The sequence below is a fragment of the Brucella gallinifaecis genome, from assembly GCF_006476605.1.
Classification (GTDB): domain Bacteria; phylum Pseudomonadota; class Alphaproteobacteria; order Rhizobiales; family Rhizobiaceae; genus Brucella; species Brucella gallinifaecis.
This window is the reverse complement of sequence record NZ_ML636805.1, coordinates 1-57327: the sequence shown is the minus strand read 5'-3', so window position 1 is coordinate 57327 and position 57327 is coordinate 1. Positions and strand designations below refer to the sequence as shown.

Sequence of the window (57327 nt, the reverse complement as noted above, 5' to 3'; positions counted from 1 at the left end):
GGACGGTTCGTTTCAGCAAGTGCCGAAATGAAGAAGATCACAAACATCGGGAACAGAACCAGCCAGTTCCAGTCAAGGAACGAAGCAGGCAGACCAAGCGATGTACCAAGACCCGTATTCTGCGAAAGCACAATGTCTGTCAGATTAAGCGAGCCAACAGTAAGCAAAACCGTAACGATCACGAAACCGATCGACACTTCATAAGAGACCATCTGCGCAGCCGAACGAAGTGCACCCAAGAATGGATACTTCGAGTTGGAAGCCCAGCCGCCCATGATCACGCCGTAAACTTCGAGCGAAGAAATGGCGAAGATGTAGAGAATGCCGACATTGATATTTGCAATCGCCCAGCCTTCATTGACCGGGATGACCGCCCATGTTGCCATTGCCAGAACCGCTGAGATGAAAGGTGCAAGAAGAAACACACCCTTGTTCGCGCCCGAAGGAATAATCGGTTCCTTGAAGACAAACTTCAGAAGATCGGCGAAAGCCTGAAACAAGCCCCATGGACCAACAACATTTGGTCCACGACGAAGCTGCACGGCTGCCCAGATCTTACGATCCGCATAAAGCAGGTAAGCCACGACGATCAGCAATACGACAAGCAGAACGACCGACTTCAGCGCTATGATAAGCGCGGGCAAGACGTAAGCTGCAAAAATTCCGTCCATTATTCCGTCTCTCTCTCGCTTACTCAGCTGCCTGTTGGAAGCTGCCGGCCGCAAGCGCCGAACATTCAGCCATGACAGCAGAAGCACGCGCGATTGGGTTCGTCAGATAGAAATCCTTGATCGGCGAAACAAACGCTGCGCCGCCAGAAAGTTTAGTTGCTTTTGCTGCCAGTGCGGCCAGATCGTCAGCATTGCCAGGTGCAATCGTGTCAATCGCCATCATATGCGGGAAGTCTGCATAGAGCCTGGCACGAAGCTGCGACAGGCTGTCAAATGGCAGACGCTTGCCAAGCGTGTCGGAAAGAGCACGCAGGATTGCCCAGTCTTCCTTCGCTTCGCCCGGAGCAAAACCGGCCCGGTTGCCAAACTGTACACGACCTTCAGTATTAAGCCATGTGCCCGATTTTTCGGTATAGGTTGCGCCCGGAAGGATAACGTCAGCGGCATGTGCACCGGCATCGCCATGTGTACCGATATAGACAATGAAGCTTGATGCCTTCTTTGTCATGTCGAGTTCGTCTGCACCAAGCAGGAACACAACATCAAGATTGCCCAGCATGTCGTTAGCAGCCTTGCCGCCCTCACCCGGAACAATGCCAAGATCAAGAGCACCAACGCGGGATGCAGCCGTGTGCAGCACCGAGAAACCGTTCCACTCCGCGCTGATCGCACCAACATCTGTTGCCAACTTTGCAGCTGAGGCAAGAACCGCAGCACCGTTTTCACCGGTCAATGCGCCCTGACCAACAATGATCAGCGGACGTTCAGCCTTGGCCAATACATCACGGAATGCATTTTTACCGGAAGCAACGGCTGAAAGTGTATCTGCGCCTGCACCAAGATATTCGTAATCATAACGCAGTTCAGCCTGTTCACCGATCAGAGCGATCGGGAAATGACCCATGCGTTGACGCTTGCGAATACGTGCATTCAGAACAGCGGCTTCAATGCGTGGATTGGAGCCGATGATCAGAAGAGCGTCAGCATTTTCAATGCCTTCGATCGTCGCGTTAAAAAGATAGCTTGAACGCCCCAGAGCTGGATTAAGGGCTGCGCCATCCTGACGGCTGTCAATATTGTTCGAGCCGAGCGATGCGATAAGGCTTTTCAGAGCATAAAGTTCTTCAACCGAAGCAAGATCACCAGCAACTGCACCGATCTTGTCAGCGGAAGTAGCAGAAACCCTGGCAGCGATTGCTGCGAAAGCTTCTGGCCAGGAAGCTGCGACCAGACGGCCATCCTTGCGCACATATGGGCGATCAAGGCGCTGGGTGCGCAGGCCATCCCAGATGAAGCGGGTCTTGTCGGAAATCCACTCTTCATTCACCGCTTCATTGACGCGCGGCATGATGCGCATCACTTCACGGCCACGGGTATCAACGCGGATATTAGAACCGACAGCATCCATCACATCGATGGTTTCAGTCTTGTTCAATTCCCACGGACGCGCCTGGAATTCATATGGACGTGATGTCAGAGCACCAACCGGGCAAAGATCGATAACATTGCCCTGAAGTTCCGAGGTCATTGCACGTTCAAGATAGGTGGTGATTTCAGCATCTTCACCGCGGCCAATAAGGCCCAGTTCCGAAATACCAGCCACTTCGGTCGTGAAACGGACGCAGCGCGTGCAGTGAATGCAGCGCGTCATCACGGTTTTGACGAGTGGTCCAATATATTTGTTTTCGACCGCACGCTTGTTTTCGCGATAGCGCGAGCCATCGGTACCAAAGGCCATGGCCTGATCCTGCAAATCGCACTCACCGGCCTGATCGCAAATCGGGCAATCGAGCGGATGGTTGATAAGCAGGAATTCCATCACGCCTTCGCGGGCCTTCTTGACCATAGGCGTATTGGTGAAAATTTCAGGCGCTTCGCCATTGGGACCCGGACGCAGATCGCGAACGCCCATAGCGCAGGATGCTGCCGGTTTTGGCGGACCACCCTTCACTTCAACAAGGCACATGCGGCAGTTTCCAGCGATGGAAAGCCGTTCGTGGAAACAAAAACGCGGGACTTCAGCCCCCGCGGCTTCGGCAGCCTGAAGGAGCGTATAGTGATCGGGTACTTCGATCTCTGTGCCGTCAACCTTAATATTTGCCATCGCTTATCCAAACCTGCGGCTCTTGCCGCATCTTCCAGATGTCAAACTCTCAAGTCCGCCCTTCCCGGGCGGACATACAACGTATTCTTCCGCTTACTCAGCCGCTTCGAGGCGGATGTTGCGGCTCTGAACAGCGTTGCGCGTATAATCATCAATGCGCTTTTCAATTTCCGGGCGGAAATTGCGGATCAAGCCCTGAACAGGCCATGCAGCAGCATCACCAAGCGCACAGATCGTATGACCTTCAATCTGCTTGGTGACATCAAGAAGCATGTCGATTTCGCGCTTCTGCGCGTTACCCTTGACCATGCGCTCCATAACGCGCCACATCCAGCCGGTACCTTCGCGGCAAGGCGTGCACTGGCCGCAGCTTTCATGCTTGAAGAAAGCAGAAAGACGGGCAATGGCCTTGATCACATCAGTGGACTTGTCCATGACAATCACGCCACCGGTGCCAAACGAAGATTTCTTCTCGCGCATACCGTCAAAATCCATGATGGCATCCATCATGTCTTCGCCCTTGATAATCGGGCAGGATGCGCCACCGGGAATAACGGCAAGGAGATTGTCCCAGCCGCCACGAATGCCGCCAGCGTGCTTTTCGATCAGCTCGCGGAATGTGATGCCGAGGCTTTCCTCGACCGTGCATGGCGTGTTCACATGACCGGAAATCTGGAACAGCTTGGTACCGACATTGTTCGGACGGCCAATCGACGAGAACCATGCACCGCCGCGACGCAAGATTGTCGGAGAAACCGCAATCGATTCAACGTTATTAACCGTTGTCGGGCAGCCATAAAGACCCATATTTGCAGGGAATGGCGGCTTGAGACGTGGCTGTCCCTTCTTGCCTTCAAGGCTTTCAAGCAGAGCTGTTTCTTCGCCACAGATATAAGCGCCTGCGCCGTGATGAAGGAATATATCCATATCCCAGCCGCACTTGTTATTCTTGCCAAGAAGACCTGCATCATAGCACTCGTCAATCGCAGCCTGCAGTGCTTCACGCTCACGCATGAATTCGCCGCGCAGATAGATGTAGGCAGTATGGGCGCCCATGGCACAGCCGGCAATCACACAGCCCTCGATCAGCGTATGCGGATCATGACGCAGAATTTCGCGGTCCTTACAGGTACCCGGCTCGGATTCATCGGCATTGACGACAAGATAATGCGGGCGGTCCGTCACTTCCTTTGGCATAAATGACCATTTCATGCCGGTTGGAAAGCCTGCACCACCACGTCCACGAAGGCCGGAAGCCTTCATTTCATTAATGATCCAGTCGCGTCCGCGCTCAATAAAACCTTTGGTATTATCCCAATGGCCGCGAGACATGGCGCCTTTCAGCGACTGGTCCTTAAAGCCATAGATATTGGTGAAGATGCGATCCTTATCAGCCAGCATGTCTCACCTGCTTCCGTCTTTGGTTGCGGCTTCTGCTTCAGCCTTTGCCTTTGCTTCGGCTTCCGCCTTGGCTTTGGCAACAGCGGCATCAGATGCCTTACGGGTTTCCAGACCAACCTTTTTATAATCCAGATCTTCTGTCAGAGAGGTCAATCCGCCCATTGGCTCAGACGTGATACGACCATCCTGTGGACCCGGCTTAATAGTGTCGCCCTTACCTGCTTCAAATGTATCGATGATTTCAGCAAGGCGTTCCGGCGTCAGGTCTTCATACGCATCCTTGAAGATCATGACCATTGGCGCATTGACGCAAGCGCCCTGACATTCAACTTCTTCCCACGACAGTGTGCCTTCGGCATTGAGCTCGAATGGATCGTGGTGGATTTTATGACGGCACACATCCATCAGCGCTTCTGCACCGCGCAACATGCATGGCGTGGTGCCGCAAACCTGAATATGTGCACGTGTACCAACTGGCTTGAGCTGGAACTGTGTATAGAATGTTGCAACCTCGAGAACACGGATCAGCGGCATATCGAGCATGTGAGCTACATGTTCAATAGCGGCTTTTGTGACCCATCCCTCCTGCTCCTGCGCACGCATGAGCAGCGGAATAACAGCCGACTGCTGACGGCCTTCCGGGTATTTTGCAATTGTCTTCTGCGCCCAGACCTGATTTTCCGCGTTAAAAGCGAAACCAGCCGGCTGGACGGCATCATCTGCGAGACGGCGAACGGACATCAGCGGTCAACCTCACCAAACACGATATCGAGCGAGCCAAGGATTGCCGACACGTCAGCCAGCATGTGGCCGCGGCACAGGAAATCCATAGCCTGAAGATGGGCAAAGCCCGGCGCACGCAGCTTGCAGCGGTAAGGCTTGTTGGAGCCATCCGATACGAGGAAGACGCCAAATTCACCCTTTGGCGCTTCGACTGCTGCATAAACTTCACCGGCGGGCACATGATAGCCTTCCGTGTAAAGTTTGAAATGATGGATGAGCGCTTCCATCGAGCGCTTCATCTCGCCACGCTTTGGCGGCACAATTTTGTTGTCCGTATGCGAAACAGGACCAACACGCTCCTTGCCAAGCAGAAGATCAACGCACTGGCGCATGATGCGAGCCGACTGGCGCATTTCTTCCATACGGATCAGGTAACGGTCATAACAGTCGCCGTTCTTGCCGATTGGAATGTCGAATTCCATTTCGTTGTAGCATTCATAAGGCTGCGACTTACGCAGATCCCATGCAGCACCCGAACCACGAACCATGACGCCCGAGAAGCCCCATGCCCATGCATCTTCGAGCGAAACAACGCCAATATCAACGTTACGCTGCTTGAAAATACGGTTTGGCGTGATCAGATTGTCGAGATTGGTCAGCGTCGTTGCAAGAAACGGATCAATCCACTTGCCGATATCTTCGACGAGCTGGTCAGGAATATCCTGATGAACGCCACCCGGACGGAAATAGGCTGCATGCATACGTGCGCCACAGGCGCGCTCGTAAAACACCATCAGCTTTTCACGCTCTTCAAAGCCCCAGAGCGGCGGTGTCAAGGCACCAACGTCCATGGCCTGTGTGGTTACGTTCAGAAGATGGTTCAGAATACGACCGATTTCCGAATAAAGAACACGAATCAACTGGCCACGCTTGGGCACTGTGATGCCAAGCAAACGCTCAACAGCCAATGCATAGGCATGTTCCTGATTCATCGGCGCCACATAGTCGAGGCGGTCGAGATAAGGCAAAGCCTGAAGATAGGTCTTCGTTTCCATCAGCTTTTCGGTGCCGCGATGCAGCAGACCGATATGCGGATCAACACGTTCCACGACTTCGCCGTCAAGTTCAAGAACAAGACGCAAAACGCCGTGCGCAGCAGGGTGCTGCGGACCAAAGTTAATATTGAAGTTGCGGACCTGAGTCTCAGCCATGTTCAGCTTCCCGTCGCTCAGTTCGTCTTGGCTTTTTCATCGCCCGGCAGGACGTAATCCGTCCCTTCCCATGGCGAGAGAAAGTCAAAATTGCGGAATTCCTGTCGCAGCACGACAGGCTCATAAATGACACGCTTGGCTTCATCGCTGTAGCGAACTTCAACGAAACCAGTGGTCGGGAAGTCCTTGCGCAGCGGATGTCCTTCAAAACCGTAATCGGTCAGAATGCGGCGCAGATCAGGGTGGCCAGAGAACAGAATGCCATACATGTCGTAGGCTTCGCGCTCAAACCACTCGGCGCCGACAAAAACCGACACAGCAGAAGGAACCAGCGTATCCTCATCAGCCTGAATCTTCACACGAATGCGCAAATTCTGCCGCGGTGACAGGAACTGATAAACAACGTCAAAACGCTTGGCACGCTGTGGATAATCAACGCCGGAAATATCTGTCAGATTCACGAACTGGCACTGCACATCATCGCGCAGAAACGTCAGAACGCTGATCAGGCTTGTGACCGGAACTGAAAGCGTCAGCTCACCATAGGCCAGCTTCGCCTCTTCGATCGCATCGCCGAGACGTTCCTTGATATAGCCGGAAAGTTCACCAAGAGCTTCTTCGCTCATATCTCTAACTTCCTTTTTTAGCCCCCGATCCATCCTTGGGAAAACAGATCAAGTTCTAACAAAACCTCTTGCACCACCCAGTCCCGAAGGTCCGATTAGCGCTCGATCGTACCCGTGCGGCGGATCTTCTTCTGAAGCATTAGAATGCCATAAAGCAGCGCCTCAGCCGTCGGAGGACAGCCCGGCACATAGATGTCAACCGGAACAACACGGTCACAGCCACGCACTACAGAATAGGAGTAGTGGTAATAGCCCCCGCCATTCGCACAGGACCCCATTGAAATGACATAACGCGGTTCTGGCATCTGATCATAGACCTTGCGCAGTGCCGGCGCCATCTTGTTGGTCAGCGTGCCTGCAACGATCATCACATCCGACTGACGCGGAGATGCACGCGGCGCGATACCAAAACGTTCAGCATCATAACGCGGCATGGAAATATGCATCATTTCCACAGCGCAACATGCAAGACCAAAGGTCATCCACATCAGCGAACCGGTACGCGCCCAAGTAATCAGCGCATCAGCAGATGTGACGATAAACCCCTTGTCGGACAGTTCGCTGTTCAGATCGTTGAAAAACGCATCATCAGAACCAACAGGCTTACCCGTGCGCGGGTCAAGAATACCCTTTGGCTGCGGAGCAATGAGTGTCGATCCAGACGCTTGATTTGTGCCGGTCAATCCCATTCGAGGGCTCCCTTCTTCCATTCATAGATGAAGCCTATGGTCAAAACACCAAGGAAAAGCATCATCGACAAAAAGCCGAACCAGCCAATTTCACCAAAGGACACAGCCCATGGGAACAGGAAGGCGACTTCAAGGTCAAAGATAATGAAGAGAATCGACACCAGATAGAAACGGATATCGAATTTCATCCGAGCGTCATCAAAGGCATTGAAGCCACACTCGTAAGCTGAAAGCTTTTCCGGGTCGGGCTGTCTGTACGCAACAAGAAACGGCGCAACCAGAAGGGCTACACCAATTACCATCGCGATGCCGAGAAAAATGACAATCGGCAAATAGGAACTTAAAAGCTCGTTCATGATCCTTATCCGGCTTGAATACGAGGCGATGCCGCCTGTAATAAGCTTTTTAAAACTCATCACCATGCGACACATTGCATCTCTTGCGACCTCGTCGCCTCAAGCAGCTTCAAAAGGCATGCCGTGCGTACGTAGTTCATTTGCCCGGACGGTTAGCGCAGCATGCACGCAAGCGCAAGCCCTCCAGGACGATCAGACAGGTATAGTGTGTTCATGATGCTTAATATGCACCATCTGCATGCCCATATATGCAACTCAAACTTCATATAGCACGAAATCATCATAATTTCGTGATTAAATAGAGACAAACTATCTCACGCTAACATCATGAGATTAGAATCAATCCAGCAAGACAAAATGCGCTTTCCTGCCGCAGCGGAGCGCCACCCCGATATAAGGGTGAGAAGAATTTCATCGTCTGAGATATGATTCTTAAAATAAATTGGCGCCAGAGCTTTAATCTGTGATTTGGTGTGCCTTTTGAAATCCATCAGCAACTTTTAAATTTCATTACTGAAAGCAATCGCGTCTGCCCCTTATAAAAAATTGGGACGATCCGATCAGCGCAAAACACCAAAGATCAATGACAGAAAAAACCGGGAGAGAATCTTGAGCACATATTTGCTCATCAGCGGCGACATTCTGGTCATTCTGGCCGGCATGTTTTCTATCGCTTACCTTGCCCGGAAGCGGAAAACGAAATAGCCCTGCCCGTATGATAAATAATCAAGTCAAACCGGTAACGAGAAAACCACGTCTTTCGGCTATAAATAAAGCATCAAATATTGATTGTATTTAAGGGAAGATGAATCGCGATTTACGCCATTTCCATTCAAAATAATATCATCGATATTGAGAATGAAAATGGCGCGAGTGACGGGGCTCGAACCCGCGACCTCCGGCGTGACAGGCCGGCACTCTAACCAACTGAGCTACACCCGCGCATTTCATTTTCAGCCATTTGGCTGGGTAACACCAACGTTTCCGTTCAGTGTGAGCGGTCGTTTAAGGTGTTCTTTCAAGAGTGTCAAGCGAGTGCTCTGAATAAAAAATAAGAATTTTGATTTTATTTCAAAAGCCGCATTTTAGCAGACATCTCTATCATTCACTTTTATCCGCCCCTCCTCCAGCATTCATTAAAGAGCGCTCAAATCAAACAGAACAGAAAACAACCGATATCCAAAAAACTGAATCATATTTTTCACTCAACTCTATATGTAAAGTGTGCTTCGCCAAGGCGTTATCCCCAGCGGGCCTATTGATTTCAGCCTGTGAACTAAAAAAATGCATTTTTATAATTTTTGCGCTTGCACTCTTCAAACGAACAGCCTAAACGGCTCTCACAGCGGCTGGCAAGGTCAGTCGGGCGATTAGCTCAGTTGGTAGAGCGCTTCGTTTACACCGAAGATGTCGGGAGTTCGAGTCTCTCATCGCCCACCATTTACCCCATCGAAATTGTTATATGTTGTTGGCCTATATGGTGTTTTTTTCCATATTGGCGTTTCAAAATGGTTTTGACTGGTTGGCATAATGCTGCACTGGAAAGAACGAAGTGGTCGCTACTCGGTTTGAATCACGTTTCCTGCAAGCTTTCTCAAGCACTACCGCTATTCACATAAGCAAATATGGGGATTTTGATCACAGCCTTCTATAGCTATTGTCTTGCTGCAAGATTCACGTTTGTATTCTTATAAATTTAAATAAGCTGGATGGTCAGTCACACAGTGACCCGTATAAATTGCATATATCCATCGGAACTAACTGCGGCACATCTTGTAGCAGAATACCGGGAATTACCCCGTGTTTTCGCCTTGGTTCGCGCAGCTATTGAGCGTGGGGAAAAACCGGATGATGCGCGTAACCCAAACGCCTATACTCTTGGCAAGGGGCATGTACGCTTTTTCTACCCACGACTCGGCTATCTCGCAAAACGACAAACTGCCCTGATAGCAGAAATGCTGGCTCGTGGATATTCACCGCAGTTCACCACCACCGACAAGCTATTAAACGACTTTCCAGCCGAATGGTGTAATGACTGGGAGCCGACAGAGAACGCCATCGCAATAAATCGTGCCAGAATTTCCGAACGATTAACGAAGCGCCCTCCTCAGCTTGTATGATGCCAAGATCAGACCTTGGCGAGCGCCTGTTCGAGGTCAGCGATAATGTCATCAGCATTTTCAATACCAATTGATAGACGCACAACCTCTGGACCTGCACCCGCAGCAATCTTCTGCTCATCCGCCAACTGGCGATGCGTCGTTGATGCCGGATGGATAACCAGCGAACGTGTATCACCAATATTGGCCAGCAATGAAAACAGTTCCAGGCTATTGACGAACTTCACGCCTGCTTCATAACCATCCTTGAGACCAAAGGTGAAAACAGAACCAGCGCCCTTTGGAGAGTATTTTTTTGCAAGCGCATGGTATTTGTCATGGGGAAGCCCGGCATAATTGACCCAAGACACTTTTTCATGGCCGTGCAGCCATGTAGCAACCTTCAAAGCATTATCCACATGACGCTGCATACGCAGTGGCAATGTTTCAACGCCCGTCAGGATCTGAAAAGCATTGAATGGCGAAATAGAAGGTCCAAAATCGCGCAGCCCCAGCACACGGGCCGCAATTGCAAATGAAATATTGCCAAAGGTTTTGTGCAACTCAATGCCTGCATAATCAGGCCTTGCTTCTGTCAGAAGCGGATAATTGCCAGACTTGGCCCAGTCGAATGTGCCTGCGTCAACCAGAATACCCCCCATAGAATTGCCATGACCACCAATAAATTTGGTCAGGGAATGCACGACAATATCCGCGCCATATTCAATAGGACGCAAGAGATAAGGTGATGCCAGCGTATTATCAACGATCAGTGGCAAACCGTGCTCATGCGCGATTTCAGCTATCGCTTCAATATCAACCACAATGCCGCCGGGATTGGCAAAGCTTTCAATGAAGATTGCCCGTGTCTTGCCATCAATCTGTTTTGCAAACTCGGCCGGGTTGGTTGCATCGGCCCAGCGAACCTGCCAGTCAAATGATTTAAACGACTGACCAAACTGGTTGATCGAACCACCATAAAGCTGGCGTGCGGCGATGAAGTTATCGCCCGGTCGCAGAAGCGTATGGAACACCAGCAATTGTGCGGCATGACCGGAAGCCGTTGCCACCGCAGCAGTACCGCCTTCAAGGGCTGCAATGCGCTCTTCCAAAACGGCAGTGGTCGGATTTGTTATGCGTGTATAAATATTGCCAAAAGCCTGCAAGCCAAACAAAGATGCTGCATGATCGGCATCGTCAAACACAAAAGATGTGGTCTGATAAATAGGCGTAGCACGAGCACCCGTGGTCGGGTCCGGCTTTGCACCCGCGTGAATTGCCAATGTTTCGATACCGGGTGAGCGCTTAGACATGAGTTCCTCCTGACAGCCTATGCCATATGATATGAACTGACGTTAGGCTCTGGTTGCGAGAAAGCAAAGAAGGATTTTTTGTGATTATTTTAAATTGCGAAAATTAATTCCAACATTCACGGCCATTCAACGAGACGCATGGGTTTATTGCCCGTGCAATGGCAACTTATTCAAGCCGACGAGGATAAAAAAATATGGTATTATAATACCAACATTGTAACTACTTGTTTTTATTGCATTTTTAAAAGATAAGCATAAAAACAACGCTTGACGGCCTGTCAGAGTTTGTGTATCGACCCACTCGGAACATATGGGAGCTTACATTCATATGCTCTCACGGTTGGATGTCATAAGGACAGACGCAACCAAACAAGCAACAAGAAAAGCCCGGATCGCAAGATCAGGGATCAAGTCAAGGAAGACTTCAATGGCAACTTTTTCTCAGAAGCCAGCCGAAGTGGTGAAGAAATGGATTCTGATCGACGCAGAAGGTCTCGTCGTCGGTCGTCTCGCATCCCTCGTCGCCAATCGCCTGCGCGGTAAGCATAAAGCAACCTTCACCCCGCATGTAGACGATGGCGACAATGTCATCATCATCAATGCCGACAAGGTTGTTCTTACCGGCAAGAAGTATACTGACAAAGTTTACTACTGGCACACTGGCCACCCAGGTGGCATCAAGGAGCGTACTGCTCGCCAGATTCTCGAAGGTCGTTTCCCGGAACGCGTTCTTGAAAAAGCTATCGAGCGCATGATCCCACGCGGTCCTCTTGGCCGTCGCCAGATGAAGAACCTGCGCGTTTACAAAGGTGCAGAACATCAGCACGAAGCTCAGCAGCCAGAAGTTCTGGACGTTGCAGCGCTGAACCGCAAGAACAAAGGGAATGCATAATCATGGCTGAGCAGCTTAACTCGCTCGAAGAACTCGGCAGCGTAGCATCGGCCTCTGCCGCAGCTCCAGTTCATGTCCAGAAAATCGACGCTCAGGGCCGCGCTTATGCGACCGGCAAGCGTAAGGATGCGATTGCTCGCGTCTGGGTCAAGCCAGGTTCGGGCAAGATCACAGTCAACGGCAAAGAATTTGCCGCCTATTTCGCACGTCCGGTTCTGCAGATGATCCTGCAGCAGCCAATCGTTGCGTCAAACCGCGCTGGCCAGTTCGATATCGTGGCTACCGTTATTGGTGGTGGTCTTTCCGGTCAGGCCGGCGCTGTTCGTCACGGCATCTCCAAGGCACTCACCTATTACGAACCAGGCCTTCGCGCGGTTCTCAAGAAGGGTGGCTTCCTTACCCGCGACAGCCGCGTTGTTGAACGTAAAAAATACGGTAAGGCCAAGGCTCGCCGTTCGTTCCAGTTCTCAAAGCGCTAACGCACTTTGGGCCAGTTCTCAAAGCGCTAATGCACTTTGGCCAATTCTCAAAGCGCTCATTGTTATCGCTTTGGAATTACAAAAAAGCGGGCCTTCGGGTCCGCTTTTTTGTTATCAGTTATCTTAATAAAAACTGGTAAAGCATTTCTGAATTTAGTTAAATCATTAGAAATGCTCTATCTATTTGTTTTCACGCACATCTTGTTCTGAAAACCGGTTCTCACTTTTCAGGATGTGCTCTAACAGTAAACATCAACAAACAAAGCTGAAAAACTGATTCCGAAAATTGACGCAGCTATCTGAAATCCAAGGGCAAAGCGCATGAAACCGAAAATCTTCATCGATGGCGAACACGGCACCACAGGCCTGCAAATCCGCAGCCGCCTTGCTGAACGCGACGATCTTGAAGTGATTTCTATTCCAGAAGCCGAGCGCCGCAACAAGGATTTGCGCGCCGACTATCTGCGTGCCGCAGATATTGCGATTCTGTGCCTGCCTGATGATGCTTCAAAAGAAGCAGTAGCTCTGCTTGAAGGTCACGATACAACACGGATCATCGACACATCGACCGCTCATCGTGTACATGCAGACTGGGCATATGGCTTTGCAGAACTTGCCAAAGGTCAACGTGAGCGGATCACGCAAGCGCGGCTGGTTGCCAATCCCGGCTGCTATCCTACCGGAGCCATCGCTTTGGTTCGTCCATTGCGCGACGCTGGTCTGCTGGCCGCAGATTACCCTGTCAGCGTTAATGCGGTGTCCGGTTATACCGGCGGCGGCAAGCAGATGATTGCGCAGATCGAAGACAGGAACCATCCCGAGTATCTGGTATCCAACAATTTTCTTTATGGTTTGTCTCTACGTCACAAACATGTGCCGGAACTGCAATTGCATGGCCGCCTTGAACGTCGCCCGATTTTCAGCCCAAGCGTAGGTCGCTTCCCGCAGGGCATGATCGTGCAGGTTCCTCTGTTTGTGAACGAGCTTGAAAATACGCCATCGCTCAAAGATATTCACACTGTTCTGAGTGCCCATTATGCTGATCAAAATATAGTCGAGGTTGTTTCGCTTGAAGAAAGCAGCAAACTGGCGCGTATTGATGCAGAAGAACTTGCCGGCAAGGACGGTATGAAACTGTTCGTATTGGGTACTGAAGGTGACAATCAGGTCAACCTCGTCGCATTGCTGGATAATCTTGGCAAAGGCGCATCGGGTGCCGCGGTTCAGAATATGAACCTGATGCTTGGCAAATAATTTTATTCTGAAATGAAAAGCCCGGCTTGAAACCGGGCTTTTTTTATTCCTGATACGCACCCTTGATTGCACGCCAGTGTGCCACAGCAAAGGCCAGCACAATGAGGGCAACAAACTGATGTGTAAGGCCAAGATCAAGCGGCACGCTCAGCAATAGCGTTACAATCCCGATGGCAGCCTGCACCAGTATCAGCCCCAGCAAGACGATTGTGCGTCGTGCATGTGTGGTCCCCGGCGCATGTTTCCACACCTGAACCAGATGCAAAAGCGCGAGAACGACGACTGTATAGGCAAACATGCGATGCACGAATTGCACAGTCTTCGGATTCTCAAACAGATTGATCCACCAGGGTGACTGAATAAACAAATCAGATGGAATGATTGCTCCGTCCATCAACGGCCAGGTATTATAGGTTAATCCCGCATGGAGACCTGCAACGAGACCGCCAAGATAAATCTGCACAAGCACAGCAAAGACCAGCCATCCGGCAAAATGCTGGATTGAACGTTCTGCCGGGCGTTCCGTGTATTTTGCAAGCCCCCGCGCAATATAGAGCACAGCCGTTATGATAATGCATGCTGTGGTCAAATGGATCGCAAGCCGATACTGGCTCACGCTTGTGCGTTCGCTCAGGCCAGACGCCACCATCCACCAGCCAATAGCCCCCTGAAACGCACCCAGTGCCAGCAGTCCGAGCATCCGATATTTAAGTGCGGTGGTGAGACGGCCTGTCAGCCAGAAGAAGGCAAGCGGGATAGCAACCAGAAAACCAACGAAACGGGCAAGCATACGGTGCGCCCATTCCCACCAGAAAATAGTCTGGAAAGCTTCCAGCGACATGCCTTTGTTAATCTGCTGATATTGTGGAATCTGACGATATTTATCGAACTCTTCCATCCATTGCGCATGGTTGAGCGGCGGAATAACGCCGTGGATCGGCTTCCATTCGGTTATTGACAAGCCAGAGCCAGTCATTCGGGTAGCACCACCAACCATGACAATCGCAATCAGAACGACAAAAACAGCATAGAGCCAATAACGGATCAATCGACGATTGCGATCATCAGTTGCAGATCTCGCTGCGCCCTGCCCTTCCTGTCGAACAGAAACTGCCACCATGCCATTTAATCCTTCAATATTGTATAAAGGGATACATGCCGCATAGCCGAAACGGTTACAAGACAAGTTCACGCGACTTCACGCGACTTCATGCGACAAGCCGACGCGTTTTCGCTTCCCTTGTGTTCGCTCACGCGTTAGAGCCAATGAGTTAAATGGAAGCAGGGGAAAGACATGCCCGTTCGGCTGAAAAAACTCATAGGCACATTTCTGCTTGTAGCGCTTGTGATTATCTATGCAGTTTTCGCAACAATAATCGCTGTGGCGCAATTGGCAGAATCACCAGCCTGGGTGCACCTGCTCTACTTCTTCCTGACCGGACTTCTCTGGGTTCTGCCTGCTATGGCCATTATCTGGTGGATGGCACAGCCCCCACGCAAGAAACGTCATTAGAGCGCATTTCGATCTGAATGAAGCAGAGCGAGTACAACAATCAAATCGCCAGCCTTACTGCGCGTCCATCAGAATAATGACGTCCTCATAACCACTTTGATCCATATCAAGTGCAGCTGCTGCCACACTTTCATCATCGGGTTCGATAATATTGATGATGATTGCTGTTAGAGCATCCACAATGCAATGTATCTGGCTGGATGTAGACGGACCGCACTCCAGCACCACAAAATCATATATAGTTTCCAGCGCTTCAAGAATGAAAGGCAACCGGCCGGCTGAACGCATTGCCCTTTCAGGATTAACTTTTCCAAGCGGCATAATATGTGCCCGTGAAAAATGATCCGCATGGATTGCGTCGTTGAAGCGCCGCTCTCCTGCAAGAAGCTCTGTAATGCCGGCATGATCATTGCTTTCAAGCATCGCTTGTCCCAATATACCATGCGCAGTCATATCTATAAAAAGAACACGCTTTCCACGATCAGCAAGCTCCCTAACCAATCGGACAGTGTAGACAGAAGCATCATCACCTTCAGGAGAAACCGCAACCACGCGCTTCATCCTCGATAACACAAGATGATCGGCAACAGTTTTCACGCCATTGGGATTATCGACGGGATTATCGACATCGCTTGAACTATTCTCCTGAGAGCTTTCAAACGCATCTGACATAAAGGGGGATGTCCAACGTTCCATCGGCCGATCTCCCGATACCGAATCTTTTTTCAATCTATCCTTAAAATTCATATCAGTTGCCGCTTCAATCATCCGTATATCAATCGCTTTCACTCTCGCATAACCCGAGTGTCAAGCCGTGCATAGAGCTCAAATCATAACTGGAAAGAAAGTTTTTCATCGGAACCGGCATTCTTTTACCAGCCATTAACCTTAATCAATAGATAACGCTATTGTCAGGGCGTGGATATTGCCATCCGAACCTGCAAATACAGCAAAGCTTTTCGGAAGAAACCGAGGCGAATATGACAATGCAGAAATTTCATAAAAAGCGCAAAAGCAATGTAGCGTTTATTGTGCTTGGCCTTGCGGCCATGACCCTTTGTGCATGTTCCAGCTATCGCCCTGCCCCGGATGCATTTCACGCGGCCCTTAATGAACCCTATCTGCTTAATGCTGGTGATCGTGTACGTATTACAGTGTTTGAGCAAGCAGGCCTCACCAATAATTACTCTGTTGATCAATCAGGATATATCGCATTTCCGCTGGTTGGCAGTATTCCGGCAAGCGGCAGAACCGTCAAACAGCTTGAAGCGACAATCGCATCCAAGCTCCGCGGTGATTACCTGCGTGATCCTGATGTGAGTGTAGAGGTTGACCGCTATCGCCCGATTTTCATAATGGGTGAAGTGGGTGGTGCAGGCCAATACGCCTATGTGCCCGGTATGACCATTCAAAAGGCAATCGCTGCGGCTGGTGGCTTTAGCCCGCGCGCCAATCAGGAAAATGTCGATGTTACCCGGACAATTAATGACAAAGTCATTACTGGCCGTGTTGTCATTTCCGATCCTATTCTGCCAGGAGATACGATTTACGTGCGAGAGCGGCTGTTTTAAAGACGCCTGCCACTCGATAAACAATACCTGCCTGCATTTGCTGTTCTCACTTTAAGCAACAGCGCAATCTATAGAATTGATTTACCGTAAGACACATTCCTGACAGCCTCTTCGCCACCAGCATTTTTTAATCAGTATTTCCTTAGGATTTGCCTTTATAGATAATCTGATACTTAGATTATTAGGGGTAAACCGTGCGGAACAACGAGACGCCTTCTCCAGTCGAGCCAGAGGCCAACCATTCAGGAACTGCGGATATTTCTAATCCCAAAGAGAGTGTTGCGTTAAACTCAATGGCGCGCCAGATGGCTGCGCAATATGCAAGTGACAATCTCTCACCAACCATGCTGAGCGGTGTCATACGCCTGATTGAATTTGGCATCATATTTGTTACTGGCGTCTTGAGTTTTGCGTATTATGTAAATTTTCAAAGCCCTCATTTATTCTATTATTTCCTGACTATGATTGTTGGCGCCGGTCTGTTTGTGCTGCTGATGGAAATCAACAACGGCTATCAGATCAATATCCTGCGCAGCCCAAGCCGCCACCTTAAGCGTGTCATTATCAGCTGGATTTCCGTGCTAGGCGCTATTGCCATTACCGGTTTTCTATTCAAGGTTTCATCGGATTTTTCGCGTGTCTGGTTTTTAATATGGACCCTGAGCAGCCTGATCATTCTCATCACTACACGGCTGTTTATTTCCTGGAAAATTCGCCGATGGGCACGCAATGGCATTCTGGAGCGCCGTGCGGTAATCGTCGGCGGCGGTCCTAATGCTGAGGCCCTGATCCGCCTGCTTGAACAGCAAGTGGATAATGACATACGAATTTGCGGCATATTCGATGATCGCGACGACAAGCGTTCTCCGCCTATCGTGGCAGGCTATCCCAAACTCGGAAATATCCAGGAGTTGATAGAGTTTGCACGAATTGCCCGCATCGATATGTTGATCGTTTCATTACCGATCAGTGCTGAAGAACGTATTTTGACAATCCTTAACAAGCTCTGGGTTTTGCCGGTCGATATCCGCCTGTCGGCAGTCAACAGCCACCTTCGTTTCCGTCCACGCGCCTATTCATATATCGGCACAGTGCCGATGCTCGATATTTTTGACAAGCCGATCAATGACTGGGATTCAGTCGCAAAACGCATTTTCGATATCGTCTTCAGCCTGCTTGGCATTATTGCGCTCTCCCCTGTCATGCTCGCAACAGCAATTGCTATCAAGCTCGACAGCAAAGGGCCGGTGATTTTTAAACAAAAACGTCATGGCTTTAACAACGAAATCATCAATGTCTGGAAATTTCGTTCGATGTATACCGAGCACAGCGATCCAACAGCACGCAATCCTGTGACAAAAAATGATCCACGTGTCACACGGGTCGGGCAATTTATACGTAAGACATCAATTGATGAGCTGCCACAATTCTTCAACTCTCTAACCGGATCATTGTCTCTCGTCGGGCCACGTCCACATGCTGTAACGGCACACACGCATAATGTGCTTTTTAACGAAGTCGTTGATGGCTATTTTGCCCGCCACCGCGTCAAACCGGGTGTTACCGGCTGGGCACAGATCAATGGCTGGCGTGGCGAAATCGATAATAATGACAAGCTTAGGATGCGTACAGAATATGATCTCTACTATATTGAGAACTGGTCGCTCTGGTTTGATTTGAAAATTCTGTTTCTCACACCAATCCGATTATTAAATACAGAAAATGCCTATTGAGAGGTTCGCTCATAGTGCGAAATATTCAGTATTTTCAGATTTTACAGAACTGAAATATACAACAAACTTATGCAGCATTATCATAGGCTGAACAAATTTACGGAAATTCACAGTGCAGTTCCTAATTTACACTACTGCCGCTATATTTGAGATTGCCGGATGTTTTTCGTTCTGGGCATGGCTCAAGCTCGATAAGTCACCACTATGGTTATTACCAGGCATTCTATGCCTTGCCCTCTTTGCTTATCTACTTACACTAATTGAAAGCTCTGCTGCGGGTCGCGCTTATGCCGCATATGGCGGGATTTACATTATTGCATCAATCGTCTGGATATGGGCGGCTGAAGGCATGCGCCCTGACCGGTGGGATATAATCGGAGCAATAATCGCCTTCACCGGGACCTGCATTATCCTGTTTACACCACGCACATGACAATCATCATCATAAAGCACGCTCTGAGAGCAGGGATTTATTAGATTTAAGTCATTGATTTAATGGTCGGAGCGGCGGGATTCGAACCCACGACCCCTTGACCCCCAGTCAAGTGCGCTACCGGGCTGCGCTACGCTCCGGACCATGAAAAAGCCCTAAGATATAAAGGGTTAAACTGCAAGCCCTTAAAATAGGAAAAAAGAACAAACTGAACACAGATGCATCTCGTGGCGAATGTCAGAACCCAAAACGCCATGGTACTTCTTTTTATGTTCTCAAACCAATCTTGTGAATTGACTCTTTCCGTCCGTAAAAAACAATAAGGGAACAAAGAAGACGATATGAGGAGCGGCGTCTGCTTAACCAAGCAGAATATGAACACAGTTATGCAAGAAATTGGATACGACAAATAGGTTGATCTGATAGCCTCGCGAAGGTGTACGTTATCCCTGATTCAATAGTAGGAGCAGTACAATGGACCAGTTTCTATCGGCCCTTCAAGAAGCCTTAAGTGCTGACAATTTCAATGTTTGGCCGCACATTATTACCATGGCAGCAGCCTATATCTTGGCTCTACCTATCGGCTGGCATCGTGAGATCGAAGAGCGTAGCGCAGGTCTGAGAACTTTTCCTCTGGTTGCTGTTGCCAGTTGTGGTTTCATTAAGGCCACAGAGGGCTTGACCGTAGACAATCCAGAAGCACTGGCTCGTATCGTCGAAGGCGTCATCACGGGCATGGGCTTTATTGGTGGTGGGGCTATTCTACGCCTAAGTTCGTCTGTTAAAGGAACCGCCACGGCTGCGAGCCTTTGGGCGACTGGTGCAATAGGAATAGCCTGTGCTCTTAATGCTTTCGACGTCGCGATCATCATCATGGTATTCGCACTGATAACACTCGCCCTGTTTTCTCATAGGAAAGACGACATCAAAACACCGTCTTCCTCTGCCACTGAACCCAAGCCGGATGATGCAGACGCTGCTATATAGATCATGCAAACCTTTATATGTTCCGGCTGTTTAGAAAGGCGCGTTCTATCCACTGCCTGTCTCGGTCATGGCATGGCTTGCAGGGGGCTGGAATGGTCCTGACCAGAATGCTCGCTCATCGCCGTGGCATGGGTCTATGTGGTCACAGACTATCAGACTTGTATCTGCTTCTATTTCCTGCACATCAAGCATGTGATCGTAGACAACTTTTAGATGTTAACCTATTCAATAGATTTCTAATGCGCATCAACAATTCTGAGCTATCATTTTGGATAGTATTAACAGACCATTTATCGGAGAGCTCATGTTAAGATTTGCAGCAGTTGCTTTAACAACAATATTGTTCTCAAGCACAGCCTTTGCATCATCCACTGAATGCGAAGATGCGCAAGACCAGACAACCATGACAAAGTGCGCTAATGATGAATTGTCTAAAGCCGATAAACAACTAAACACAAACTACAAAGAAATCGAAAAACGCCTCGCGGACGATGATGAGGCTAAGCGTTTACTTGTTACTTCACAACGTGCATGGGTTAAATTCAGGGACGCTGAATGTAACTTTTCCTCATCCGCCACGGTAGGCGGGAGCATACACCCAATGATGCTTGCCTCATGCAGAGCGCAATTAACTGAGGACCGTAACAAACAATTCATGAACTATCTGAATTGCGCTGAAGGTGATTTAACCTGCCCAGTTCCTTCAGGCGGTTAAACTGGATCGCCCTATTGGGATCGAACCAAGACACCCGCATTCAAAGTGCGTTGCCCTACCGTTGGGCTAAGGACGTGAATTGAAACCATTTTTCGGGCTTCCGCAATATGGTCAGAACGGTCGGACACGAACCCGACTGGCTAGCGGGTGACTGCATCTAGCATCAGCGCATCGCAATCAACCAAGCTACCGATGATCCCCTGCGCTTCTGCTTTCAGCGCCGCGTTCTGATTGAAAATCCGCTCATGCACAATGTGCAGATGTGGCAGACCCAGGCATTCACCGCGTCTCGCATATTCCGTTGATCAATGCTGCACCCAAAGAAGAGATTTTGTATCAATGCCAAGCTTCCGCGCAACTGAAAGAGCTTCGTTTTTCAGTTGATTTGAAAGCTTGGGCTGGCGAGAAAGAACCCAGAAGTACTTCTTCGGATTATCACCAGCCACGATTGACCATTGATAATTCCGATCAAGTGCAACAATGTTGTAGCTACCGTAAAAAGGACCAAAAAATGAAACTCTCAACGCGCCCACATCTGGGCCATTAGCAAACTTCGCTTTACCCGTAGCGCTTCTAAAACGTCCCTTCGCGGGATCGTAACCTGCATTAATAACCTTAATTGTACCATCACCATTAAGAGCATATTCTGCAGTGACTTTACTCATACCTTTTTCAAAGCGGTTTTCAACACGAGCAAGCTCATACCATTTTCCTAAATAGCGCTCAGCGTCAAATCCAGTGACTGGGTGCAATGCCAATTCTGGTTGACTGGTCTTACATGCAGTCAAAATAGCCAGACCTGCTAATGCAGATATAATACCCCAAAATTTTAGTTTCATTGGACCATCTCCAGAGTCAGATGGTATAGATATCTCTTTTCATTAATGTTTCAAGGCAATGCGTATCATATTATGCGAGGCCGGTCCCTCTGGCCCAGTTCGCTGCACGCAAGATCATCTTTCAGACTTGTGCGCCTCGCCTTCCGTTGAGGACCGGCCTCAATTTCAGTCAGCTACTTTTCTGACTTTTGTATCTGATGGGTAATCTTAAGAATGGGTATTACCGGCAGCTTATCATCAGCAGCCCCGGAGCAATCCAATCTTTCCAATTGAAGCGATGGAGCCAGATATGACGGCTTCTTGAATAATTTAATTTCGCCAAAAGCTTCCCAACCTGGACGCTTTGAAAGGTAATTATCTAATCCGTTTTTATTGAGAGGAATGAATTTGCAACTGATCACAACATGACTTTCCTGATCTGCGGAGTGCGCCGATACGCAACTCAACAGAACTACAAACGAAGATAATATCAAATCAACTCGTCTCATAGAAACTCCCCTGCAATAGAGGAGTTTAAGGTTAGCTGTTTCTGCAATCAGTAAAACCGCAATAAACAGGCAGCTAAAATAAAGGTATAAGATATATAAAAAGCGGCTCGCAAGCCCTGTAATCTATTCTGGATGCAATTATCCATTCTGAAACTATGTGAAGATTGTTCCGTATCTAGTGATTTTACAAGACATTCATGCGATTTTTCTACGCTTTTGTGTAAAAAGTGGCGATGAACTGCATTGCAGGCAAGACGAATGCCCCCGAGATTGTGAGAAAAGAACTGATCGCTCTCAAGCATAAACTGAAAAGCTGCTCAAAGATCCCCTTCTCTGGTTTCCACAACCTCTAGATGTTAGTTGACTCTTTTTCTGAATGAGAACATAATAAGAACATTATCTATCAAACGGAATATGTTCCTTAGTGTCTATGCACTCGGGACAAGTTTCGTGCGCTCTATATTCTGGAGTTAGAAATGCGCCTGCCTGAGACGATTGAACGGCTGTATCTCGACTTTGACGGCTTCTTCGCGTCGGTCGAGCAACAGTGCGACAAACGTCTGCGCGGCCGGCCAATCGGCGTTGTCCCTTTTGCCGGCACCAATCGAACCGCCGTGATCGCTTGCTCGAAAGAGGCAAAAGCAATGGGCGTCAAGAATGTGATGTCGATCAAGGACGCATTACGGGTCTGTCCTGATCTTGTGCTCGTCCCGCAGAAGCCAGACCTTTACCGGCGTGCGCACAACGCCCTGCTCTGCGAAATCGAAACAGTCATCGCAATTGATACGGCCAAGAGCATTGATGAACTGACATGCGTGCTGGATGACAGCGGCAAGCGAGATCCTGAATTGCTGGCAGCAAAGATCAAATCTGTCATTGCTGAGAATATAGGCCCATACATCACCAGCTCAATCGGCTTTGCCGCCAACCGTCAGCTTGCAAAGATCGCATGCAAGGCGGGAAAAGATGAAAACAAACGAAACGGCCAATATGGCAATGGTCTCGCAATCTGGTGGCCGTCAGTCATGCCAGACCCACTATTGCGTATTGAGTTGGAAGATATACCCGGCATAGGCAAAGGTATGGCCAAGCGTCTCTACCGCAATGGCATATTCACAACCACGCAGCTTTACGCAATTCAGCCCAAACACATGCGAAAGATATGGAAGAGCGTCAATGGTGAGCGTCTTTGGTACGCTTTGCATGGTTATGACATTCAGGCACCGGTTCAACAGCGCGGCATGTTCGGCCATGGACGCGTGCTGCCACCTGAAGCACGTTCAATAGACGGTGCCTATGAAATATCCCGGCTGTTACTCACCAAGGCCGCACGCCGTTTACGCCGTGAGAATTACTATGCATCAGGCTTGTGGCTTTGGTTGTCTGTGCGCGATGGCTCATGGTTTGGCAAACATCATCTGCCAGTCGTCAATGACGATCAGGCCATTCTTGCAACTCTTCGGATACTCTGGGATCGCGTAAAGCTCGATCATCCAGGAGGCGTGACGATCTTTCGGGTTAGCGTCACCCTGTATGATCTGTCACCAGCCGGTGAAAGGCAGGTTGATCTGCTCGATAATGACGATGAGCTGCGGCAGAAATGGGAGAAGGCAAATAACGCCGTCGATACCATCAATACCAAATATGCAGGCACGATTGTCAGTATGGGAGAATGGAAGCCGCCAGCAGGCGGTCATATTGGTGGAAAGATCAGCTATGTCCGTATTCCATCGGCAGAGGATTTCTGGTGATGGGCAACTGGAAAACCAAGATCAAGGTTGGTGATCTTGGTGACGATCAAAGATTGGAGATGATCTGTAAAAAATGCGGGCGCCTTACCTATATAGATAAGCAGTTAATCTGCCAGTCAGTGGATCGATCACAGCAATATCTGGATGAGGTCGAGGCGAAGGCACGATGCAAAGCACGTGGCTGCAACGGTAAAATGCGTATGGCAATGGAACGATTGAAAGAGCTAAGCGGATTTGTAGGAGGACTGGCTTGATTGAACAGCCTGCAATCATATTGCAATCATTGGTTGATGGTCAGCAAATTAAATCAGTCACCCTGAATTTACCAATCCGGCGTGATCGATGTTTCCGTGATGGCTATATGAGAATTAACCGCAAGGTGGTGTGCGGTTATATTGTGCGGGCTTACGCATATGGATGGATCCAAGATGCTTTAATCATCACAGCCATGCCAGAAGATGAACTACAGAATATCCTTGATGATCTGTTTGTCTCTGAGAGCAATCTTTTCTTCGCCCCATAATCACCGCCCTTCTTGCGTTCATTGTCGCGCAGTTTCATTGCCCATGATGAGGATAGTACGGGCAAGCAAGCTAGTATGGTGGATTTGAAGTTCGTATCACTTTGGAGCAAGACTTTGATTAAAGACGTTCGTTTCGCTCCAGACTTGCAGATTGTAAAAAAATTGTTTATTTGAGGATTGCGTGGGACGACCCGCGCCTGTGTTCACATAGGGGACGGCCCCATACCCTGAGGAGCACAAAATGGCATGGGTTTATCTTGCAATCGCAGGTGTCCTTGAAATCATATGGGCCTATTACATGAAAAAGTCAGAGGGATTTTCGCTTCTGACACCTACTCTGATCACTATAGTAATGATGATCGGTAGTTTCGCTTTGCTCTCTATTGCCATGCGCAGCCTGCCACTCGGCACAGCTTATGCTATCTGGACCGGCATTGGCGCACTTGGCGCATTTGTTGTCGGGATACTCATTCTGGGAGAAGCAGCTACCTTTTTCCGCATCCTGAGTGCGGCGCTCATCCTTGCAGGTATCGTCGGCCTGAAACTATCCTCGACATAAGCAAAGATAAAGGGAGGCATTTGCCTCCCTTGTTTATACGATATCAGCGAACCTGATCCAGAAGTCGCTTGCATTCAAGAAGATCGAATAGCGCCTCCTGCAACAGGCCCCGATTGTCTTTGGATGGACGTTTGCCATCAGCACCAATCGGGCCGTCCTCCTCGCCTTTAAGCAGACCAAATAATTTACGGGCGGATTGCGGAGCCTTGATCCCGTTAGGCAGCGTCATTTCATGATCAGCCGCATTTTCCAATGCCTGCTTTTCACTTGCAGCCTGTTTCTGGCGGGTAATTGCTTCAATCGCCTGCACGTCGCCATTACCAAGAGCGATAATAAATTGCGCGTTGTTTTCGCGCAGCAGGCGCTGCACGCCCTTGATAGTATAGCCCTGATCATAAAGCAGATGACGAATGCCCTTGAGCAACTCAACATCAAGCGGACGATAGTAACGGCGTCCACCACCACGCTTCATAGGTTTTATCTGAGTGAAACGCGTTTCCCAGAAACGCAGAACATGTTGCGGAAGATCAAGACTTTCTGCAACTTCACTTATAGTCCTGAATGCATCAGGGCTTTTATCCATATTTTGCCCTTTCCAGTGGTTTGGCTCTGCCAAGAGGCGAACCCTGCCAGCCCAGATAGTTCAAATGGCCATGGGTACATCATTGCGTACCAGCCATAATATCATAATAATCGAACGCCGTTTAACATAAAAAAATTGAACGAAAAGCCCCAACTTTTCGGTTTCTTATATTAGCAAAGCGACTCGCTATTAGCGATGATTATATAATATCAGAACTTTATAAGCACCCCTTCAAATACAACAGGAAGAAGTACATTTTCAGGATGCTATAACCACTGGATATAAAAAACACAAAACTGTCAGATATAAAGGCAATCAGATCAGAACATAGAGAATCTTTTTATTAAGAAAAACAGCTATTTAGCGCCTTTCGCACCACGCTTCTGATGCTCTTGCAAAATACGCTGTTTGAGTACGTTTGATGCTTTGAACGTCATGACACGGCGGGGGAGAATTGGAACTTCCTCACCGGTCTTCGGATTGCGCCCAATACGCTCGTTCTTGTCACGAACCTGAAACGTCGCAAAAGATGACAGTTTTACTGTTTCACCATTCACGATAGCATCACAAACTTCGTCGAGAATCATTTCGACCAAAGCCGCCGACTCTGTCCGGGACAAGCCTACCTTTCGATAAACTGCCTCTGCCAGATCAGCACGTGTGACCGTCTTACCTCCCATAACCGAACCTGCCTGGTTAGTGTTTGAACAGATAATATCCTTAAGTGACAGGAGGTTACACAGATAATTGCGCTTCGGTCAAGCCGCGAGTTTCCTCACGGCCTATCATTTTTCGAATTACCAGCGCAACAAAACTGCACCCCAGGTAAATCCGCCCCCCATAGCCTCCAGAAGAACGAGGTCGCCCTTCTTGATCCGGCCATCTGCAACAGCAGTCGCAAGAGCCAGCGGAACAGAAGCTGCGGAGGTATTTCCGTGGCGATCGACGGTAATAACAACTTTTTCCTCGGCAATATTGAGCTTTTTAGCGGAAGCATCAATAATACGCTTATTGGCCTGATGGGGTACGAACCAGTCAATATCCTCAGCAGTCAGGCCCGTTTCGGTAAATGAAGCCTCGATCACATCGGTAATCATACCAACAGCGTGCTTGAAGACTTCACGGCCTTCCATGCGCAAATGACCAACAGTCTGTGTTGTAGATGGACCACCATCGACAAAAAGCTTCTCTTTATGATTGCCGTCAGAGCGAAGATTAGCTGCCAGAATGCCGCGATCTGACGTCAGCCCCTTGCCTTCTGCTTCTTCCAGCACGATTGCACCCGCACCATCACCAAACAACACGCAGGTCGTGCGATCATTCCAGTCAAGAATACGAGAAAAAGTTTCTGAGCCAATGACCAGAACCCGCTTGGCGAGACCGCCGCGAATATAAAGATCAGCCGTGGTTATGGCATAGATAAAACCACTACAAACGGCCTGCAAATCGAAAGCGAAGCCTGTCGTAATACCCAGTTCATGCTGAATTTCGACAGCGCTTGCCGGAAATGTATGATTAGGCGTCGAGGTTGCCACCAGCACCAGATCAATATCGGATGCTTCAATCCCGGCATTTTCCAATGCAGCACGTGCAGCCGCAGCACCGAGCGACACGGTTGTCTCACCATCACCTGCTATGTGACGTTGACGAATACCTGTGCGCTGGACAATCCATTCGTCTGAGGTTTCTATCACACCTTCAAAATCGGAATTCTTCATGATCCGCTGGGGGAGAGCAGAACCTATTCCTCGTACGACAGATCTTATCATTGTATTTTCCTGTCCCAGAGCGCTTTGCATTTAACTGTACTCACAGTTTTCGCTCTATCTCTTTATTTTACACATGTCATGATCGGAAAACCGGTTCCCACTTTTCCCAGACATGCTCTAGCCTGATGACAGCAAACCCACGTCTGCCAGTCAAAATTCTCGCCTTGTTACAGGCCAATAATCATTTGGCTGCTTCGCTGGCGTCATTGCCCGCAGTCTGCAGATGACTATGGTGGAAATGCGCCAAATCCGCTTCTATCTTTTCAAGAAGCTTGTTGCGAACCATGTCATAACCAACCTCAACCGCCGAGCAAAAGCCATCGGCAGTCGCACCGCCATGGCTTTTAATGACAATGCCACTCAATCCAAGAAGAACGCCACCATTGACCTTATTGGGATCCATCTTCTCGCGAATGCGATCAAACGCGCCCTTGGCAAAGAAATAGCCGATTTTTGAAAGCAATGTGCGACTCATAGCCTGACGCAGCAGGGTTGCCATCTGTCGCGCGGTGCCTTCCGCAGCCTTCAATGCAATATTACCGGTAAAACCTTCGGTAACGACCACATCAACCGTTCCTTTGCCGATGTCGGTGCCTTCGACGAATCCGGTATATTGCAAACCATCGAGCGGCATATCGCGCAGAATCTGACCCGCTTCCTTGATTTCATCAAGACCTTTGATTTCTTCAGTGCCTACATTGAGAAGCCCGACAGTGGGCTTGCGAATCTCGAACAATGCACGCGCCATACCCGCCCCCATCACGGCATAGTCAACAAGCTGACGCGCATCGGCACCAATGGTTGCGCCAACATCCAGCACAATGCTTTCACCACGCAAAGTCGGCCAGATACCGGCAATTGCCGGGCGCTCGACATCCGATAACATGCGCAGACAGAATTTGGACATCGCCATCAGTGCGCCGGTATTGCCTGCCGAGACACAAACATCAGCATCGCCTGTTTTCACAGCTTCAATGGCCTGCCACATGGATGACTTGCCACGACCGGCGCGCAATGCCTGACTTGGCTTGTCATCCATCTTGATAGCAACCTGACTGGCCCGAAACTCGGATGCAGCCTGAAGCTTTGGATAAAGTGCAAGCACCGGCTCGACCTGCCCGGCCAGACCAAAAAAGATAAACCGGATATCAGGATGACGCTCAAGCGCCTTCGCCGCACCTGGGATGACCACTTCAGGGCCAAAATCACCGCCCATGGCGTCAATCGAAATTTTTATCACTCTTGATTAATCCTGTGCGATCCCTTGCCCCCAACCTGTTGTTTCAAAAACAGAGGGCTTTTCCGCGAAAATAGTGTTTTTCCAGTCGCGCACAACCAGTTTCTATCAAGCATCGGTTAAATCAGGGCTTATTCGACCATTCCGAGAGCTTTGCAAAAGGCGAATCAGGCTTTTCTTCATCGTCAACATCGCCAAAAACAACCGGCTCAGTGCTATCCGGCAGCCCCGGTTTGCGTGGATAGGGATCAAGTGCCAGCTCAAAAAACTCTTCTGCCACAGCACCTAAATCAATTTTATCGCCAACAAATGTCTCTGGAATGTCTGCGCCTTCCGCATCAAGCAGCAATTCACCACTCTCATCAAGCTGGATTTTAGCAAGACGAGAATCCTCCGGCACAAAAATCGTATCGACCTGCTCATCAACTGTTGCATCCAGCGGCTCAAGCGTGGCTACACATGACTGCACCACATCTGCCTTGATCGTTCCACGAATGCGAATGCCACGTTTTTTCCAAGGGGTGAGCAAAAATTCGGCATCAAAGGATTTGACCGACATAAGGTCGTGCTCGGCTGCCAATGCAGCTCTTTCCTTTTCATTGGTCCCAATCTTCACCGTCAACCCCTTGTGGGGGAGATGAAGAACCGGAACAGGATAGGTCAGCGCCGGTTTATCAGTCATCGTCATGTGCCTTTTTCTCGGTATCAATTGGCATGAATGCCATGTCTTCGACATTCATATAGGAAATATTGCCTTCTGCCAAAACGCCGTCATCTGTTGTTGCAAGCTGATCGCGGCAGGCAAAAACATATTCACTCAAATGATGGGAATAAGGCCAGAATTCCAGATCGGGCTGAATATTTCGGGTCAGAGCCGCTGCAAGTGCACTTTTGTCATTATTGTCCAGCGCGGCGCCATAGGAGCTGACACGGCCATAAAACATGCGTGCAAGCTTCTTCATACGCTTTGGTACACCCTGATCACCGATTCCCAATTCACGCAGAGAATGGTCCACATCCTTGAAGAATTCGTCTGCAATGTCTTGCGCAAGGGGCATTAATGACGAATTTTCCCCTTTCATACGATGAAGAACCAGAAAAATATGAAGCGACAGCATTTCATATCGGCCCAATGGGGTATCAGGCACCTGAAATTGCGCAAAAAAGCGTTTTTGCCGCGCCGCTGCCACGATCGTCTCGTAAAGACGGAGCACAATTGTCTCATTTTCTTTCGTTTTGCGGCGAAAAAGTCGAAGAATCATTCCTGTACGACCGTACTTGTTGCATCCAGAAGCAAGGTGGTTTACCGAAGTTCTCCTGACGGCGAAAGTGCCGCGCTGATATTAGAATGTATGGAGAGGTCTTTGTTGCAGCGAATTTTCCCAAGCGCACGCAAACAGCGTGCCCTTCTCGCAGGCACAGCAATTCTCTTTTCGGCGGCTCTTGCCGGATGTAACACTGCATCCACGCTAAATCCGTCGGAAACGATTACAGAGGGTTATGTGCTTGATCAGGAAGCGCTCGATTCGGTGCCTGTCGGCTCCAGTCGTGAACAAGTGCTGCTGGCTCTTGGTACGCCTTCCACCACCGCAACCTTCGATAATGAAGTGTTTTATTACATTTCGCAGAAGCGTTACCGTGCGGCTCAGTTCATGAAGCCGAAAATTATCGACCGTCATATTCTCGCTATTTACTTCGACAAGGATAGCAAGGTCGAGCACATTGCAAATTATGGCCTGCAAGACGGCAAGGTCTTTGATTTCGTGTCCCGCACAACCCCAACCGGCGGCAAGGATCAGACCTTTATCGGCCAGATCATTCAGGGTGTTTCCAAAGCTCCGACATCGCTTCCAACCGGTATGAGTGCAGGCGGAAACAACTAAATTTGCAAAATCGATTACAAAAACCCGCCTTATGGCGGGTTTTTTATTGTTTCATATCACGCGGAATGCGCCAGCACTGCGAGCAGCAAAAGTGCCACAATGTTGGTAGTCTTGATTGCCGGGTTAACGGCCGGACCAGCGGTATCCTTGTAAGGATCTCCCACCGTATCACCCGTTACAGACGCTTTATGCGCTTCAGAGCCTTTAAGATGTTTCACGCCATCAGCATCGGTGAAACCATCTTCAAAGCTTTTCTTGGCATTGTCCCAGGCTCCGCCACCCGAAGTCATCGAGATCGCCACGAATAATCCATTGATGATGACACCCAGAAGCGATGCGCCAAGAGCCGCAAAAGCAGCAGCTTTTGAGCCTGAAATCAACAACACTCCGAAATAGACAACCAGTGGAGCCAGTACCGGCAGCAATGACGGAATAATCATTTCCCGAATCGCCGCCCTGGTAAGAAGATCAACAGCACGCGCATAATCCGGGCGATCCTTACCCGTCATGATACCCGGTTTTTCCCGGAACTGACGGCGCACTTCCTGCACCACAGCGCTACCTGCCCGGCCAACGGCTGTCATCGCCATGCCGCCGAAAAGATAGGGAATCAGACCGCCGAAAATCAGACCGGCAACGACATAAGGATTGGAAAGCTCAAACGATACCGGTCCCATATCGGAAAAATACGGATAGGTTTGTCCATTTGCTGCAAAATAAGCCAGATCATTGGAATAGGCAGCAAACAATACCAGCGCACCCAGACCGGCTGAGCCAATGGCATAGCCCTTGGTGACGGCCTTGGTCGTATTGCCGACGGCATCAAGTGCATCGGTCGATTTACGCACCTCCGGGTCAAGCCCGGCCATTTCAGCAATGCCACCCGCATTATCCGTCACCGGACCAAAAGCATCAAGCGCCACAATCATACCGGCGATTCCCAGCATGGCAGTTACCGCAATTGCTGTGCCAAACAGTCCTGCAAGCTGATAGGTGCCAATAATACCACCAATAATCACAATGGCAGGCAAGGCAGTTGATTCGAGCGAAACGGCCAGTCCCTGAATGACGTTGGTACCGTGCCCTGTCACAGATGCCTGGGCAATAGAATTGACCGGGCGCTTGTTGGTACCGGTATAATATTCAGTAATCACAACTATCAGGCCGGTGACAATCAAGCCGATGATGCCGCAAATGAACAGATTGGTGCCTGTCACTGATTGTCCGGCGACAATCCCCACCTCACCCCAGCCAACGGTCAGGGTATTGGCAATGGCAAGCCCGGCGACAGACAAAAGCCCCGTTGCGATCAGCCCTTTATAAAGGGCGCCCATGATCGAACCGTTGACGCCCAGTTTGACAAAAAACGTTCCGGCAATCGATGTAATGACGCAAGCTCCACAGATGACCAGTGGATAAAGCATAACGCTTGAAAGCACGTCTGAGCCTGTAAAGAAGATCGCAGCCAGCACCATTGTAGCAACAACCGTCACAGCATAGGTTTCAAACAAATCGGCTGCCATGCCTGCACAGTCACCGACATTATCGCCAACATTATCAGCAATAGTTGCAGGGTTGCGCGGATCATCTTCCGGTATGCCGGCTTCGACCTTGCCGACAAGATCGCCCCCAACATCGGCGCCCTTTGTGAAAATACCTCCACCGAGCCGGGCAAAGATTGAAATCAGCGAAGCGCCAAAGCCAAGAGCCACAAGTGCATCAATAACAGTGCGGTCAGACGGCGCATATCCAAGCCAGAAAGTCAGTATGAAATAATAAACCGACACTCCAAGCAATGCGAGGCCTGCCACAAGCATACCGGTAATGGCCCCCGATTTGAAAGCAATCTCCAGACCATCGGCGAGACTAAGAGACGCGGCCTGTGCGGTTCGTACATTGGCACGCACGGAAACATGCATACCAATAAAGCCCGTCAGACCAGAGAGGACAGCTCCGATAAGGAAACCTATGGCGGCAGTGATAGACAGCAGATACCAGACTGCCAGAAACACAACGACGCCAACGAGTGCAATTGTTGTATATTGCCGCGCAAGATAGGCTGCCGCACCTTCACGAATGGCACCGGCAATTTCCTGCATCCGCGCAGTGCCCTGATCAGCAGCCAGCACGGAGCGAGTCGCCCATATCGCAAAAAGAACAGAAAACACACCGCAGGCAATGACGAGAAGAAGAATTCCAATTCCCATTTAGGCCAACTCCCATTGTGCTGGCGCCAGAGAAGGCCGGATCGCTCACAAGGGTGACGATTGCCTGCACCATTGGCGCATGAAAAGCCCGAACCCTCCCCGGGCAAGAATTCGCGACATGGAAGTGCCGGAAGCCGACTATTCACCGGGCTTCATCAGCGTATTTAATTCTTTCAATATCAACCTTGAGGAAATGATCCGGCAGATATTTTGCAGTTCAGCATTCTCAATGCCGCCCTTTCAGCATGCGCAAGCAGCATTGAAAGGTCAAGCCGTTGTTTGTTAGCCTAAAAAGCAAAAAGGCTGCGATCTCTCACAGCCTTTTATTATCTCAGACGCTTTTTATTACTTGCCGCGAGGTCTTGTACCCCGGCTTTCGCCACGAAGCTCAAAAGCAAGCCGGTCAAGCACCGCATTGACGAGCTTTGGCTCCTCTTCCGTGTAGAAAGCCTTGGCAATATCAACATATTCCGAAACGATCACTGCTGTTGGCACGTCCTTGCGGGTCTGCAACTCCCATGCGCCTGCACGCAGGATTGCTCGCAAGGTTGAATCAAGACGAGACAGCGGCCAATCTTCGGTCAGAGCCTGATGAATCATCGGATCAAGCTTGAGCTGATTATCGACAACCCCTGCAACGATACCGCGGAACCATTGTGCGTCGGCATCAAGATATTGCGTACCATCAACTTCCTTGCCAAGACGATGCGCTTCGTATTCCGCCACCACTTCCATGACACCGGTACCGGCAACATCCATCTGGTAAAGTGCCTGCACCGCGGCAAGACGTGCGACACCACGTTTATTGGCTGCACGGGGGAGATTAGGATTTGAGCGGCCTTCAGAAGAGGAAGTCATCGTCTCAGGCTCCAAGTTTCTTGCGAAGTTCAATCATGGTCAGGGCTGCACGGGCTGCAAATCCACCCTTGTCCTTGTCTTCGCGACGTGCACGAACCCACGCCTGCTCGTCATTTTCAACGGTCAGAATACCATTGCCAATGGCAAGGCCTTCTTCAACCGCAAGATCAGTCAGGGCACGGCAGGATTCATTGGCAACAATATCAAAATGATAGGTTTCACCACGAATAACGGTGCCAAGTGCAACAAACCCATCATAGTCAGTGCCACCATTTTCTACGCCATCAAGAGCAAAGGAAATCGTGGCCGGCACTTCCAGCGCACCGGGTACAGTCACAACATCATAAGTCGCGCCTGCCGCATCAAGAGCAGCCTTTGCGCCATCGAGAAGCGCATCGGACAGATCCTCATAAAAACGCGCTTCGACAATAAGCAAATGCGGCGCATGCGCCTCGTGCTTGGACATGACAAACTCCATGACAGAAATCGCGGACCGCAAATCATGCGATCAACGCCAAATTCAAAAAAACGGCTTAGGGTTTCTAGGCTCTAAGCTTATTTCTTATATTGCGCAAGCCTTGCTGCGTAACGGGCCAGTTGATCTATCTCAATATTGATCTTGTCACCGGTTTTCCGATCGCCCCATGTGGTCACTTCCAGCGAATGACGGATGAGCAGAACATCAAATTCATTGCCATTCACGCCATTAACCGTCAGCGATGTGCCATCAAGTGCAACAGAACCCTTTTGGGCGATAAAAGGCGCCAGCTCTTCAGGTGCACGCAGGGTAAAGCGGACAGCATCGCCCTCTTCCTTGCGTTCGACAATTTCTGCCTGCCCGTCAATATGGCCGGACACAAGATGTCCACCCATTTCATTACCAAGCTTGAGCGAGCGCTCCAGATTAATGCGGGTGCCATTTTCCCAGCTTGAAATCGTCGTCAGACGCAGCGCCTCTTCCCAGGCTTCAACCTCAAACCAGCGGGCATTGGTACCTTTTTCCGGCAATGCCACCACAGTCAGACAAACACCGGAACAGGCGATCGAAGCACCAAGTTCAATCGTTTCAGGATCATAAGCCGTTTCAATGCGCAGCAACACACCTTCATTCAGCGATTTGATACGATCAACCTTGCCAATGTCGGTGACAATACCTGTAAACATCAAGTCTTCCTTACATATTCCACATAAGCATCGTCGCCATATTGCGCTTTACGCGCAATCACAAATTTATCAGTGATATGGGATTCGAGATCCGCCACAGCAACCCCATCCGCAGCACCAATTTCGACTGGCGAGCGGAAAAGCACAATGCGATCGACCAGATTTTCCTTTAGAAAACTGTTCGCGACACTGGCTCCACCTTCAACCAGTACTGAGGAAATGCCCTGTGCAGCAAGATCATCCATCAGCTCGGGCAAGGCAATGCGACCTTCGTCGCTCTCAGCAGCGATGATGCGACACCCTGCCGCCTGCATTTCATAACGCCGTTCAGCAGCCACATGCGCACAGCAAGCAAGCCATAATGGCAGCGCGTCTGCACTGCGCATAAGCTTTGAATCGAGCGGGAGCTTCAATCCACTATCCAATACGAGACGGATTGGTGATCTTTGTTCCAAGCCCGGAAGGCGGCAATTCAGAATTGGGTCATCGGCAATAACTGTTTCAACGCCGATCAGGATCACATCGGTCTGTGAGCGCAGAATATGCGACTGGGCACGCGCAACCGGGCCTGTGATAGCCACCTGTCCCTCGCCCTTTTTACCAATGTAACCATCGGCAGAAAGTGCAAGTTTAAGAATCACTTCCGGGCGTTTTCTGGAAGATCGATTCAAGTAGCCTGCAAGATCATCAGACGCCTTGTCCGACAATATGCCCGGCACCACTTCAATGCCCGCTTCCCGCAGAATGGCAAAACCTTTTCCGCTTACCCTTTCATCGGGATCAGTCGCGGCCACACACACACGGGCGACACCGGCCTGTACCAGCGCTTCGGCACAGGGGGGAGTACGACCATGATGGGCGCAGGGCTCAAGCGTGACATAAGCAGTAGCGCCACGCGCCGCCTCACCCGCATCCGCCAATGCCTGTGGCTCTGCATGAGGTCGTCCGCCGATTGCTGTAACGCCACGCCCGACAATGACACCATCCTTAACAATGATCGTGCCTACGGACGGGTTTGTGCCTGTAAGCCCCTTGTTACGTCGGGCAAAACGAATGGCTGCTTCCATGAAGCGCAGATCATGCGGATATATTATCTGGCCCATTTTATGCGTCCGGATCGCGGTCAGCTTCAATGGCAGTCAGTTCATCGATGACACTATGAAAATCAACAGCCTTGCTGAAATTACGGTAGACTGAAGCGAAGCGGATATAGGCAATGTCATCAACGCCTTTGAGCGCATCCATCGCCAGACGCCCGATTTCGTCCGATGTGACTTCCGCTTCGCCGGAACTTTCCAGTTGGCGCACAATGCCCGAAATGGCGCGTTCTATACGCTCTTCATCAATTTCACGCTTGCGCAAAGCCACATCAATGGATCGGGCCAGCTTTTCACGATCAAAAGGCACACGACGACCGCTCTTTTTCACGACCATCAAGTCACGCAATTGCACGCGCTCAAAAGTAGTAAAGCGCCCGCCACAGACCGAACAGACACGACGCCTGCGAATAACTGCACCGTCTTCCGTAGGACGGGAGTCCTTCACCTGCGTATCTTCATACTGGCAATAGGGACAACGCATGGCACTCTTTCAACTGATAACTGATTCCTTTAAATAATAACCCATCAGGCGAATGCTGCCTAATTGAGACAAATATGAAAAGCCCCGCTCAACAAGGTTGAACGGGGCTTTTTCACAACTTGCAGGATTTTAGCCCTGATAGCCATACATCGGGAAACGATCGGTCAGAGCAAGAACCTTTGCCTTCACCGCTGCTTCAACACTTGCATTGCCTTCATCGGAATTGGCGACTTTCAAACCATCCAGCACTTCTGCGATCAGCGAGCCGATTTCCTTGAATTCAGCCTTGCCAAAACCGCGGGTCGTGCCAGCCGGTGTGCCAAGACGAATGCCGGAGGTCACAAACGGCTTTTCAGGGTCAAATGGAATGCCGTTCTTGTTGCAAGTGACATTGGCCCGACCAAGAGCTGCTTCTGCACGCTTGCCAGTCGCATTCTTCGGACGCAAGTCCACAAGCATCAAATGGTTGTCGGTGCCGCCTGAAACAATATCAAGGCCCTGCGACTTCAGCTCGTCCGATAGCGCTTTTGCATTATCGACAACATTCTGCGCATAGGTTTTAAATTCGGGCTTCAGGGCTTCTGCCAAAGCAACCGCCTTACCAGCAATCACATGCATCAGAGGTCCGCCCTGCAAGCCCGGGAAGACAGCCGTATTGAACTTTTTCGCCAGATCAGGATCATTGGTCAGAATCATACCACCACGTGGACCGCGAAGCGATTTGTGAGTTGTCGTGGTGCAGACATGGGCATGTGGAACGGGCGACGGGTGTACGCCACCAGCAACCAGACCGGCAATATGCGCCATATCGACCATCAGATATGCGCCAACTTCATCAGCAATCTCGCGGAAGCGCTTCCAGTCCCAGAAACGGGAATAGGCAGTGCCACCAGCGAGAATCAGCTTTGGCTTATGTTCGCGTGCGAGACGGGCAATTTCATCCATATCCAGCAGGTGATCGTCTTCACGCACACCATAAGAGACAACATTAAACCACTTGCCCGACATGTTTACGGGCGAACCATGGGTCAAGTGACCGCCAGAATTAAGGTCAAGCCCCATGAAAGTATCGCCCGGCTGCAATAGTGCAAGAAACACAGCCTGATTCATCTGGCTGCCGGAATTGGGCTGAACGTTCACAAATTCTGCACCAAACAACTTCTTGGCACGTTCAATCGCCAGTTCTTCAACAACGTCAACATATTGGCAACCGCCATAATAGCGCTTGCCGGGATAGCCTTCGGCATATTTGTTGGTAAGGATGGAGCCTTGTGCTTCAAGTACCGCACGCGAAACGATATTTTCCGAGGCGATCAGCTCAATTTCATGACGCTGACGACCAAGTTCGTTACGGATCGCTCCGAAAATATCGGCATCGACTTCTTCAAGAGTTGCATTGAAAAAAGCGGTATTGGCTTGCGACATGTTTCACATCCTCCGGGTTGGCCGGTCATAGCACTATGAGATGAGGCGCAGTATCACACTTCGAATGGCAAGGCCAATGGCCCCGAAGCGAAAAGCATGGTCCAAAATGCGGCATGTCGTAGCCATGGCTGTGATGTTTGCACAAAAAAGCCGTCCGCAACAGGTACGGACGGCTTTTTGACAAATCGATTCAGATCAGGTGTCGGTGCCGAGCGCCAGTGCGGTTGCACCATCCATCTTGTAAATGTCATCACGGAACTGAACCACGCCATCGCCGGTTGACCATGCGGTGATATAGACAAAATGCAATGGGACAGGATCAGCCACCTGAATAGGTGTATTCACACCAGATGCAATCGTGCCTTCGATGTTCTGCCGGTCCCAGCCAGCCGTGTTTTTCAAAAGCCAGACATCCAGATCACGGACATTCTGCACACGCACACAGCCTGACGAATCAAAACGCATAAGCTTGTTGAAGTAGCTCTTCTGCGGGGTGTCGTGCATGTAGACGGCATAAGGATTATGGAAGTTGATCTTCGTCGAGGACATGGCGTTGATCTTGCCGGGATCCTGCCGGAACATCAGCTTGACGGCATCATCCGTATTCCAGTCAACGCTTTCAGGCGGAACTTCCTGTCCCTGTGCATTGTAAAGGCGGATCTTGTTCTTTGTCAGATATTGCGGATCCTTGCGCATTAGCGGGATAATATCTTTCTGGATAATCGACTTTGGAGCGGTCCAGTAAGGGTTAAGAATGACTTCGTGAATCCTGGAGTTCAGAATTGGTGTCTGGCGATCAATCTTGCCAACAACTGCCGTATGGCGTTGCGAGACATTGCCGTTTTCAACAGCCTCGATACGGGCAGCCGGGATATTGACCATGACAAAGCGCTGTTCAGCCTGTGTTGCCGGTGTCATCCCTGACAATCGTTGCAGATTGGTCTGCAACTGGCCAAGGCGTGTATTGGCATCCACATTCATGGCTGCATAGGTGAACTGTCCCATAACACCATCGGCTGGCAAACCATGGCGGGCCTGAAAACGCTTCAACGCAGCATCGACATAGGTATCAAAAGCAGTGGAAACACCCGCTTCCCGCGGAAGATCGCCTGAAATGATCAAACGCTGGCGCAAAGCCTGCACGGAAGGATCGCTGACACCAAGCTGGAGCTTCGCATTGCCCGGAACCATTGGCCATCCACCGCGACCTGCAATATCCGCATATTGGGCAATGGCGGACTGAAGATTGCCAACAGTTTGCGAACTGAGAACAGGCTGATTGGTTGCCACTTTCTGGCCACCGGTCGCACGCGCATCAAACTGATCATCCCAGTTGCCGCGACGCGGTGCAGCAAGAATATCATTCAAAGCCTGCTGCTGGGCAAAAGCCGCAGGTGCAAGAGCAGATGCGGCAGCGGCCAGACCAGCAGTTGCAGCCCCGCGCAGAAAGCTGCGGCGGCCCACATTCATAGCCAGCATATTCTTGTCGATTTTGGTCATAGTTCTGGTCCCAAAGGCTAACCTGTTGCATCCAAGTGTAAAGCACTCAGAAATAGCTCATGATTATGCACTGTATTAAACCGCTTATGTCGGTTTTTATGGCTTATTCATGTCGTGCTGCCATGTTTTCAAGGCAGCACCTGCTTAAATAGCAAACAATTATTAAGTTCGCCGTATAAACTGGAACAATTGTGACCGTAGCGCAACAATCAGCTACAGTCGATAAGCAATACTGTCATTCCAGAAGCGATCCAGACGTTGCAGCGAACGGTTCATTGCTGTAAATTCTTCAACCTGAATGCCTCCGACCTGCTCAATCGAAGCAATATGACGCTGATAAAGAGACTGCACCTGATCAGCGATCTCATTACCCTTATCAGTCAAGCTGATACGCACAGAACGACGGTCTGTGCTGGAGCGCTCATGATTGATGAAACCCATATCCACGAGCTTTTTTAGATTATAGGAAACATTCGAACCAAGATAATAACCGCGAGAACGCAATTCGCCCGCCGTCAGTTCGGAATTGCCGATATTGAACAGAAGAAGCGCCTGCGTTGCATTGATGTCGCTTCGACCAGCACGGTCAAACTCATCCTTGATGACGTCGAGCAAGCGACGATGCAAACGTTCAACAAGCTGCAGCGCTTCGAGATATAGTGTGTGCATGGCTGCTTCGGGATTCAAAAGCGGAGCAGATGCATTCATTCTATGCTGTGCATTGATCATGTCTTTTGCCTCTCTGTCGGAGCCGCCTTACATGAGGCTGCTCTCATTCCTGTTAAGAAGGCCCTTTCAGGCCGCCTGTTCAGCCGGTGTTTTCACCGTATCTTGAAAGGACTTTAGACGAGATGCATAAAATTCGACTTAAAAGTCAGCCTTAACAATAGCTTACCAAGGGAAATGCAATTTCAGGATTAACGTTCAGTTACCAAGTAATAATTTCAGGCAGCAAGGCCAATGCGTGTCAGGCGTCGTTTTTCCAGAAAGAGCATAATGCGAAAGACAGCATAAATGAGAATGCAGATTGTGTTAAAACCGACAAGCAGAGGCCGATATTCAAAATGCCGCGCAAAGATGGAATAGATCGCAATTTCACCCAATGATGCAACGATCCATAAAACCGGTCCCCATGGCGCCTGCATCCATAGGCCTGTGGCCGCGACCGGCATCAGAAGCGCCAATGCAACGCAGGCCGTTTGCCATTGCCATGGCATCAAATCAAAGCGCCACAACAAACCGGGCTGCACTCCAATCAGCTTAATCCAGTAATAAACGCCACTTGCCAGTGCAACCAAGGCGATCAGCCGCATGAACCATACAAAGGACCATTCAGTCCCGCTGGGCTTTATATGCTGGTGTAACTCATCCTGACGCATCAAAAGCTCAATTCCCTCTCGCCAAGACTGGCAAAATACGCATTGATCATTTCCGGCTTCACCGCATCAATCGAAGCAGGCTGCCATTTGGGTGCTGCGTCCTTATCAATAAGAACAGCCCGCACCCCTTCATAAAAATCATGGCCTGCCAACATGCGCGATGCGATGCGATATTCCATACGCATGCAAGCATCAAGATCAAGTGTCCGACCATCGGCAATCTGGCGGAATGTCACCGCCACGCTTGTTGGTGAGCGCATGGCAATCACAGTCAGAATATCTGATGCAGGCTTGCTGCCATCAGCGGCTGATTTTTCAAGACACTCGATACATTCGGCAAGTGTTGCGTGAGCAAAACTCTCCGCAATAACTTTACGGGTTTCGATCGGGGTTTCAAAATCTGGATATTGCACACGTGCGAGAGCTGCATCAAGATCGGTCCCGGCGATAAGATCATCGCGCAGATCAACCAGATCACTGCTTGCAACGGCATGGGTTGCAATGCCGCTTTGCAAACAATCTCCCCAGCGGATGCGGTTGCCCGTCAAGGCAAGATAATAACCGAAATTATCATGCAGATGCGGCAGGAACGCACTTCCACCCACATCGGGGAAAAAGCCAATGCCGGTTTCAGGCATGGCAAACAGGGTGTTTTCTGTCACAATCCTGTGCGAACCGTGAACAGAAATACCTGCGCCACCCCCCATCACAATACCATTGAGCAAAGAGATATAGGGTTTTGGAAATCGTCCGATACGCGCATTCAGGCGATATTCGTCACGGAAGAAATCAAAGGCAGGCTGCCCCTCCTGCCCGGACTTATAGGCCGCCACAACATCACCGCCCGCACAAAAGGCACGGCCCTCGCCCTCAAGAATGACAAGCGCAACATTCTCATCCGTTTCCCAGGCTTGCAAGGCGCGGTCGAGGGCAAGAATCATCTTATGGGTAAGGGCGTTGAGCGATGAAACGCGTGTGAGCCTGACAATGCCTGCTTTTCCCTTGCGTTCAAAGCTGATTTCGCTGCCACCTCCGAAGTCGATCTGCATATCCGTGCTCCCGTTTAACAAATGGGTAGAAAGTGAAATGCCCCGCGTCAATCCTGCACAGGCTATTGTGCTTGGTTTAAACAGTTTTCCCATGATAAACCCTGCACATCATACACCAAGCTTCCGAACCGGTAGATTCCCAAGCTTTCTTCTTTCGGGAACATTTACATGACTGATCGTTTGTCCAACATTTCTTCAGCCAATATCTCTGGCCACGTCGATGATGTAACACATGGCCGTCGTCTGAGGCGCATGCGCAGAACTGACTGGTCACGCAGACTGGTGCAGGAAACGCATCTGAGTGTAGATGATCTGATTCTGCCATTTTTCCTGACTTACGGAACGGGTGTAACTGAACCTATCGATGCAATGCCCGGCGTTGAACGTTATTCGGTTGATATGGCTGTGCGCATGGCCGAAAAAGCCGCTAAGCTCGGTATTCCAGCGATTGCGCCCTTCCCGCGTGAAAAGCCAGAAGTTAAAACCGAGGACGGCTCTTTCATTGCAAGCCCGGATAATCTGATTAATCGTGCCGTGCATGCCATTAAAAAAGAAATACCGGAAATCGGCATTATTACTGACGCCGCACTCGATCCGTTCACCACGCATGGCCATGATGGTATTTTGCGCAATGGCGAAATCATTAATGATGAATCAGTCGCGATGATTGTCCGTGGTGCGCTGTCACAAGCAGAAGCTGGCGCTGACGTTATTGCCCCTTCTGACATGATGGACGGTCGTATCGGCGCTATTCGTCAGGCGCTTGATGCCCATGGTTTCAACCATGTGCCGATCATGTCTTATGCAACTAAATTTGCGTCTGCTTTCTATGGTCCCTATCGTGATGCAATCGGAACGGCCGGCCTGCTGAAAGGCGACAAGAAAACCTATTATATCGATCCTGCCAACCCTGAAGAAGCTGTACGCGAAGCGGAACAGGATGTGGCGGAAGGTGCAGACATGTTGATGGTCAAGCCCGGCATGCCTTATCTCGACATCATTCATCGTCTCAAAAGCACTTTTTGTCTGCCAACCTTTGCCTATCAGGTATCAGGTGAATATTCGATGATCAAAGCAGCCGGGATAAATGGCTGGATCGATGAAGAAAAGGTCATGATGGAAAGCCTGCTGGCTTTCAAACGTGCAGGCTGTGATGGAATCCTCACCTATTTTGCACTTGATGTCGCGCAAAAGCTGAAAAACCAGAACTGAAACTCTATAAAAGCTATTTCCTTGAAATAGCCTTTTCAATGCACCATCTTGATAATTGTTCCGCAATGGGCGGAGCAGCGGACGGTTATTTTCCCGAACGCTTTTCGTATTAACGACTGGAAGGGACAATGTCCGATCATATACTGCATGGCGAAGTCATGGGCCCGCGTTATGAAAGTCGCGCATTTTTTGAAGGCGTGCGCACACGTCGGATTATGGCTTTTCTTATCGACTATCTGATTGTTTTTCTGCTTTGCATTCCAGCAGCAATCATAATTTTCATCCTTGGCATCATCACACTCTCGCTTGGCTGGGCGCTTTACGCAATCATGTTCCCGATTGTTGCATTGTTTTATGTGTCACGCACCCTGGGCGGGCCACAGCAGGCAACCAAGGGCATGCAGATGATGAATATCAAAATGGTGCGCCTTGAAGGTGGCCGTGTCGACCCAATGCTGGCAATTGTTCATACGGTTCTGTTCTGGGGGCTGAATGTCGTGCTGACACCGCTCATTTTGCTCGCAACACTGGTGATTGATCGTAAACGTACAGTACACGACCTTTTGCTTGGAACTGCGGTCATTCGTTCGGATCGATAATCGATCATCAAAAAAATTCAGGGTCGGCTGTGTAAAATGTCTATTGACGTTTTGTTCAGTCAGCTCAATCATTTAAATTATATCTCTCAAAAGTGGGAACCGTTTGAGATAAAGACATGCCTATAAAATTATAAAGAGATGGTTCGCTATTGCCGTTTCGTGGATATTAAATGACCCATCAACCGCAACAGTCACCGCAGTTTTTTCTAACCGCTCCATCACCCTGCCCCTATCTTGACGGACAGATGGAACGGAAAGTTTTCACGCATCTCGTTGGAGACAAGGCCAACGAGATTAATGACCTGCTGACCCAAGGCGGTTTTCGCCGGTCACAGAACATTGCCTATCGCCCGGCATGCGAACTTTGTCGCGCCTGTATTTCTGTACGCATTCTGACTGACGAATTTGAAATGAACAGAAGTATGCGCCGTGTCTGGAATAATAATCAGGATCTGATCGGTCGTCAGCACAATGCGCAGCCAAGCACTGAGCAATATGCCCTTTTCCGCGATTATCTCGATGCACGCCACCATTCGGGCGGCATGTCCGATATGACAGTGCTTGATTATGCGATGATGGTTGAAGACACCCATGTCAACACTCAGATTATCGAGTATCGCCGGCGTGGTCCTGACAGTTTTATCAGCGCCAAGGGGGATGGCGAGCTGATTGCAGTGGCCCTTACAGATGTGATGAGTGACGGGCTATCTATGGTCTATTCGTTCTTCTCGCCGCATATGCATGACCGTTCGATTGGAACCTTTATGATTCTCGATCATATCCAACGTGCGCGTGCCGCTGGCCTGCCCCATGTCTATCTTGGCTATTGGGTCGAAGGATCACGAAAAATGCAATATAAGACCCGTTTCAAACCACAAGAGCATCTTGGTCCGCGTGGTTGGCAGAGGTTTGATGATTAAAAGGCGGTTGGGACCGCCTTTTATTTTAGAGCGCATCCCGAAAAGTGTGAAACGGTTTTCGGACAAAGATGCGCGTTAAAACAAATATTTAGAGCGCCGATCTGATTCAATCAGATCGAAACGCGCTCTAGAACTTTCCCGAACGCGGGAAACCCTTTGGCACCAAACGCCCGGGAGAAGCACGGGTACCAATCCAGTCTACAAGCTCTTCCTTGCTGCGATTGAAAGTGCGATCCGCCGAATCCTGCCATGAAAGACCTTCCGCAATTGCAAAGGTGCGGATATCGGAAACACCACCGTCCTTATATTTCTGCAAACGAACGCCCTTACCGCGGGTCATTTCAGGAATATCAGCAAGCGGGAAGACAAGCATTTTGCGGTTTTCACCAACCACCGCAATATGATCGCCTGAGATGCGCTGACAAAGCTTGGCTTCATCCGGCGCTTTCACATTCATCACCTGTTTGCCCTTGCGGGTGTTTGCAACAGCTTCATGCTCAGGCACGATAAAGCCATTACCTTCATGCGATACAAGCAAGAGCTTGCCCTGCGGGTCATGGACAAAAGCTGTCAGAATATCCTGATCATTTTCCATATCAACGAGAATACGGATCGGTTCGCCATGACCACGACCGCCCGGCAAGGTGTTCGCACCAATGGTGAAAAATTTGCCGCCCGTTGTGAAAAACAGAATCTTGTCAGTGGTTTCCGCATGAAAAGCAAGCTTGAGCTTGTCACCTTCCTTGAAGGCAAGCGTCGAGAAATCGGCCAGATGGCCCTTCATCGCACGCAGCCAGCCCTTTTCAGACACAACGATCGTCACCGGCTCACGCTCGATCATCGCCTGATGAATCTCTTCAAGATCATGGCTTGGCGCATCGGCAAAAGTGCTGCGCCGCTTACCAAGCTTGGTCGATGGGCCAAATTTTTCGCGGACAGCCTTGATTTCCGTGCTGATTTTTTTCCACTGGCGGGTGCCAGATGCCAGCAGGCCTTCCAGATCAGTTTTTTCAGCAGTCAGCCCATCAAACTCTTTGCGGATTTCAAACTCTTCAAGCTTGCGCAACGAACGCAGGCGCATATTAAGAATTGCTTCAGCCTGATTATCGGTGAGATCAAAGAAGCGCATCAGTTCCTGTTTCGGTTCATCCTCTTCACGAATGATGCGGATGACTTCATCAAGATTGAGATAGGCTTTCAGGAAACCGCCAAGGATTTCCAGCCGCTTTTCAATTTCTGCCAAACGATATTCGGAACGGCGAACCAGCACTTCCTTGCGATGTTCAAGCCATTCTTTAAGCACACCACCCAGCGACAGAACATTGGGCACCTTGCCATGCGAGAGCACGTTCATATTGAGCGAAACGCGGTTCTCAAGCTCAGTCAGCTTGAACAGCGATTCCATCAGCAATTCAGGATCAACTGTGCGGTTCTTCGGCTCAAGAACAATGCGAATATCTTCCGCCGATTCATCGCGAATGTCATCAAGCAGCGGCAATTTCTTGGCCAGCAGCAATTCGGCAATTTTCTCGATCAGGCGCGACTTCTGAACCTGATAGGGAATTTCAGTGACAACAATCACCCAGGTTCCGCGATTGCCCTCTTCCTTGTGCCAGCGCGCGCGGGCGCGGAAAGAACCGCGTCCAGTGCGATAGGCTTCAACGATATTCCTGTGATCTTCCACCAGAATGCCGCCGGTCGGGAAATCAGGACCGCGCACCTTGCATTTAAGAAGCGCTGCGGGATCATTCTCCGCTTCTTTTTTCAGCTCTTCCCATTGTTGCGGTGACGTGATCAGCTCTTCAACGCCCGCATCCGGATGATTGATAAGATAAAGTGCCGACGAGCAAAGCTCAGCCACATTATGCGGCGGAATATTCGTCGCCATGCCAACCGCAATACCTGCCGAGCCATTGGCAAGCAGGTTCGGAAATGCTCCGGGAAGAACGATAGGCTCTTCGTCTTCCTCGTTATAGGTCGGACGGAAATCAATGGCGTTTTCGTTGATGCCTTCGAGAAGCAGGGTCGCCACTTCGGTCATACGCGCTTCAGTATAGCGCATGGCAGCCGCATTATCGCCATCGATATTGCCGAAATTGCCCTGCCCGTCCACCAGCGGATAACGCACGGCAAAATCCTGCGCCAGACGCACAAGCGCATCATAGATCGAGGCATCGCCGTGGGGATGGAACTTACCCATCACGTCACCCACAATACGCGCACATTTGGCATAAGCCTGATCAGGATTTAATCGCAACAGACGCATTGCGTGCATGATGCGACGATGAACCGGCTTCAAACCATCACGCACATCCGGCAGCGCACGATGCATGATCGTGGAAAGCGCATAAGCGAGGTAACGTTCTTCAAGCGCTGACTTGAGATCGACCCGTTCGATGTGTTCTTCGCCGTCGCCCGGCGGAATCAGACTTTTACCCATAGCTATCCGTACCAATTGCGCGATTCGTCAGCAAGTAGAGATGAGAACCAATCCAGTACATTCGTCGCAAATAAGCCGTCATTTTCTCTGTATAGAGAAAATATCGGTTTTTCTCCACAGCCCTCACAGCAGGAATGAATTGGGCTGTTTTTACATTTATAAAAGCTTATGTAAGCGCGTAAAATATCTTCCCAAATGATCAGGAGCCCATAAATGCAGTTTTTTGTTTTTAACAGTCAGGCCGCACGAATCCTTGCAGCCAGTACAGCACTCTCGGCTGTTCTTGCCAGCACTGCAATGGCTGCCGATGCCAATGCTGTGGCAGAACGCATCAAGCTCCTCTATGCCCAACAAGGTGGTGAACTGACCTTTGCCGAAGTTCAGACCGATGGCGACGACGTTCTGTTGAAGGGGGCAACAATCAAATTGCCAACCGTTTCAGACAATGCGACCCCTGTTGGCGATGTAAAACTTGAAAATGTGCAGGACTCGCCGGAAGGCGGCTATAGTATCGAAAAAGTTTCGATAGCAGATATGGACTTCCCTGCCACAGGCCAAAGCAAAAACGATAAAGCCTCCATCAAAGGCATCTCGATGGAAAATGTTATCCTCCCATCGGAACAGGCAAAAGACGCCCTCGAAAAGATGGTCTTCTATGACAAGATGAAAATTGATGAAGTTGCTGTCGGCACTCCTGGCACCGATGGCGTTTTGATCAAGGGTGTGGAAGTTTCGCTTAATTCTGCCAACAAAGCTGAAAAGATCGATTACGCGCTGACAATTGCCAATATTGATGCAGCTTTTGAGAAAAACGACAAAAATCCGCTGGCCCCGCTCGACATGCACACTCTCAACGGCTCGATCAGCTCCAGGGGCAGCTGGCAGCCAGCTTCCGGCAATGCAACGCTTGATCAGTTTGAAATCAATGCTGACAAACTCGGCAAGATAGACCTGACAGGCTCAATTGACGGTTACGATCTGGCTTTTGTAGAAGCCGTACAGAAGACACAGGCAAATATGGCCAAGGCCGATGCGGACCATGATGCAGCGGGTCTCGCACTGCTTGGTCTGGCAGAGCAACTTAGCCTCAAGAACCTGACAATCCGCTTTGATAATGAAACGCTCACCCAGAAGCTTCTCGACTATTATGGCAAGCAGCAGGGTGCAGATGGCAAACAGCTTGGCGAACAGCTCAAGATGATGGTGCCGCTGATGGCAACACAGCTCAAGAACCCGGAATTTGCACAGCAGCTTAAAGCCGCCGCTGATAAATATTTCGACGACCCAAAGTCACTCACTATTTCCGCTTCGCCAGATCAATCGGTCAGCCTTGCGTCTATCGTTGCGACTGTTTCTCTTGATCCGACAAAGATCATTCCGCTTCTGAAAATCGGTGTTGAAGCCAACAACTGATCAATCCGATATGAAACAAAAGAAAAAGCCCGGCCATGCAGCCGGGCTTTTTAATGTTCAGATATGCAGCGATCAGCTCTTCTGCGTCGGAGCCAGACGGATGTGCAGATCGCGCAATTGTGCCGGCGACACAGCCGAAGGCGCGTTCATCAGCAAATCAAGCGCCTGCTGGTTCATCGGGAACAGCGAGATTTCGCGCAGGTTCTTTGCTCCGACAAGCAGCATGATGACGCGGTCGATACCCGCAGCCATGCCGCCATGTGGCGGTGCACCATACTGGAATGCACGGTAAAGACCACCGAAGCGCTCTTCCACATCCTGCTGGCTGAGGCCAACCTTTTCAAACGCCTTGACCATGACATCAGGCAACTGGTTACGGATCGAACCGGAAGCAATTTCAAAGCCATTGCAGACGAGATCGTACTGGTAAGCCTTGAGCGTCAGCGGGTCCTGCGTTTCCAGCGCTTCCATGCCACCCTGCGGCATGGAGAACGGGTTATGTGCGAAATCAAGCTTCTTGTTTTCTTCGTCCCATTCGTAGAACGGGAAGTCGATAATCCACGCCAGTTCAAAACGATCACGATCAACGAGGTTCAGTTCCTCGCCAGCGCGTGTGCGTGCATCACCTGCGAATTTATAGAATTTTGACGGCTGACCGGCCACGAAGAAACAGGCATCGCCATCGCCAAGACCAAGCTGTGTGCGAAGCGCTTCAGTGCGTTCTTCGCCAATATTCTTAGCAATCGGGCCAGCGCCTTCCAGCTTGTCGCCTTCCTTACGCCAGAAGATATAACCAAGACCCGGCTGGCCCTCACCCTGCGCCCATGAATTCATGCGATCACAGAATGCACGGCTGCCGCCAGTTTTGGCAGGAATAGCCCATACTTCGACCTTGGGATCATTCGCGATCATATTCGCAAAGACCTTGAAGCCGGAACCGGCAAAATGCTCGGTCACGGACTGCATTTCAATCGGGTTGCGCAGGTCCGGCTTGTCCGAACCATAGGTGCGGATCGCGTCATCATAGGCGATACGGCGGAACTGCTGCGTGACCGGCTTGCCTTCGGCAAACTCTTCAAAAATGCCGCGCATGACGGGTTCCATCGTTTCCCAGATTTCTTCCTGAGTCACAAAGCTCATTTCGAGATCGAGCTGGTAGAATTCGCCCGGCAAACGGTCTGCACGCGGATCTTCATCACGGAAACAAGGTGCGATCTGGAAGTAGCGGTCAAAACCGGCAACCATCAAAAGCTGCTTATACTGCTGCGGAGCCTGTGGGAGCGCGTAGAACTTGCCTTCGTGAATACGGCTTGGCACGAGAAAGTCACGTGCGCCTTCCGGCGAAGAAGCTGTGAGAATTGGCGTCGAGAACTCGTTAAAGCCGATTTCGGTCATGCGGCGACGCATCGCGGCAATGATCTTTGTGCGGCTCATAATGTTCTTGTGCAGCGTTTCGCGGCGCAGATCGAGGAAGCGATATTTGAGACGAATATCTTCCGGGTAATCCGGTTCGCCAAACACCGGCAGCGGAAGCTCCTTGGCTGCGGCCAGAACTTCGATCTCGGTTGCGAAAATTTCAATATCACCGGTCGGCAGGTTAGGGTTTACAGCGTCATCTGCGCGCGCTTTCACTTCACCGTCAATGCGGATGACCCATTCACCACGAACGGTTTCAGCAATCTTGAAGGCTGGCGAATCAGGATCAGCTACAACCTGCGTAAGGCCATAATGATCGCGAATGTCGATGAACAGGATACCACCATGGTCACGGACGCGATGAACCCAGCCAGACAGACGGACTTTCGAACCAACATCCGATTTGCGAAGGGCTGCGCAGGTATGGCTGCGATAACGGTGCATGATTTCTGCCTTTTGGAACTTTATAAATCTTGTGCAGACAAAGCGCTGCAATTCGGGCGGAAAAGCGCATTTTGATCACGCTTTGTCAAGCCGACACTCACTGTGTTAAACCAGCTTGACAGAATATGTCGACAAAAATCACTATTTCCGTGTTATGTAGGCGCAATATCACTCTTGCGGCGCGACAAACGGCCCGCCTTTGTCTAAAAAGAAAAACATGCAGCTCATTACGACAACTCAGGCCCTTGAAGAGGCCGTATCCGCCCTCGCCAAATCCGACTTTGTAACAGTCGACACAGAATTTATTCGGGAAACGACCTTCTGGCCGGAGCTTTGTCTTATACAAATGGCTTCGCCTGATCATACCGCACTGGTTGATGCTTTGGCCCCCGGCCTTGACCTCGCGCCATTCTTCCACCTGATGGCGAATGAAAAAGTAGTCAAGGTTTTCCATGCAGCACGTCAGGATATCGAAATCGTTTTCCATCTTGGCGGCCTGATCCCTGCCCCGATTTTCGACAGTCAGGTCGCGGCAATGGTTTGTGGATTTGGCGATGCCATTTCCTATGATGCGCTTGTCCAGAAAGTGACCGGAAAACATATCGACAAGTCGTCACGTTTTACCGACTGGCGCCGCCGTCCATTGTCTGACAAGCAGCTTGATTACGCGCTGGCTGATGTGACCTATCTGCGTGACATATACCTCTATCTGAAAGATGAGCTGGAAAAAGAAGGTCGCAGCGAATGGGTCAATGAAGAAATGGCCGTGCTTAGCGCACGCGAAACCTATGACCTGCACCCGGACGATGCATGGAAGCGCGTAAAGACCCGTATGCGCAAGCCGATTGAACTGGCAATTGTACAATCCGTTGCTGCATGGCGTGAACGCGAAGCACGCGAGCGCAATGTGCCGCGTGGCCGTGTCATCAAGGACGATACGATTGCAGAAATCGCTCAGCAACAGCCAAAAGACATGGAAGCGCTCGGTCGTCTTCGGTCAATTCCTAAAGGTTGGGAACGCTCGGCTCAGGCGGCAGGTCTTGTTGCCGCTGTGCAGGCTGCACTGGCTATTCCAAAAGAGGATCTGCCAAAACTGCCAAAGCAGTCGCATTCCCCGGAAGGAAGTGCTGCCGCCGGAGATATTCTGAAAGTTTTGCTCAAGCTGGTAACTGAAGAACATGGTGTCGCAGCCAAGATCGTTGCAAGCTCCGATGACATCGACAAGATCGCTGCAGAGGGCGAAAATGCCAATGTAGCTGCCCTGCAAGGCTGGCGCCGCGAAGTTTTTGGTCAAAAGGCACTTGATCTTATCGAAGGAAAAATTGGCATCAAATTTGAAAACCGGCGCATTCAGGCAGTCGAATTGAGCTAATGGGCCAAACAAAAAGGCCGGCGGAGAAACCTCCAGCCGGCCTTGCATTTTAACTGTCATCACATCTTCAATGATGTTCGTTAGCGTCAATGGCGCTATCCCCAACCGCAAAATACAGCTTTTTACCGACCAGCTTTGCCAGTTGCTGCAAGCGGCCTTCCGGCCGATCCGAAATCAGATCAGCGATATCTCCGGGCACCACCAGTGCGACACCATTTTCCTCCTCACGCCAGTAAAGACGCGGGATAACCCCCGGCATGGATGCAGAAAGCAGGTAGATAACCCGCAGCAATGCGCCCAGTAATCGTGCACGTTCGCGCAAACGCGGCGTGGCAAGTTTCAGAATTTCCGGCGCAATCTCGTCTTCGACCAGCCCCTCATGACGGTAATAATTAGCCAGTGCCATGAAAGAGCGTCCCGGATGATCAATACCGCCAAAGGCACCATGGGCAATTATATTCAGTGCCTGTGAACCCCGATAGTCGGGATGCGCACGCCAGCTTATGTCAGCCACCAGACATGCCGCCTGACGATAACGGCTTTCGTCTTCTGTCTCATCAAAACCAAGCAGTGGTAGCGAAAGCGTTGTCCAGGTTGCAAGTTCGCGCGCGTGGCGCGGCGAACGCGAACGCAAAATCGCCAGTTCCTCTGCCGATGCCAGAAGCGGATCAAGCCTCTGTTCATTCTTGGGCAGCAGCGAATAGAGATAGCCTTCACGCACGCCAAGGGCCGAGAATACAATTTTGGACGGCTTCATACGGCGGATTGTTTCGAGCAGAACCGTTGCGCCATAAGCAAGCAATTGACGGCGATTTTTTGATACGGCTTCAATGCCACGCATTGTATCAATATTGCCTTTGGCAACACGTGTAAGGAAGCTTTTGGCTTCCACAGGATCCATCTCATAGCCGTGCATGACATGCAGCGGATAATGCTTCGCCGTCATATGGAGCTTGGCAAGGTTTCGCCATGTACCGCCAACGGCATAAAATATCTGTCCTTGATGCTCTTCCAGCAAGGTCGCACGCGCAAGTTCGGTGCGGGTAATATTTGCCGCCTCCGGCAGTTGCTCGTTGGACATATCCTGCAAGCGCAGACCACCAAGCGGAAGCGTGATGCCTTCACCAATCTCGTGATCATTGACACTGACGAGTTCAAGGCTGCCGCCACCGAGATCTCCCGTTACTCCTTGCGGTTTATAGAAACCTGAAATGATACCGAGTGCAGAATAATAGGCCTCTTCCTTGCCTGTCAGCACTTCAATATGTCGGCCCAGAATAGCTTCGGCCTGCGCAATAAAATCAGGTCCGTTCTTCGCCTCACGTGCAGCGGCTGTCGCCAGCGCATGAATAGAGATCGCACCGGCCTGTTCGGCCAGCACGCGAAACCGCTTCAAAGCACGCAGCGCTATTTCGACGGATTTTTCATTAAGCTTCCCGGTCCTGGCCAATCCTTTGCCAAGACCGCAGAGAAGCTTTTCGTTAAAAAGCACTGTCGGAGAACGGACAATGCCTTCATAAACAACAACTCTTATCGAGTTGGAACCGATATCGATAACCGCGACGGGTTTCAGCCCCCTCAACCGGCCTTGTGCGACTGCTGGACTCATGTAGTCGTTTTTCTTTCCGCCTGCGCACGTCTGCGATGTGCAGTCAAGCGTGGGGCAGATGACTTCGGTGACTTTCCGCGACCCGACAAGCTTGGATTTGTCATGAAATATTCCTGCGCGTTGAAGGCTTCTTCTCCATCCGCCTTTTCTATCCGGCGAGAGGTACCATCCGCAAGTAGTTGATAGCTCTGCTGGTTATCAATTATGTTGGCAAACATAATCTGCGACAGGATTTGCTGATGCACTGTCGCATTGGTAACAGGCACCAAAGTCTCGACACGACGATCAAGGTTACGCGGCATCATATCAGCGGAACCAATATAGACGATGGCCTTGTCAGAGGGCAGATTATGCCCGTTTCCAAAGCAAAAAACACGGCTATGCTCGAGAAAACGGCCAACAATCGACTTTGCCTGTATGTTGTCCGAAAGGCCGGGAACACCCGGACGCAGGCAGCAAATGCCACGCACAATCAGCTCCACATCAACACCGGCCTGACTGGCCTTATAGAGCGTGTCAATAATCTGTGGATCAACCAGCGAGTTCATCTTCATCCAGATGGCCGCAGGCTTGCCAGCCTTCGCATTGGTGGTTTCGTCATCAATATGTTTCAGGATTCGGGTACGCAAGGTGAGCGGCGAAATTGCGATTTTCATTTCCTCTGCCGGCTGTGCGTAACCGGTGATGAAGTTGAAAATATGCGCCACATCACGTGCAATATCCGCATCTGATGTGAAAAATGACAGGTCCGTATAAATACGCGCGGTAATAGGATGATAATTTCCTGTTCCCAGATGGACATAGCTACGCAGTTTCTGGTCTTCACGACGCACAACCAGCGACATCTTTGCATGCGTCTTCAGCTCGATAAAGCCAAACACCACCTGAACGCCTGCCCGTTCCAGATCCCGCGCCCAGCGAATATTGGCCTCTTCATCAAAGCGTGCTTTCAATTCGACAAGCGCCGTAACTGACTTGCCAGCTTCTGCGGCATCGACCAGTGCGCGCACAATAGGGCTGTCATTGGAAGTGCGATACAATGTCTGTTTGATTGCCAGCACATCCGGGTCAGCAGCCGCCTGACGCAGGAACTGCACCACGACATCAAATGATTCGTAGGGATGATGGACAACAATGTCCTTCTCGCGAATTGCGGCAAAGCAATCACCGCCATGTTCACGAATGCGCTCAGGAAAACGTGGATTATACGCCACAAATTTCAGGTCATCGCGGGGAATCGAAACGACTTCCGAAATCATGTTAAGTGCCAGAAGACCTTCGAGAACACTGATGCGGTTTTCCGAAACGCCAAGTTCTGTTGCCACAAATACCCGCAAGGCTTCCGGGATTTCAGCATCGAACTCGATACGGATCACCTGACCGCGGCGACGGCGCTTCAAAGCCGTTTCAAACAGACGAACAAGGTCTTCCGCCTCTTCTTCCACTTCAATATCGCTATCACGAATAATGCGGAATGTGCCTGCACCACGCACTTCATAGCCCGGGAACAGACGGCCAATAAACAGGCTCACGGCATCTTCAATCGTGATAAAGCGAAAAGCGTTCTGCTGCTCACTCGGAAGAAGAATAAAGCGCTTCAAGGCAACCGGAATGCGCAGCAATGCAGTCATTGGATGGGCATCAAGGCGCCGCGCCAGTTGCAGCGCTATCGAGAAGCCAAGGTTGGGTATAAACGGGAACGGATGCGCGGGATCAATAGAAAGCGGCGTGAGAACCGGAAAAATCGTATCGAGAAAGTGGTTTTCCAGCCATTCCTTTTCGACATTTGACAAGGCCGATGGCCGGACAATCTCGATATTCTCTTTTGCAAGTTCTTCGCGCAACGCACGCAGACGCTCCTGCTGGCCTTCCTGAAGGCGACTAACTTCTTCAAGAACAAAATCAAGCTGCTCCTGCGGGGTGCGGCCATCGGCACTGCGCATGGCAACCCCGGCGCGGACCTGTGCCGCGAGACCCGCAATACGCACCATGAAAAATTCATCAAGATTTGCAGCCGAAATCGACAGAAAACGCAAACGCTCCAACAGTGGCTGGCGTGTGTTACCTGCCTCTTCAAGCACACGGCGATTAAACTGCAGCCATGAAAATTCGCGATTAACAAAACGCTCCGGGCTTTTCATCAGCTCCGAAACCTGATCGTCCATCAAAGCTTCGTGAGCATTCTGATCTTTTCCCAGATTTCTGTCTGCGGAATGATCATTGGCTGGCTGAATGGTCAGATCAGTCGTATTTGGTGCCATAATGCTGTTTTCGTTCATTTTTCCTGTCCCGGCTTTTACCGGAATATCCCGGTGCGACCATAAGCCTATGGCTGTCATATGACAGTTTGATAGCAAACTGCTTAAATTGTCTTCAGAATTGATGAAAACGCTTCCAGAAACAAGCCGTACGCGGTAAATGCTTGAAAAATAGCTGTCCAGAATTGGATTCCGCGATCCACAATCACCGGAGCATATCATGTCCGATCACATCATCCCGCACTTCCAGAATGACGCTGGTCATAATTCCATCGAGATCGGCGTAAAGGAATTTATGTGCGTGGGCGCTAACCCGCCTTTCGATCACCCTCATGTCTTTCTCGATATGGGCGATGAAAGCGAAGTTGTTTGCCCTTATTGCTCGACGCTCTATCGTTACAATGCGCAGCTTCATGCTGATGAGACATTGCCGGCCGGTTGCGTCTATAACGCGCCTGCTGATAAAGCGGCCTGAATAGAACGAGCGGCATTTCTGCCGCTGAGCAAATGAGCAGTTTTGATAAAAGACGCATATTGATTGCAGGGGCCGGTATTGCCGGTTTGAGTGCTGCGCTTGAATGTGCGGCACGCGGATGGTCTGTTCAGCTTTTTGAAAAAGCGCAAGCCTTGTCGGAAGTCGGCGCAGGCTTGCAGCTCGCACCCAACGCAATGCGGCATCTCGAACGCCTTGGCGTTGCAGATCACCTGTCCGCACAAGCAGTTGCACCAGATGCTCTTTATCTCATGGATGGGCACTTCAAAGGCTCCGGGACACGCCCCCTGCTTTCCATGCAGCTTGGTGGCAAAGCTTTAGAGCGGTGGCACCACCCCTATCTCGTCTGTCACCGCGCCGATTTGCAATCGGCTTTGCTCAAGGCATGCAATGCTAATCCGAATATTGAAATTCATCTCGGTGCCGAAATTATCAATCATGAGGCTGATGATAACAAAATCACAGCAAGAGTGAGAATTGATAGCAGCGAAACAGTTATTCAGGCTCAATATCTGATTGCCTGCGATGGTGTCTGGTCAAAGCAACGTGCAAAAGCCGGATATGCAAAAGCACGTTTCAGCGGCCATATCGCCTGGCGCACAACCCTTGCTGCTTCTGCCCTGCCAATGACCTTTAAATCAGCTGTGCCCAAACAAAAATCTGTTTCGGCCTGGCTTGGCAGGAAATCCCATTTCATTGCCTATCCGGTCAAAAATGGTGATTTTTTCAATTTCGTTGCCATTACAACGGGCGATAATCCGGGCGAAGACTGGTCAAAAACCGGTGACAGCTCAAAGCTGCGTTCGATATATAATGATTGGGGCAAGCCGGTTCGTGATGTGCTGAATGTTGCGGATGACTGGACCTATTGGCCACTTTTTGAAATGGCGGAAGCCCAGTTCACCGGCCCAGACAGAACCATTTTCCTTGGTGATGCCTCTCATGCTGTCACCCCTTTTGCTGCACAGGGGGCCGCCATGGCAATCGAAGATGCTGCCGCTCTTGCAGAAATACTGGATAAGGATGACCAGCAATCAGCGCTGGAACGATTTGATTGCGTTCGTAAAAAGCGCATTGCAGCCGTTGCCAAACGTGGACAGATGAACCGTTTTGCCTATCACGCGACAGGTATATTTGCGATTGGGCGCAATATGCTCTTTGCCATGCGTAGCCCGGATAGCTTTTTGAAAGATCTCGACTGGCTTTATAGCTATGATGCGGTTCAGGCTGTGCGTGACTGATTAAAGAGCAATGCCGAGGTTCCTTTTACAAAGCCCAGCTTCTCGTAAAAAGGGATCAGTCGCTCAGGACAATAGAGTTCAAAGCTGCTGACCGTAAAGAGAATAGAACTCCCGATATGCCTCGGGCGGCAGAGATTCAGTCCAATGAAAACCTGTCATCTTTACCCAAAACAATTTTCTGAAGATCGACAAGACGAATAAAAAACACCCGCCGTTATCAGCAGCGGGTGTTTTAATTCAATCAATCTGCTCAATGAAGAATCTGACTTAGGAACAGTTTCGTGCGCTCATGCTGCGGATTGTCGAAAAACTCGGCTGGTGAATTCTGCTCAACAATCTGTCCCT

56 protein-coding genes, 4 tRNA genes and 1 pseudogene (1 of these 61 only partly in view) are annotated in these 57327 nt (G+C 50.2%); 24 read left to right on the top strand and 37 right to left on the bottom strand.

The window, feature by feature from the left end:
* The 9 genes from nuoH to FHY56_RS10290 all read right to left on the bottom strand — a co-directional run.
* Positions 1–671, bottom strand: partial view of an NADH-quinone oxidoreductase subunit NuoH gene (gene nuoH / locus FHY56_RS10330; protein WP_140905088.1) — the 5' portion only. The gene continues 373 nt to the left of window position 1, outside the view; the window shows 671 of its 1044 coding nt (coding positions 1–671); it begins with the start codon at positions 669–671; the stop codon falls past the left edge of the window.
* 19 nt (positions 672–690) lie between these two features.
* The gene (gene nuoG / locus FHY56_RS10325) at positions 691–2775 is read right to left on the bottom strand and encodes an NADH-quinone oxidoreductase subunit NuoG (protein WP_140905087.1); all 2085 of its coding nucleotides are present in this window, start codon (positions 2773–2775) and stop codon (positions 691–693) included.
* A 93-nt stretch (positions 2776–2868) separates the two neighbouring features.
* On the bottom strand, positions 2869–4176 hold the full coding sequence (gene nuoF / locus FHY56_RS10320; protein ID WP_140905086.1) for an NADH-quinone oxidoreductase subunit NuoF: 1308 nt from the start codon (positions 4174–4176) through the stop codon (positions 2869–2871).
* A 3-nt stretch (positions 4177–4179) separates the two neighbouring features.
* A complete protein-coding gene (gene nuoE, locus FHY56_RS10315) occupies positions 4180–4917 on the bottom strand; it encodes an NADH-quinone oxidoreductase subunit NuoE (protein WP_140905085.1) in 738 nt (245 codons plus the stop codon).
* Entirely contained in the window at positions 4917–6110 is a 1194-nt protein-coding gene (locus tag FHY56_RS10310; RefSeq protein ID WP_140905084.1) for an NADH-quinone oxidoreductase subunit D, read from the bottom strand. The genes nuoE and FHY56_RS10310 overlap by 1 nt, the downstream gene beginning before the upstream one ends.
* A 17-nt stretch (positions 6111–6127) precedes the next feature.
* Positions 6128–6736 (bottom strand): NADH-quinone oxidoreductase subunit C, encoded by a 609-nt coding sequence (locus FHY56_RS10305; protein ID WP_140905083.1) that lies wholly within the window; start codon positions 6734–6736, stop codon positions 6128–6130.
* 95 nt (positions 6737–6831) lie between these two features.
* The gene (locus tag FHY56_RS10300; protein WP_024897475.1) at positions 6832–7425 is read right to left on the bottom strand and encodes a NuoB/complex I 20 kDa subunit family protein; all 594 of its coding nucleotides are present in this window, start codon (positions 7423–7425) and stop codon (positions 6832–6834) included.
* Complete coding sequence (locus tag FHY56_RS10295; protein ID WP_094506957.1) at positions 7416–7781, bottom strand: NADH-quinone oxidoreductase subunit A; 366 nt, start codon at positions 7779–7781, stop codon at positions 7416–7418. The genes FHY56_RS10300 and FHY56_RS10295 overlap by 10 nt, the downstream gene beginning before the upstream one ends.
* An 865-nt stretch (positions 7782–8646) precedes the next feature.
* Positions 8647–8723, bottom strand: a tRNA-Asp gene (locus tag FHY56_RS10290).
* A gap of 422 nt (positions 8724–9145) precedes the next feature.
* Here FHY56_RS10290 and FHY56_RS10285 point away from each other — a divergent pair.
* Together FHY56_RS10285 and FHY56_RS10280 are read left to right on the top strand one after the other, a co-directional pair.
* Positions 9146–9221: transfer RNA gene (locus FHY56_RS10285), tRNA-Val, on the top strand.
* 284 nt (positions 9222–9505) lie between these two features.
* Positions 9506–9901: a pyrimidine dimer DNA glycosylase/endonuclease V gene (locus tag FHY56_RS10280; RefSeq protein WP_140905082.1), complete on the top strand. Its 396-nt coding sequence runs from the start codon at positions 9506–9508 to the stop codon at positions 9899–9901.
* Between the two features lie 8 nt (positions 9902–9909).
* Here the strand turns inward: FHY56_RS10280 and FHY56_RS10275 are convergent, their stop codons facing one another.
* Positions 9910–11193, bottom strand: a complete 1284-nt coding sequence (locus FHY56_RS10275) for an O-acetylhomoserine aminocarboxypropyltransferase (RefSeq protein ID WP_140905081.1) — start codon at positions 11191–11193, stop codon at positions 9910–9912.
* A gap of 427 nt (positions 11194–11620) precedes the next feature.
* On the opposite strand from FHY56_RS10275, the gene rplM reads away from it, so the two are divergent.
* The 3 genes from rplM to argC all read left to right on the top strand — a co-directional run bounded on the left by rplM (position 11621) and on the right by argC (position 13818).
* Complete coding sequence (gene rplM, locus FHY56_RS10270) at positions 11621–12085, top strand: 50S ribosomal protein L13 (protein ID WP_140905080.1); 465 nt, start codon at positions 11621–11623, stop codon at positions 12083–12085.
* Between the two features lie 2 nt (positions 12086–12087).
* The gene (rpsI, locus tag FHY56_RS10265; RefSeq protein ID WP_140905079.1) at positions 12088–12564 is read left to right on the top strand and encodes a 30S ribosomal protein S9; all 477 of its coding nucleotides are present in this window, start codon (positions 12088–12090) and stop codon (positions 12562–12564) included.
* A 321-nt stretch (positions 12565–12885) separates the two neighbouring features.
* Positions 12886–13818 carry an N-acetyl-gamma-glutamyl-phosphate reductase gene (gene argC, locus FHY56_RS10260; RefSeq protein ID WP_140905078.1) on the top strand — a complete coding sequence of 311 codons (933 nt, stop codon included), beginning with the start codon at positions 12886–12888 and terminating at the stop codon, positions 13816–13818.
* 43 nt (positions 13819–13861) lie between these two features.
* On the opposite strand, the gene FHY56_RS10255 is transcribed toward argC, so the two are convergent.
* Positions 13862–14938, bottom strand: a complete 1077-nt coding sequence (locus FHY56_RS10255; protein ID WP_140905077.1) for a COX15/CtaA family protein — start codon at positions 14936–14938, stop codon at positions 13862–13864.
* A gap of 174 nt (positions 14939–15112) precedes the next feature.
* Here FHY56_RS10255 and FHY56_RS10250 point away from each other — a divergent pair, with 174 nt between their 5' ends.
* Complete coding sequence (locus FHY56_RS10250) at positions 15113–15331, top strand: DUF2842 domain-containing protein (protein WP_140905076.1); 219 nt, start codon at positions 15113–15115, stop codon at positions 15329–15331.
* A gap of 54 nt (positions 15332–15385) precedes the next feature.
* Here the strand turns inward: FHY56_RS10250 and FHY56_RS10245 are convergent, their stop codons facing one another.
* Positions 15386–15892 carry a tyrosine-protein kinase family protein gene (locus FHY56_RS10245; protein WP_158447756.1) on the bottom strand — a complete coding sequence of 169 codons (507 nt, stop codon included), beginning with the start codon at positions 15890–15892 and terminating at the stop codon, positions 15386–15388.
* Between the two features lie 425 nt (positions 15893–16317).
* Here FHY56_RS10245 and FHY56_RS10240 point away from each other — a divergent pair, with 425 nt between their 5' ends.
* From FHY56_RS10240 to FHY56_RS10230, 3 genes are all read left to right on the top strand, one after another.
* Positions 16318–16902: a polysaccharide biosynthesis/export family protein gene (locus FHY56_RS10240; RefSeq protein ID WP_140905074.1), complete on the top strand. Its 585-nt coding sequence runs from the start codon at positions 16318–16320 to the stop codon at positions 16900–16902.
* 257 nt (positions 16903–17159) lie between these two features.
* Positions 17160–18635: an undecaprenyl-phosphate glucose phosphotransferase gene (locus FHY56_RS10235; RefSeq protein ID WP_235889477.1), complete on the top strand. Its 1476-nt coding sequence runs from the start codon at positions 17160–17162 to the stop codon at positions 18633–18635.
* A 112-nt stretch (positions 18636–18747) separates the two neighbouring features.
* The gene (locus FHY56_RS10230; RefSeq protein WP_140905073.1) at positions 18748–19068 is read left to right on the top strand and encodes a YnfA family protein; all 321 of its coding nucleotides are present in this window, start codon (positions 18748–18750) and stop codon (positions 19066–19068) included.
* A 63-nt stretch (positions 19069–19131) separates the two neighbouring features.
* Here FHY56_RS10230 and FHY56_RS10225 read toward each other — a convergent pair.
* Positions 19132–19208, bottom strand: a tRNA-Pro gene (locus FHY56_RS10225).
* A 334-nt stretch (positions 19209–19542) separates the two neighbouring features.
* On the opposite strand from FHY56_RS10225, the gene FHY56_RS10220 reads away from it, so the two are divergent.
* Both FHY56_RS10220 and FHY56_RS10210 read left to right on the top strand, forming a co-directional pair.
* Positions 19543–20055, top strand: coding sequence for an MgtC/SapB family protein (locus FHY56_RS10220; RefSeq protein ID WP_140905072.1), 513 nt, complete (start codon positions 19543–19545; stop codon positions 20053–20055).
* A 304-nt stretch (positions 20056–20359) separates the two neighbouring features.
* Positions 20360–20770, top strand: coding sequence for a lysozyme inhibitor LprI family protein (locus FHY56_RS10210; protein WP_140905071.1), 411 nt, complete (start codon positions 20360–20362; stop codon positions 20768–20770).
* A gap of 2 nt (positions 20771–20772) precedes the next feature.
* Here the strand turns inward: FHY56_RS10210 and FHY56_RS10205 are convergent.
* Positions 20773–20846 (bottom strand) — tRNA-Gln (locus FHY56_RS10205).
* Positions 20847–21075: 229 nt separating this feature from the next.
* Entirely contained in the window at positions 21076–21609 is a 534-nt protein-coding gene (locus tag FHY56_RS10200) for a lipocalin family protein (protein ID WP_140905070.1), read from the bottom strand.
* A gap of 964 nt (positions 21610–22573) precedes the next feature.
* Here FHY56_RS10200 and FHY56_RS10195 point away from each other — a divergent pair.
* The 4 genes from FHY56_RS10195 to sugE all read left to right on the top strand — a co-directional run bounded on the left by FHY56_RS10195 (position 22574) and on the right by sugE (position 24930).
* Positions 22574–23848 (top strand): Y-family DNA polymerase, encoded by a 1275-nt coding sequence (locus FHY56_RS10195; protein WP_140905069.1) that lies wholly within the window; start codon positions 22574–22576, stop codon positions 23846–23848.
* Complete coding sequence (locus tag FHY56_RS10190; RefSeq protein ID WP_140905068.1) at positions 23848–24102, top strand: hypothetical protein; 255 nt, start codon at positions 23848–23850, stop codon at positions 24100–24102. Before FHY56_RS10195 ends, FHY56_RS10190 begins: the two co-directional genes overlap by 1 nt.
* Positions 24099–24371, top strand: a complete 273-nt coding sequence (locus FHY56_RS10185) for a hypothetical protein (RefSeq protein ID WP_140905067.1) — start codon at positions 24099–24101, stop codon at positions 24369–24371. The genes FHY56_RS10190 and FHY56_RS10185 overlap by 4 nt, the downstream gene beginning before the upstream one ends.
* Positions 24372–24612: 241 nt before the next feature.
* Positions 24613–24930 carry a quaternary ammonium compound efflux SMR transporter SugE gene (gene sugE / locus FHY56_RS10180; protein ID WP_140905066.1) on the top strand — a complete coding sequence of 106 codons (318 nt, stop codon included), beginning with the start codon at positions 24613–24615 and terminating at the stop codon, positions 24928–24930.
* A gap of 43 nt (positions 24931–24973) precedes the next feature.
* On the opposite strand, the gene FHY56_RS10175 is transcribed toward sugE, so the two are convergent.
* The 6 genes from FHY56_RS10175 to FHY56_RS10150 form a co-directional block, all read right to left on the bottom strand.
* Positions 24974–25513, bottom strand: a complete 540-nt coding sequence (locus FHY56_RS10175; RefSeq protein ID WP_140905065.1) for a MerR family transcriptional regulator — start codon at positions 25511–25513, stop codon at positions 24974–24976.
* Positions 25514–25869: 356 nt separating this feature from the next.
* Positions 25870–26193: an integration host factor subunit alpha gene (locus FHY56_RS10170; protein ID WP_140905064.1), complete on the bottom strand. Its 324-nt coding sequence runs from the start codon at positions 26191–26193 to the stop codon at positions 25870–25872.
* A gap of 117 nt (positions 26194–26310) precedes the next feature.
* A complete protein-coding gene (locus FHY56_RS10165; protein ID WP_140905063.1) occupies positions 26311–27282 on the bottom strand; it encodes a beta-ketoacyl-ACP synthase III in 972 nt (323 codons plus the stop codon).
* Positions 27283–27463: 181 nt separating this feature from the next.
* Positions 27464–28522: a phosphate acyltransferase PlsX gene (plsX, locus tag FHY56_RS10160; protein ID WP_140905062.1), complete on the bottom strand. Its 1059-nt coding sequence runs from the start codon at positions 28520–28522 to the stop codon at positions 27464–27466.
* Positions 28523–28643: 121 nt separating this feature from the next.
* Positions 28644–29201 carry a YceD family protein gene (locus FHY56_RS10155; protein WP_140905061.1) on the bottom strand — a complete coding sequence of 186 codons (558 nt, stop codon included), beginning with the start codon at positions 29199–29201 and terminating at the stop codon, positions 28644–28646.
* The gene (locus FHY56_RS10150) at positions 29194–29781 is read right to left on the bottom strand and encodes a ubiquinol-cytochrome C chaperone family protein (RefSeq protein WP_140905060.1); all 588 of its coding nucleotides are present in this window, start codon (positions 29779–29781) and stop codon (positions 29194–29196) included. Before FHY56_RS10150 ends, FHY56_RS10155 begins: the two co-directional genes overlap by 8 nt.
* Before the next feature lie 102 nt (positions 29782–29883).
* Here FHY56_RS10150 and FHY56_RS10145 point away from each other — a divergent pair, with 102 nt between their 5' ends.
* Complete coding sequence (locus FHY56_RS10145) at positions 29884–30402, top strand: outer membrane protein assembly factor BamE (RefSeq protein WP_140905059.1); 519 nt, start codon at positions 29884–29886, stop codon at positions 30400–30402.
* A 56-nt stretch (positions 30403–30458) separates the two neighbouring features.
* On the opposite strand, the gene FHY56_RS10140 is transcribed toward FHY56_RS10145, so the two are convergent.
* On the bottom strand, positions 30459–32609 hold the full coding sequence (locus tag FHY56_RS10140; RefSeq protein WP_140905058.1) for a sodium-translocating pyrophosphatase: 2151 nt from the start codon (positions 32607–32609) through the stop codon (positions 30459–30461).
* A gap of 118 nt (positions 32610–32727) precedes the next feature.
* On the opposite strand from FHY56_RS10140, the gene FHY56_RS17795 reads away from it, so the two are divergent.
* On the top strand, positions 32728–32895 hold the full coding sequence (locus tag FHY56_RS17795; protein ID WP_158447750.1) for a hypothetical protein: 168 nt from the start codon (positions 32728–32730) through the stop codon (positions 32893–32895).
* Positions 32896–32954: 59 nt separating this feature from the next.
* Here FHY56_RS17795 and nusB read toward each other — a convergent pair whose 3' ends face one another.
* The 10 genes from nusB to FHY56_RS10090 form a co-directional block, all read right to left on the bottom strand.
* A complete protein-coding gene (gene nusB / locus FHY56_RS10135) occupies positions 32955–33467 on the bottom strand; it encodes a transcription antitermination factor NusB (protein WP_140905057.1) in 513 nt (170 codons plus the stop codon).
* Positions 33468–33471: 4 nt separating this feature from the next.
* Positions 33472–33933, bottom strand: a complete 462-nt coding sequence (locus FHY56_RS10130) for a 6,7-dimethyl-8-ribityllumazine synthase (RefSeq protein ID WP_140905056.1) — start codon at positions 33931–33933, stop codon at positions 33472–33474.
* Positions 33934–34022: 89 nt separating this feature from the next.
* A complete protein-coding gene (locus tag FHY56_RS10125; RefSeq protein ID WP_140905055.1) occupies positions 34023–34631 on the bottom strand; it encodes a riboflavin synthase in 609 nt (202 codons plus the stop codon).
* Positions 34631–35734 (bottom strand): bifunctional diaminohydroxyphosphoribosylaminopyrimidine deaminase/5-amino-6-(5-phosphoribosylamino)uracil reductase RibD, encoded by a 1104-nt coding sequence (gene ribD, locus FHY56_RS10120; protein ID WP_140905054.1) that lies wholly within the window; start codon positions 35732–35734, stop codon positions 34631–34633. The genes FHY56_RS10125 and ribD overlap by 1 nt, the downstream gene beginning before the upstream one ends.
* Before the next feature lies 1 nt (position 35735).
* The gene (nrdR, locus tag FHY56_RS10115; RefSeq protein WP_140905053.1) at positions 35736–36212 is read right to left on the bottom strand and encodes a transcriptional regulator NrdR; all 477 of its coding nucleotides are present in this window, start codon (positions 36210–36212) and stop codon (positions 35736–35738) included.
* Positions 36213–36341: 129 nt separating this feature from the next.
* Positions 36342–37637, bottom strand: coding sequence for a serine hydroxymethyltransferase (gene glyA / locus FHY56_RS10110; RefSeq protein ID WP_140905052.1), 1296 nt, complete (start codon positions 37635–37637; stop codon positions 36342–36344).
* Between the two features lie 195 nt (positions 37638–37832).
* On the bottom strand, positions 37833–39137 hold the full coding sequence (locus FHY56_RS10105) for a L,D-transpeptidase family protein (RefSeq protein ID WP_140905051.1): 1305 nt from the start codon (positions 39135–39137) through the stop codon (positions 37833–37835).
* 213 nt (positions 39138–39350) lie between these two features.
* Positions 39351–39866 (bottom strand): transcriptional regulator LdtR, encoded by a 516-nt coding sequence (gene ldtR, locus FHY56_RS10100; protein WP_140905050.1) that lies wholly within the window; start codon positions 39864–39866, stop codon positions 39351–39353.
* A gap of 215 nt (positions 39867–40081) precedes the next feature.
* Positions 40082–40516: a DUF6163 family protein gene (locus tag FHY56_RS10095; protein ID WP_140905049.1), complete on the bottom strand. Its 435-nt coding sequence runs from the start codon at positions 40514–40516 to the stop codon at positions 40082–40084.
* Positions 40516–41565, bottom strand: coding sequence for an enoyl-CoA hydratase/isomerase family protein (locus FHY56_RS10090; protein ID WP_140905048.1), 1050 nt, complete (start codon positions 41563–41565; stop codon positions 40516–40518). The genes FHY56_RS10095 and FHY56_RS10090 overlap by 1 nt, the downstream gene beginning before the upstream one ends.
* Positions 41566–41733: 168 nt before the next feature.
* Between FHY56_RS10090 and hemB the strand changes: the two genes are divergently transcribed.
* From hemB to FHY56_RS10075, 3 genes are all read left to right on the top strand, one after another.
* Positions 41734–42777 (top strand): porphobilinogen synthase, encoded by a 1044-nt coding sequence (gene hemB, locus FHY56_RS10085; RefSeq protein ID WP_140905047.1) that lies wholly within the window; start codon positions 41734–41736, stop codon positions 42775–42777.
* A 128-nt stretch (positions 42778–42905) separates the two neighbouring features.
* The gene (locus FHY56_RS10080) at positions 42906–43376 is read left to right on the top strand and encodes an RDD family protein (protein ID WP_140905046.1); all 471 of its coding nucleotides are present in this window, start codon (positions 42906–42908) and stop codon (positions 43374–43376) included.
* A gap of 170 nt (positions 43377–43546) precedes the next feature.
* A complete protein-coding gene (locus FHY56_RS10075; RefSeq protein ID WP_140905045.1) occupies positions 43547–44296 on the top strand; it encodes an arginyltransferase in 750 nt (249 codons plus the stop codon).
* Between the two features lie 127 nt (positions 44297–44423).
* On the opposite strand, the gene FHY56_RS10070 is transcribed toward FHY56_RS10075, so the two are convergent.
* A complete protein-coding gene (locus FHY56_RS10070; protein WP_140905044.1) occupies positions 44424–46736 on the bottom strand; it encodes a DNA topoisomerase IV subunit A in 2313 nt (770 codons plus the stop codon).
* A gap of 213 nt (positions 46737–46949) precedes the next feature.
* Here FHY56_RS10070 and FHY56_RS10065 point away from each other — a divergent pair, with 213 nt between their 5' ends.
* Positions 46950–48149 (top strand): hypothetical protein, encoded by a 1200-nt coding sequence (locus FHY56_RS10065; RefSeq protein WP_140905043.1) that lies wholly within the window; start codon positions 46950–46952, stop codon positions 48147–48149.
* 72 nt (positions 48150–48221) lie between these two features.
* On the opposite strand, the gene aspS is transcribed toward FHY56_RS10065, so the two are convergent.
* Positions 48222–50009 (bottom strand): aspartate--tRNA ligase, encoded by a 1788-nt coding sequence (gene aspS / locus FHY56_RS10060; protein ID WP_140905042.1) that lies wholly within the window; start codon positions 50007–50009, stop codon positions 48222–48224.
* A gap of 217 nt (positions 50010–50226) precedes the next feature.
* On the opposite strand from aspS, the gene rnd reads away from it, so the two are divergent.
* On the top strand, positions 50227–51381 hold the full coding sequence (rnd, locus tag FHY56_RS10055; protein WP_140905041.1) for a ribonuclease D: 1155 nt from the start codon (positions 50227–50229) through the stop codon (positions 51379–51381).
* Between the two features lie 67 nt (positions 51382–51448).
* On the opposite strand, the gene ppx is transcribed toward rnd, so the two are convergent.
* Together ppx and FHY56_RS10045 are read right to left on the bottom strand one after the other, a co-directional pair.
* Complete coding sequence (ppx, locus tag FHY56_RS10050; RefSeq protein ID WP_140905040.1) at positions 51449–52990, bottom strand: exopolyphosphatase; 1542 nt, start codon at positions 52988–52990, stop codon at positions 51449–51451.
* Positions 52987–55269: an RNA degradosome polyphosphate kinase gene (locus FHY56_RS10045; RefSeq protein WP_140905039.1), complete on the bottom strand. Its 2283-nt coding sequence runs from the start codon at positions 55267–55269 to the stop codon at positions 52987–52989. The genes ppx and FHY56_RS10045 overlap by 4 nt, the downstream gene beginning before the upstream one ends.
* 199 nt (positions 55270–55468) lie before the next feature.
* Between FHY56_RS10045 and FHY56_RS10040 the strand changes: the two genes are divergently transcribed.
* Entirely contained in the window at positions 55469–55723 is a 255-nt protein-coding gene (locus FHY56_RS10040) for a zinc-finger domain-containing protein (protein ID WP_140905038.1), read from the top strand.
* Positions 55724–55755: 32 nt separating this feature from the next.
* Positions 55756–56982 carry an FAD-binding protein gene (locus tag FHY56_RS10035; protein WP_193556778.1) on the top strand — a complete coding sequence of 409 codons (1227 nt, stop codon included), beginning with the start codon at positions 55756–55758 and terminating at the stop codon, positions 56980–56982.
* 250 nt (positions 56983–57232) lie between these two features.
* Here FHY56_RS10035 and FHY56_RS10030 read toward each other — a convergent pair.
* Positions 57233–57327, bottom strand: a pseudogene (locus tag FHY56_RS10030) (amino acid ABC transporter ATP-binding protein); the annotation flags it as partial.

Excerpts from the sequence above, each read along its gene's own strand:
- FHY56_RS10125 (WP_140905055.1), bottom strand. The coding sequence starts at position 34,631 with ATGTTTACAGGTATTGTCACCGACATTGGCAAGGTTGATCGTATCAAA.
- glyA (WP_140905052.1), bottom strand. The coding sequence starts at position 37,637 with ATGTCGCAAGCCAATACCGCTTTTTTCAATGCAACTCTTGAAGAAGTC.
- FHY56_RS10275 (WP_140905081.1), bottom strand. The coding sequence starts at position 11,193 with ATGTCTAAGCGCTCACCCGGTATCGAAACATTGGCAATTCACGCGGGT.
- FHY56_RS10190 (WP_140905068.1), top strand. The coding sequence starts at position 23,848 with ATGGGCAACTGGAAAACCAAGATCAAGGTTGGTGATCTTGGTGACGAT.
- FHY56_RS10140 (WP_140905058.1), bottom strand. The coding sequence starts at position 32,609 with ATGGGAATTGGAATTCTTCTTCTCGTCATTGCCTGCGGTGTGTTTTCT.
- rnd (WP_140905041.1), top strand. The coding sequence starts at position 50,227 with ATGCAGCTCATTACGACAACTCAGGCCCTTGAAGAGGCCGTATCCGCC.
- FHY56_RS10305 (WP_140905083.1), bottom strand. The coding sequence starts at position 6,736 with ATGAGCGAAGAAGCTCTTGGTGAACTTTCCGGCTATATCAAGGAACGT.
- FHY56_RS10035 (WP_193556778.1), top strand. The coding sequence starts at position 55,756 with ATGAGCAGTTTTGATAAAAGACGCATATTGATTGCAGGGGCCGGTATT.
- FHY56_RS10155 (WP_140905061.1), bottom strand. The coding sequence starts at position 29,201 with ATGACTGATAAACCGGCGCTGACCTATCCTGTTCCGGTTCTTCATCTC.
- FHY56_RS10040 (WP_140905038.1), top strand. The coding sequence starts at position 55,469 with ATGTCCGATCACATCATCCCGCACTTCCAGAATGACGCTGGTCATAAT.
- FHY56_RS10200 (WP_140905070.1), bottom strand. The coding sequence starts at position 21,609 with ATGAAACTAAAATTTTGGGGTATTATATCTGCATTAGCAGGTCTGGCT.
- nuoF (WP_140905086.1), bottom strand. The coding sequence starts at position 4,176 with ATGCTGGCTGATAAGGATCGCATCTTCACCAATATCTATGGCTTTAAG.
- FHY56_RS10130 (WP_140905056.1), bottom strand. The coding sequence starts at position 33,933 with ATGTCCAAGCACGAGGCGCATGCGCCGCATTTGCTTATTGTCGAAGCG.
- FHY56_RS10250 (WP_140905076.1), top strand. The coding sequence starts at position 15,113 with ATGCCCGTTCGGCTGAAAAAACTCATAGGCACATTTCTGCTTGTAGCG.
- nrdR (WP_140905053.1), bottom strand. The coding sequence starts at position 36,212 with ATGCGTTGTCCCTATTGCCAGTATGAAGATACGCAGGTGAAGGACTCC.
- FHY56_RS10255 (WP_140905077.1), bottom strand. The coding sequence starts at position 14,938 with ATGGTGGCAGTTTCTGTTCGACAGGAAGGGCAGGGCGCAGCGAGATCT.
- ldtR (WP_140905050.1), bottom strand. The coding sequence starts at position 39,866 with ATGATCAATGCACAGCATAGAATGAATGCATCTGCTCCGCTTTTGAAT.
- FHY56_RS10080 (WP_140905046.1), top strand. The coding sequence starts at position 42,906 with ATGTCCGATCATATACTGCATGGCGAAGTCATGGGCCCGCGTTATGAA.
- nuoG (WP_140905087.1), bottom strand. The coding sequence starts at position 2,775 with ATGGCAAATATTAAGGTTGACGGCACAGAGATCGAAGTACCCGATCAC.
- ribD (WP_140905054.1), bottom strand. The coding sequence starts at position 35,734 with ATGGGCCAGATAATATATCCGCATGATCTGCGCTTCATGGAAGCAGCC.
- FHY56_RS10045 (WP_140905039.1), bottom strand. The coding sequence starts at position 55,269 with ATGAACGAAAACAGCATTATGGCACCAAATACGACTGATCTGACCATT.
- FHY56_RS10165 (WP_140905063.1), bottom strand. The coding sequence starts at position 27,282 with ATGATAAGATCTGTCGTACGAGGAATAGGTTCTGCTCTCCCCCAGCGG.
- hemB (WP_140905047.1), top strand. The coding sequence starts at position 41,734 with ATGACTGATCGTTTGTCCAACATTTCTTCAGCCAATATCTCTGGCCAC.
- rpsI (WP_140905079.1), top strand. The coding sequence starts at position 12,088 with ATGGCTGAGCAGCTTAACTCGCTCGAAGAACTCGGCAGCGTAGCATCG.
- FHY56_RS10175 (WP_140905065.1), bottom strand. The coding sequence starts at position 25,513 with ATGGATAAAAGCCCTGATGCATTCAGGACTATAAGTGAAGTTGCAGAA.
- FHY56_RS10195 (WP_140905069.1), top strand. The coding sequence starts at position 22,574 with ATGCGCCTGCCTGAGACGATTGAACGGCTGTATCTCGACTTTGACGGC.
- argC (WP_140905078.1), top strand. The coding sequence starts at position 12,886 with ATGAAACCGAAAATCTTCATCGATGGCGAACACGGCACCACAGGCCTG.
- FHY56_RS10310 (WP_140905084.1), bottom strand. The coding sequence starts at position 6,110 with ATGGCTGAGACTCAGGTCCGCAACTTCAATATTAACTTTGGTCCGCAG.
- FHY56_RS10240 (WP_140905074.1), top strand. The coding sequence starts at position 16,318 with ATGCAGAAATTTCATAAAAAGCGCAAAAGCAATGTAGCGTTTATTGTG.
- FHY56_RS17795 (WP_158447750.1), top strand. The coding sequence starts at position 32,728 with ATGGAAGTGCCGGAAGCCGACTATTCACCGGGCTTCATCAGCGTATTT.
- ppx (WP_140905040.1), bottom strand. The coding sequence starts at position 52,990 with ATGAGTCCAGCAGTCGCACAAGGCCGGTTGAGGGGGCTGAAACCCGTC.
- nusB (WP_140905057.1), bottom strand. The coding sequence starts at position 33,467 with ATGACTTCCTCTTCTGAAGGCCGCTCAAATCCTAATCTCCCCCGTGCA.
- FHY56_RS10070 (WP_140905044.1), bottom strand. The coding sequence starts at position 46,736 with ATGGGTAAAAGTCTGATTCCGCCGGGCGACGGCGAAGAACACATCGAA.
- FHY56_RS10295 (WP_094506957.1), bottom strand. The coding sequence starts at position 7,781 with ATGAACGAGCTTTTAAGTTCCTATTTGCCGATTGTCATTTTTCTCGGC.
- FHY56_RS10105 (WP_140905051.1), bottom strand. The coding sequence starts at position 39,137 with ATGACCAAAATCGACAAGAATATGCTGGCTATGAATGTGGGCCGCCGC.
- nuoE (WP_140905085.1), bottom strand. The coding sequence starts at position 4,917 with ATGTCCGTTCGCCGTCTCGCAGATGATGCCGTCCAGCCGGCTGGTTTC.
- FHY56_RS10300 (WP_024897475.1), bottom strand. The coding sequence starts at position 7,425 with ATGGGATTGACCGGCACAAATCAAGCGTCTGGATCGACACTCATTGCT.
- FHY56_RS10210 (WP_140905071.1), top strand. The coding sequence starts at position 20,360 with ATGTTAAGATTTGCAGCAGTTGCTTTAACAACAATATTGTTCTCAAGC.
- FHY56_RS10075 (WP_140905045.1), top strand. The coding sequence starts at position 43,547 with ATGACCCATCAACCGCAACAGTCACCGCAGTTTTTTCTAACCGCTCCA.
- sugE (WP_140905066.1), top strand. The coding sequence starts at position 24,613 with ATGGCATGGGTTTATCTTGCAATCGCAGGTGTCCTTGAAATCATATGG.
- FHY56_RS10065 (WP_140905043.1), top strand. The coding sequence starts at position 46,950 with ATGCAGTTTTTTGTTTTTAACAGTCAGGCCGCACGAATCCTTGCAGCC.
- aspS (WP_140905042.1), bottom strand. The coding sequence starts at position 50,009 with ATGCACCGTTATCGCAGCCATACCTGCGCAGCCCTTCGCAAATCGGAT.
- FHY56_RS10220 (WP_140905072.1), top strand. The coding sequence starts at position 19,543 with ATGGACCAGTTTCTATCGGCCCTTCAAGAAGCCTTAAGTGCTGACAAT.
- FHY56_RS10170 (WP_140905064.1), bottom strand. The coding sequence starts at position 26,193 with ATGGGAGGTAAGACGGTCACACGTGCTGATCTGGCAGAGGCAGTTTAT.
- FHY56_RS10095 (WP_140905049.1), bottom strand. The coding sequence starts at position 40,516 with ATGCGTCAGGATGAGTTACACCAGCATATAAAGCCCAGCGGGACTGAA.
- rplM (WP_140905080.1), top strand. The coding sequence starts at position 11,621 with ATGGCAACTTTTTCTCAGAAGCCAGCCGAAGTGGTGAAGAAATGGATT.
- FHY56_RS10150 (WP_140905060.1), bottom strand. The coding sequence starts at position 29,781 with ATGATTCTTCGACTTTTTCGCCGCAAAACGAAAGAAAATGAGACAATT.
- FHY56_RS10090 (WP_140905048.1), bottom strand. The coding sequence starts at position 41,565 with ATGCAGATCGACTTCGGAGGTGGCAGCGAAATCAGCTTTGAACGCAAG.
- FHY56_RS10245 (WP_158447756.1), bottom strand. The coding sequence starts at position 15,892 with ATGAAGCGCGTGGTTGCGGTTTCTCCTGAAGGTGATGATGCTTCTGTC.